Annotated in this window: 45 protein-coding genes and 1 pseudogene (2 of these 46 running past the window's edge); 25 read left to right on the top strand and 21 right to left on the bottom strand. The window is 62.8% G+C overall.

Going from position 1 to position 57,671, the window contains the following annotated elements:
• The 5 genes from U9J33_RS24200 to U9J33_RS24180 all read left to right on the top strand — a co-directional run.
• Nucleotides 1-378, top strand: the end of a protein-coding gene (locus U9J33_RS24200) for a serine hydrolase domain-containing protein (RefSeq protein ID WP_324699455.1). The gene continues 759 nt to the left of window position 1, outside the view; only the last 378 of its 1,137 coding nucleotides appear in the window; its start codon lies off the left edge, out of view; the stop codon is at nt 376-378.
• On the top strand, nt 378-1,976 hold the full coding sequence (locus tag U9J33_RS24195; protein WP_324699454.1) for a GMC family oxidoreductase: 1,599 nt from the start codon (nt 378-380) through the stop codon (nt 1,974-1,976). The genes U9J33_RS24200 and U9J33_RS24195 overlap by 1 nt, the downstream gene beginning before the upstream one ends.
• Nucleotides 1,977-2,333: a YybH family protein gene (locus U9J33_RS24190; RefSeq protein WP_054435399.1), complete on the top strand. Its 357-nt coding sequence runs from the start codon at nt 1,977-1,979 to the stop codon at nt 2,331-2,333.
• 207 nt (nt 2,334-2,540) lie between these two features.
• Nucleotides 2,541-4,592 carry a TonB-dependent siderophore receptor gene (locus U9J33_RS24185; RefSeq protein WP_324699453.1) on the top strand — a complete coding sequence of 684 codons (2,052 nt, stop codon included), beginning with the start codon at nt 2,541-2,543 and terminating at the stop codon, nt 4,590-4,592.
• A gap of 260 nt (nt 4,593-4,852) precedes the next feature.
• On the top strand, nt 4,853-5,644 hold the full coding sequence (locus tag U9J33_RS24180) for a transporter (protein WP_324699452.1): 792 nt from the start codon (nt 4,853-4,855) through the stop codon (nt 5,642-5,644).
• 101 nt (nt 5,645-5,745) lie between these two features.
• On the opposite strand, the gene U9J33_RS24175 is transcribed toward U9J33_RS24180, so the two are convergent.
• Nucleotides 5,746-8,565, bottom strand: coding sequence for a TonB-dependent receptor domain-containing protein (locus U9J33_RS24175; RefSeq protein ID WP_324699451.1), 2,820 nt, complete (start codon nt 8,563-8,565; stop codon nt 5,746-5,748).
• Nucleotides 8,566-9,130: 565 nt separating this feature from the next.
• Between U9J33_RS24175 and U9J33_RS24170 the strand changes: the two genes are divergently transcribed.
• The gene (locus tag U9J33_RS24170; protein ID WP_324699450.1) at nt 9,131-10,882 is read left to right on the top strand and encodes a tannase/feruloyl esterase family alpha/beta hydrolase; all 1,752 of its coding nucleotides are present in this window, start codon (nt 9,131-9,133) and stop codon (nt 10,880-10,882) included.
• A gap of 91 nt (nt 10,883-10,973) precedes the next feature.
• On the opposite strand, the gene U9J33_RS24165 is transcribed toward U9J33_RS24170, so the two are convergent.
• The 3 genes from U9J33_RS24165 to U9J33_RS24155 all read right to left on the bottom strand — a co-directional run bounded on the left by U9J33_RS24165 (nt 10,974) and on the right by U9J33_RS24155 (nt 13,681).
• A complete protein-coding gene (locus U9J33_RS24165) occupies nt 10,974-11,588 on the bottom strand; it encodes a TetR/AcrR family transcriptional regulator (protein ID WP_054435387.1) in 615 nt (204 codons plus the stop codon).
• Nucleotides 11,589-11,670: 82 nt separating this feature from the next.
• Nucleotides 11,671-12,411: an alpha/beta hydrolase gene (locus U9J33_RS24160; RefSeq protein ID WP_324699449.1), complete on the bottom strand. Its 741-nt coding sequence runs from the start codon at nt 12,409-12,411 to the stop codon at nt 11,671-11,673.
• A 124-nt stretch (nt 12,412-12,535) separates the two neighbouring features.
• On the bottom strand, nt 12,536-13,681 hold the full coding sequence (locus tag U9J33_RS24155) for a helix-turn-helix transcriptional regulator (RefSeq protein WP_132470149.1): 1,146 nt from the start codon (nt 13,679-13,681) through the stop codon (nt 12,536-12,538).
• A 343-nt stretch (nt 13,682-14,024) separates the two neighbouring features.
• Here U9J33_RS24155 and U9J33_RS24150 point away from each other — a divergent pair, with 343 nt between their 5' ends.
• A complete protein-coding gene (locus U9J33_RS24150) occupies nt 14,025-15,707 on the top strand; it encodes a tannase/feruloyl esterase family alpha/beta hydrolase (RefSeq protein WP_324699448.1) in 1,683 nt (560 codons plus the stop codon).
• Between the two features lie 41 nt (nt 15,708-15,748).
• Here the strand turns inward: U9J33_RS24150 and U9J33_RS24145 are convergent, their stop codons facing one another.
• Nucleotides 15,749-16,618, bottom strand: a complete 870-nt coding sequence (locus U9J33_RS24145; protein ID WP_324699447.1) for a LysR family transcriptional regulator — start codon at nt 16,616-16,618, stop codon at nt 15,749-15,751.
• A gap of 93 nt (nt 16,619-16,711) precedes the next feature.
• Between U9J33_RS24145 and U9J33_RS24140 the strand changes: the two genes are divergently transcribed.
• Genes U9J33_RS24140 through U9J33_RS24120 form a run of 5 tightly spaced genes read left to right on the top strand, consistent with a single transcriptional unit; the run spans nt 16,712 to nt 20,619 of the window.
• Nucleotides 16,712-17,134, top strand: a complete 423-nt coding sequence (locus U9J33_RS24140; RefSeq protein ID WP_324699446.1) for an EthD domain-containing protein — start codon at nt 16,712-16,714, stop codon at nt 17,132-17,134.
• Between the two features lie 5 nt (nt 17,135-17,139).
• Nucleotides 17,140-17,655, top strand: a complete 516-nt coding sequence (locus tag U9J33_RS24135; protein WP_324699444.1) for a nitroreductase/quinone reductase family protein — start codon at nt 17,140-17,142, stop codon at nt 17,653-17,655.
• A 21-nt stretch (nt 17,656-17,676) separates the two neighbouring features.
• On the top strand, nt 17,677-19,356 hold the full coding sequence (locus U9J33_RS24130; protein WP_324699443.1) for a class I adenylate-forming enzyme family protein: 1,680 nt from the start codon (nt 17,677-17,679) through the stop codon (nt 19,354-19,356).
• Between the two features lie 40 nt (nt 19,357-19,396).
• Nucleotides 19,397-19,957, top strand: coding sequence for a nuclear transport factor 2 family protein (locus U9J33_RS24125; RefSeq protein ID WP_054435492.1), 561 nt, complete (start codon nt 19,397-19,399; stop codon nt 19,955-19,957).
• A complete protein-coding gene (locus tag U9J33_RS24120; RefSeq protein ID WP_054435494.1) occupies nt 19,954-20,619 on the top strand; it encodes a carboxymuconolactone decarboxylase family protein in 666 nt (221 codons plus the stop codon). The genes U9J33_RS24125 and U9J33_RS24120 overlap by 4 nt, the downstream gene beginning before the upstream one ends.
• 18 nt (nt 20,620-20,637) lie before the next feature.
• Here the strand turns inward: U9J33_RS24120 and U9J33_RS24115 are convergent, their stop codons facing one another.
• From U9J33_RS24115 to U9J33_RS24100, 4 genes are read right to left on the bottom strand one after another with little or no spacing between them, the layout of a single operon-like run.
• Nucleotides 20,638-24,063, bottom strand: a complete 3,426-nt coding sequence (locus tag U9J33_RS24115) for a glycosyl hydrolase (protein ID WP_324699442.1) — start codon at nt 24,061-24,063, stop codon at nt 20,638-20,640.
• 25 nt (nt 24,064-24,088) lie between these two features.
• Nucleotides 24,089-24,709 (bottom strand): TetR/AcrR family transcriptional regulator, encoded by a 621-nt coding sequence (locus U9J33_RS24110; protein WP_420719906.1) that lies wholly within the window; start codon nt 24,707-24,709, stop codon nt 24,089-24,091.
• A complete protein-coding gene (locus U9J33_RS24105) occupies nt 24,706-26,364 on the bottom strand; it encodes a carboxylesterase/lipase family protein (RefSeq protein WP_324699440.1) in 1,659 nt (552 codons plus the stop codon). The genes U9J33_RS24110 and U9J33_RS24105 overlap by 4 nt, the downstream gene beginning before the upstream one ends.
• A gap of 22 nt (nt 26,365-26,386) precedes the next feature.
• The gene (locus U9J33_RS24100; protein WP_324699439.1) at nt 26,387-27,868 is read right to left on the bottom strand and encodes a hypothetical protein; all 1,482 of its coding nucleotides are present in this window, start codon (nt 27,866-27,868) and stop codon (nt 26,387-26,389) included.
• Between the two features lie 248 nt (nt 27,869-28,116).
• Between U9J33_RS24100 and U9J33_RS24095 the strand changes: the two genes are divergently transcribed.
• Together U9J33_RS24095 and U9J33_RS24090 are read left to right on the top strand one after the other, a co-directional pair.
• Nucleotides 28,117-29,793 carry an AMP-binding protein gene (locus tag U9J33_RS24095; protein WP_324699438.1) on the top strand — a complete coding sequence of 559 codons (1,677 nt, stop codon included), beginning with the start codon at nt 28,117-28,119 and terminating at the stop codon, nt 29,791-29,793.
• Nucleotides 29,794-29,813: 20 nt separating this feature from the next.
• Nucleotides 29,814-30,476 (top strand): nitroreductase, encoded by a 663-nt coding sequence (locus tag U9J33_RS24090; protein ID WP_324699437.1) that lies wholly within the window; start codon nt 29,814-29,816, stop codon nt 30,474-30,476.
• Between the two features lie 65 nt (nt 30,477-30,541).
• Here U9J33_RS24090 and U9J33_RS24085 read toward each other — a convergent pair whose 3' ends face one another.
• From U9J33_RS24085 to U9J33_RS24075, 3 genes are read right to left on the bottom strand one after another with little or no spacing between them, the layout of a single operon-like run.
• Nucleotides 30,542-33,634, bottom strand: a complete 3,093-nt coding sequence (locus tag U9J33_RS24085; protein WP_324699436.1) for an efflux RND transporter permease subunit — start codon at nt 33,632-33,634, stop codon at nt 30,542-30,544.
• Nucleotides 33,631-34,716, bottom strand: a complete 1,086-nt coding sequence (locus U9J33_RS24080; protein WP_324699435.1) for an efflux RND transporter periplasmic adaptor subunit — start codon at nt 34,714-34,716, stop codon at nt 33,631-33,633. The genes U9J33_RS24085 and U9J33_RS24080 overlap by 4 nt, the downstream gene beginning before the upstream one ends.
• Nucleotides 34,713-36,128 carry a TolC family protein gene (locus tag U9J33_RS24075; protein WP_324699434.1) on the bottom strand — a complete coding sequence of 472 codons (1,416 nt, stop codon included), beginning with the start codon at nt 36,126-36,128 and terminating at the stop codon, nt 34,713-34,715. Before U9J33_RS24075 ends, U9J33_RS24080 begins: the two co-directional genes overlap by 4 nt.
• Before the next feature lie 170 nt (nt 36,129-36,298).
• Between U9J33_RS24075 and U9J33_RS24070 the strand changes: the two genes are divergently transcribed.
• From U9J33_RS24070 to U9J33_RS24060, 3 genes are all read left to right on the top strand, one after another.
• Nucleotides 36,299-36,928 carry a TetR/AcrR family transcriptional regulator gene (locus tag U9J33_RS24070; RefSeq protein WP_054435515.1) on the top strand — a complete coding sequence of 210 codons (630 nt, stop codon included), beginning with the start codon at nt 36,299-36,301 and terminating at the stop codon, nt 36,926-36,928.
• A gap of 392 nt (nt 36,929-37,320) precedes the next feature.
• Nucleotides 37,321-37,836, top strand: coding sequence for a lipid-binding SYLF domain-containing protein (locus U9J33_RS24065; protein WP_292636017.1), 516 nt, complete (start codon nt 37,321-37,323; stop codon nt 37,834-37,836).
• Between the two features lie 434 nt (nt 37,837-38,270).
• Entirely contained in the window at nt 38,271-39,839 is a 1,569-nt protein-coding gene (locus U9J33_RS24060; protein WP_420719905.1) for a DUF389 domain-containing protein, read from the top strand.
• 92 nt (nt 39,840-39,931) lie between these two features.
• Here U9J33_RS24060 and U9J33_RS24055 read toward each other — a convergent pair whose 3' ends face one another.
• A complete protein-coding gene (locus tag U9J33_RS24055; protein WP_324699433.1) occupies nt 39,932-41,101 on the bottom strand; it encodes a PHB depolymerase family esterase in 1,170 nt (389 codons plus the stop codon).
• Nucleotides 41,102-41,357: 256 nt separating this feature from the next.
• Here U9J33_RS24055 and U9J33_RS24050 point away from each other — a divergent pair, with 256 nt between their 5' ends.
• A complete protein-coding gene (locus U9J33_RS24050) occupies nt 41,358-41,810 on the top strand; it encodes a PA2169 family four-helix-bundle protein (RefSeq protein WP_324699432.1) in 453 nt (150 codons plus the stop codon).
• A gap of 41 nt (nt 41,811-41,851) precedes the next feature.
• Here the strand turns inward: U9J33_RS24050 and U9J33_RS24045 are convergent, their stop codons facing one another.
• From U9J33_RS24045 to U9J33_RS24010, 8 genes are all read right to left on the bottom strand, one after another.
• Nucleotides 41,852-42,700: a glycosyltransferase family 2 protein gene (locus U9J33_RS24045; protein ID WP_324699431.1), complete on the bottom strand. Its 849-nt coding sequence runs from the start codon at nt 42,698-42,700 to the stop codon at nt 41,852-41,854.
• Nucleotides 42,697-43,287 (bottom strand): SAM-dependent methyltransferase, encoded by a 591-nt coding sequence (locus tag U9J33_RS24040; RefSeq protein WP_324699430.1) that lies wholly within the window; start codon nt 43,285-43,287, stop codon nt 42,697-42,699. Before U9J33_RS24040 ends, U9J33_RS24045 begins: the two co-directional genes overlap by 4 nt.
• A gap of 2 nt (nt 43,288-43,289) precedes the next feature.
• Entirely contained in the window at nt 43,290-43,961 is a 672-nt protein-coding gene (locus U9J33_RS24035) for a PIG-L deacetylase family protein (RefSeq protein ID WP_231635595.1), read from the bottom strand.
• Nucleotides 43,958-45,091, bottom strand: coding sequence for an acyl-CoA dehydrogenase family protein (locus tag U9J33_RS24030; protein ID WP_420719904.1), 1,134 nt, complete (start codon nt 45,089-45,091; stop codon nt 43,958-43,960). The genes U9J33_RS24035 and U9J33_RS24030 overlap by 4 nt, the downstream gene beginning before the upstream one ends.
• Entirely contained in the window at nt 45,088-46,131 is a 1,044-nt protein-coding gene (locus U9J33_RS24025; protein WP_324699429.1) for a glycosyltransferase, read from the bottom strand. The genes U9J33_RS24030 and U9J33_RS24025 overlap by 4 nt, the downstream gene beginning before the upstream one ends.
• Entirely contained in the window at nt 46,128-47,054 is a 927-nt protein-coding gene (locus tag U9J33_RS24020) for a glycosyltransferase (RefSeq protein ID WP_324699428.1), read from the bottom strand. The genes U9J33_RS24025 and U9J33_RS24020 overlap by 4 nt, the downstream gene beginning before the upstream one ends.
• Entirely contained in the window at nt 47,047-48,186 is a 1,140-nt protein-coding gene (locus U9J33_RS24015) for a glycosyltransferase (protein ID WP_324699427.1), read from the bottom strand. Before U9J33_RS24015 ends, U9J33_RS24020 begins: the two co-directional genes overlap by 8 nt.
• A gap of 79 nt (nt 48,187-48,265) precedes the next feature.
• A complete protein-coding gene (locus U9J33_RS24010; protein ID WP_324699426.1) occupies nt 48,266-50,488 on the bottom strand; it encodes a catalase in 2,223 nt (740 codons plus the stop codon).
• A 243-nt stretch (nt 50,489-50,731) separates the two neighbouring features.
• Here U9J33_RS24010 and U9J33_RS24005 point away from each other — a divergent pair, with 243 nt between their 5' ends.
• The 7 genes and pseudogenes from U9J33_RS24005 to U9J33_RS23980 all read left to right on the top strand — a co-directional run.
• Nucleotides 50,732-51,478, top strand: coding sequence for a Crp/Fnr family transcriptional regulator (locus U9J33_RS24005; protein ID WP_324699425.1), 747 nt, complete (start codon nt 50,732-50,734; stop codon nt 51,476-51,478).
• The gene (locus U9J33_RS24000; RefSeq protein ID WP_054435541.1) at nt 51,475-51,672 is read left to right on the top strand and encodes a hypothetical protein; all 198 of its coding nucleotides are present in this window, start codon (nt 51,475-51,477) and stop codon (nt 51,670-51,672) included. The genes U9J33_RS24005 and U9J33_RS24000 overlap by 4 nt, the downstream gene beginning before the upstream one ends.
• Nucleotides 51,673-51,945: 273 nt before the next feature.
• Nucleotides 51,946-52,368, top strand: coding sequence for an RNA polymerase sigma factor (locus U9J33_RS23995; RefSeq protein WP_231635590.1), 423 nt, complete (start codon nt 51,946-51,948; stop codon nt 52,366-52,368).
• Nucleotide 52,369: 1 nt separating this feature from the next.
• Nucleotides 52,370-52,513: pseudogene (locus U9J33_RS24910) on the top strand (FecR/PupR family sigma factor regulator); the annotation flags it as partial.
• 81 nt (nt 52,514-52,594) lie between these two features.
• Entirely contained in the window at nt 52,595-53,299 is a 705-nt protein-coding gene (locus tag U9J33_RS23990) for a FecR family protein (protein WP_292635968.1), read from the top strand.
• A 93-nt stretch (nt 53,300-53,392) separates the two neighbouring features.
• The gene (locus tag U9J33_RS23985; protein WP_185999495.1) at nt 53,393-56,419 is read left to right on the top strand and encodes a TonB-dependent receptor; all 3,027 of its coding nucleotides are present in this window, start codon (nt 53,393-53,395) and stop codon (nt 56,417-56,419) included.
• An 83-nt stretch (nt 56,420-56,502) separates the two neighbouring features.
• Nucleotides 56,503-57,671: the 5' portion of a phosphoesterase gene (locus U9J33_RS23980; protein ID WP_324699424.1), read on the top strand. It continues 262 nt past the right edge of the window; the window shows 1,169 of its 1,431 coding nt (coding positions 1-1,169); the start codon lies at nt 56,503-56,505; its stop codon lies beyond the right edge, outside the window.

Genomic DNA, 57,671 nt, shown 5'->3' with positions numbered 1-57,671 from the left:
TTCACGGCACGGAGTCTCGCACGGTTCTGGTCGATCCTCGCAAATGGCGGCGAGCTTGACGGGAAACGGCTGCTATCGCGGAAACGCGTAGCGATGAGCTGCCAGATGCGACCGGGCGGCACGCTTCCCGACCCGGTTTTCTTCGGCATGCCGATGCCACTCAGTCAGGGCGGCTACTGGATGTATGACGGCCAGTCGCCGCTCACCATGGCGCTGGGCGCGGCCACTGCGATCGCATGTCCGGGCGCTGGCGGTTCGCTGGGCTGGGCCGATCCGGCGACAGGCCTTGCCGTCGCTTTCTGCCACAACCGGATGAGCGCGGCGGACGGCGCAAGCGCCGTGGGCAATGCGATCCGCACGGCACTGGGCCTTGTTTGATGCGGCCTCCCTATGACTATGTGATCGTGGGCGCCGGCTCTGCCGGGTGCGTGCTGGCCAATCGCCTGTCGGCCGATCCCCGCAACTCGGTGCTGCTTCTCGAATGCGGCCCATCGGACCGCAACATGCTCATCACTGTTCCGATGGGACTGGCGAAGCTGATGGGGCCCGAAAGCCCCTACATCTGGCGCTATATGGCTTCTCCGGGGGGAGGCCGCCCCGCCGAGTTCTGGATGCGCGGACGGACCCTGGGAGGGTCGAGTTCCATCAACGGCATGGTCTACACCCGCGGCGCACCCGACGACTATGACGGGTGGGAGGCCAACGGCGCGCCGGGATGGGGCTGGCAGGATATCGGGCGCTGCTATGCGGAGATAGAGCGCCATGAACTTGGCCCCGCGCCGTCGCGAGGCGGATCAGGCCCCTTGCAAGTCAATCTGTCGCCCAGCGACGATCCGCTGTTCCGGGCAACGATCTCGGCCGCGGCCGCCCTTGGCACTCCCGTCGTCGAGGACATCAACAGCGTCGAGGCAAGCGTGGCCGGCGGCTTCGGTCAGCAGCCGCGAACGATCTGCAAGGATGGCAAGCGCTTCAGCGCCGCGCGCGCCTTCCTGAAACCGGCGATGCGGCGCCGTAACCTCGATGTCGTGACGGAAGCCAAAGTCCTGTCGATCGCGTTCTCAGGCCGACGTGCCACCGGCGTGCATGTCCGCCATCGCGGACGCACGTTCAGCATCACCGCCGGGCGGGAAACCATATTGAGCGCAGGCGGCCTCAATTCGCCGGCCATTCTCCAGCGCTCCGGCATCGGCCCCGCCGGACTGCTGCGCAATCTGGGCATCGACGTCCTGGTCGACCGCCCGCAAGTCGGCCGCAACATGAGCGATCACCGCACCCTGCCGGTGCAGTACCGGGTCAGGCGCGGGGGCAGCAACAAGGGGCTTCAGGGGCTCGGGCTAATCCGTTCGATATTGACATACGGCCTGCTGGGACGGGGCCCCCTCGCCCGCTCCACCTTTGTTGCAGGCGGCTTCATCAAGACCGATCCGGCACTGAAACTGCCCGATGCGCAGATCGGACTGGGACCGTTCACCTCCGGGCGCGAAGGCGTCAGTCCCTATCCCGCGATCACGATCTACGGCTATACGCTGCGGCCGGAAAGCCGGGGCGAACTGGAAATCACCTCCAGCGATCCGTCCGCCCCCCTCAGGATCGATGCCAATTACATGGCCACTGCCTATGACCGCGAGAATGCGGTCGCGATCCTGCGTTACATTCGCAAGCTCGCAGCGCAGCCTGTCCTTGCCGAACATATCGTCGAGGAACTGATCCCCGGGCCCGGCGCGATCAGCGACGAGGAATTGCTGGAAGCCACGTTCAAACATGGTTCCACAGGCTTCCACGCCGTGGGAACCTGCCGGATGGGATCGGACGACGAAGCCGTGGTCGATCCGGAACTGCGCGTGCGCGGTACCGAGGGGCTTCGGGTCGTCGATGCCTCGATCATGCCCTCGATCACCGGGAGCAACACCAATGCCCCTGCCATGGCGATCGGTTGGCGGGCCGGCGAAATCATCCTTGCCAACCATGCTGCCTGAATGGCCGAAAGGAACGTCCCGATGAACCCGTCCGAAGTGGCCGATCGCTATTTCGAAGCCATTCGCGCCCGCGACATCGAGAGCCTGCTGGCTCTTTACGCCGACGATGCCACGGTCACGCTCCCCAACGGCAGCCTGATCGAGGGAACGGTGGCCATCCGCGCATTCCAGACTGACGTGTTCAATCGCGGCGCGCCAATCCCGACGCCCGGTTCCCATGTGTTCGGCCCGCAGGCGGCAGCCGTGGAAATCAAGGCACGCCTGCCTGACGGAAGCCTGCGCAGCACGGCGAATTTCTTCTATCTCAATGGTGAGAACAGGATCGAACGTCTTTGTATCTACGCGCAGGGAACGTAATCCCGCGCTTCCATCGCGTAGATCGCGAAAACCCATCCCCCGCAATGCCGGCTCGCGCGACGCGTGTAGCCGGTTATTTGCACGCCCCCATGCCGCCTGTGTCCTAATTGCAACGTAATTCACAAATTTTACCCCGATATTGCTAACGCCTCTCATTATCGAATAAGCGCGTGCCCAACATCGACATTGACGAGGGGTGAAATCGAAATGAAGCAAACAGGAAAGCTCGCGCTGTGCGGCGTAGCGATGATCGCACTGGTCGCGATGCCGACGGGTGCCTTTGCCGCCGAAGCAGATGCGGACCAGGACAACACGGCGGGCGAGATCCTCGTCACCGGCTCGCGCGCCGGAACGAAGACCGATACGCCGCCGATCCAGGTGCCGCAGCCTGTCACCGTCATCACGGCCGACCAGTACCTCTCGCAAGGCGCGATCAGCATCAGCGACACGGTGAAGTATGCCGCAGGCGTCACCGCCAACGCCTATGGCCGCGACACCCGCGTCGACAGCTTCGTGGTTCGCGGCATCGAGGCGCTGCAGTTCCGCGACGGCATGCGCGATGTCTACAGCTTCTATGCCAGCATCACGTCCGACCCGTACAACTTCTCGCAGGTCGAGATCGTGCGCGGTCCTGCCTCGGTGCTGTTCGGCCAGGGCTCGATCGGCGGCCTCGTCAACCTCGTGACCAAGGCGCCGACATTCGAGACGCGCGGCGAGATCAACGCGACTTACGGCAGCTATGACCGCAAGGAAGTCTACGGCGACGTCAACCTGGCCCTGAGCGACACTTTCGCCTTCCGCCTCGTCGGCCGCGCCCGCGACGCGGACACTTATGTCGATCATGTGCCCGATGACCGCGTGTTCGTCGCACCCTCGCTTCGCTGGCAGCCGACGCCTGACACCAACGTGGTGCTGACGGGTCTCTATCAGGAGGACGACACCGGCTCGACCACGCAGTTCCTGCCGATCGTCGGCACCTTCCGCCCCAACCCCAACAATGCCGAACATCTCGACCGCTACACTTTTGTCGGCAAGCCGGGCTGGGACCGCTATGACGGCCGTCTGCTCCAGGGTGGCGGCAGCATCACGCACCACTTCAACGAGAACATCACGCTGAGCCTGAAGGCGCGCTACATCGACAGCGACCTCGACTACTTCACGCACTATGCCAACAGCTACAGCAACCCGACGAACCCCTACCTCGATCCGGAAGGCCGCACGATCGGTCTCTACAGCGATGCCACCGTCGCGCGGATGAACGTCTTCTCGACGGACAACAACCTGCAGTTCAACTTCAACACCGGCGCCAATATCGAGCACAAGCTGCTCGTCGGCATCGACTACGCCTGGAACCGGGTGAAGAAGCGCGGCGGCAGCGGCTACGAGGTCATCGACCTCTACGACATCGACTACGACGCCCTCACCATTCCCGCGATCGGCGCCGACTGGACCACCTCGGGCCAGAAGCAGCTCGGCGTCTATGTGCAGGACCAGATCCGTTTCTACGACCGCGTCTCGATCGTGCTCGGCGGACGTCATGACCGCGTCGACAATCGCGGCGGCGGGATCGACAAGGCCACGACCTTCCGCGCGGGCATCATCGGCGAACTCGGCGCGGGAATTTCTCCGTTCTTCAGCTATACCGAAAGCTTCCTTCCGGTCAGCGGCATCAACACTGTAACCGGCAACCTGCTCACCCCCCAGACCGGGCGCCAGTTCGAAACCGGCCTGAAGTGGCAACCCAATGCCCATGCCCTCGTCACCGTGACGGCGTTCCACATCAAGGAACGCAACCGTGTTCTCTATGGCGAGAACAACTCCGTCACCCAGTCCGGGCAGCTCACCACCAAGGGCATCGAAGTGGAAGGCAACTACACCCTGCCGGGCGACTTCGAGCTGCTGGCCAACTACGGCTACAACAAGATCAAGGCCACCCAGAGCCTGGACTACCTGCCGCGCCAGACCGCTTCGTTCTGGGCGTCGAAGAGCTTCGGCCTGTCCGAAGACGCGCAACTGCGGCTCGGCACCGGCGTGGTCTACACCGGCAAGCGTCGTTCGGTCGGCAGTGCATGGACGATCATGACGCCCGACTACACCACGGTTGACGCTCTGGCCGAGATCAGCTGGGACAAGTGGCGCTTCTCGGTCAACGCCACCAACCTGCTCAACAAGCGGTACTATGCCTCGTGCCTGGCCCGTGGCGACTGCTTCATGGGCGCGCCGCGCAACATCATGGGCACGCTCGGCTTCCGGTTCTGACAGGAGCGACGAACGGCCTCCGGCTTGCAGCCATGCAGCCGGAGGCGCTCATGCCAATCCTGTCGCCGCTTACCCCATGCCTGCCTGCAGGAACGCGCCCGGAGCTTGACTTCGGGCGCATTTGCGCGTGCTTCAGGAATGGAAGAAATACGCGCGCCTTTTCCGCGTGACAGGTGGCCTGGGAGCACAGCATGACCGGAATGACAGTGTCCCGTTCGCCGATCTCTTTGCATCGTCTTGCGGGACCGTCGCGAGGTGTCATGCTGACGGCGGCCCTGCTGGGCTCTACGCTCATGCCTGCGGCCGCCAGAGCCGACGAACCGGACTATTGCCCCGACCGCCCCGGCATCGGCACGCCCGCATGCACGCTCGAACCGGGGCGGGCTTCCGTCGAAATCGGCATGGGAGACTGGACACTCGACAAGGACCGGCAGGAGCGACAGGACGTCTTCGAAGCGGCGGAACTGCTTGTCCGTTACGGCGTGGCCCGGCATGCGGAGATTCAGGTCGGCTGGACTGCCTTCGGCTCGTCACGCACCCGCGATCGCATGACAGGCGATGTGGAACATCGCAGCGGTTCCGGCGACGCCACGTTCGCGCTGCGGCGAAACCTGCTGAACCCCGACGGATCGGGCCTGTCGATCGCCGTGATGCCTTACATATCGCTTCCCGTTGGCCGTCAGCCGATCGGCGACGGTGATTGGGCCGCAGGCGCGCGCGTACCGCTGTCGTACGAACTTTCCGACAAGTGGAGCCTCGTCACCACGTCGCAGTTCGATGCCGCGGTTGACGAAGATGGCGACGGCCGACATTTCGCCTTCGACGAAGTTGTCGGCGCGTCTCTCAAGATCGGGGAAGCGCTCAGCGCAACTGCCGAGTATGAAGTCACTGCCGACCATGATCCGCAGGGCCACAGCGTTGCCCATGTTTCCGGGCTTTCGTTAGGATGGCAGCCCACGAAAGACCTTCAGATCGATGCCGGCGCCAACGCCGGGCTGGACCGGGACGCGCCGGACCTGGAGCTCTATTTCGGCCTCTCGCGCCGGTTCTGACCACGCTTTTCCCGGTTCACATCCAGCGGCACCCGTTCACGGTGCCGGCAAGACATTTCGGCGCCGCACAAGGCGGCGCCGAAATGCGCATCGCGATCAGCTCAGAAGCGCTTGCTCACCCCGAACTGCACGAAGCGGCCAAGGGTGTTGCCGTTGATATAGCCATCCTGCGAAGGCGTGATCGACTGCTGGATGTAGCGCGGCGGATCCTGATCGACGACATTGTCGATGTTCAGCGTGAACGAAAGGTCCTTGAATATCCCCTCGCCGGGGACGTCATATTTGAAGAACAGGTTGATGACGTTGAACGACTTGACCCGTGCCTGTTCGCCTGCAGAACTGACAGCAGGATCGAGGTCATAGCCACCGGTGTGATTCCAGGTGACCTGGGCCCGCAGGCCGCTGATCGTCGTGCCAAGCACGGTGCTGAACTTGAAACGGCTGTTGTTGGCGGCGAGCAAGTCGCTGAAGGCCGCCCCTGCGATCGGCTGCTGCTTGCGGTTCAGTTCGTAATTGGCATTGAACCCCAGATCGAATGAGCCAAAGCCCGCATCGAGGCGGTAGCTCAGCGCGGCATCAAGACCATCCAGTTCCACATTGGCGAAGTTCCGCTTGCGAGCATCGAGGATGGCATAACAGCCGGTTGGGCCGGTGCCTGCGACCGAGCACCCGGAACCCACGATCGTATCCGACTGGGCAAGGTAGGAATCGATCTGGGCCTGCGTTGGATTGACCGTGATGACCGAGCCAAAGTTCGTCCAGAAATCAACCTGATTAGTGAAATTCGGCAGATTTATCAGGTTCTTGAATTTGATATTCCAGTAAGTGAGGCTGAGATTGAGCCCCGGAACGAATGGCGGCTCGATATCGAAGCCGAGCGACCACGTGGTGGCCTTTTCCGGCTTGATATCCGGCGCACTGCCAAGCACGACCGCCACGTTGCTGTTCTGCGGGGCAGGATAGGTGCCGTTGGCAACGAGGCTGGCCGGCGGCAACAGGAATGAGAGCCCATTGACCTGGTTATAGGAAGTCACGTCGGTTTCCGGCCTGTCCGCAAGGCTCGGCGCCACGAAGGATTTACCCCACGATCCGCGCAACTTCACCCAGTTTACCGGTCTGTAAGTGACGCCGATCTTGGGATTGAAGGTATTGCCGAAATCGGAATAGTCGTCATATCGGCCGGAGAGGGAGACGGTCAGCTCGCGCATTCCCCCGAACCCGTTATCCACCCCGAAAATCGGCACCACCATTTCACCGAATGCCGATTTGGTGCTGCGGGAAAGCGTGACGACCGGAAGGTTTGCGTAAGGCGCGATGACCGTCACACCGTTATAGACGAGCCCTTCGTAACCGGTGTTTTCCGTGCCGGGCACAATGGAGCCCTTCTGGGAGCGCAATTGTTCGTGATTATACTCGACACCGCCGGCGAACTTCACATCTCCGCCCGGCAACCTGAACAAGGCGCCATCGAGGATCAATCGGCCGTTGATCAGTTGCTGGCGCGTGCGTCCGAACGATTCAAAATTGCTGAGGACATCGAGCCCCAACTGGCTGCTTGAATTGATGTCATAGGGATTGAGAAGACCGGTAGCGATAGCACGCGGAACCGCGGTGGAATTGTATTGCCCGACGATGTTCTGAGTCGTGCTTTCGCCATAGCTGCCCATGCCACGAAGTTGCCACCCCTTGCCGAGCTCCGCCGTGAACGTCGGCGTCACGCCCCAGGTACTGAGCGACAACCTCTGCTGCTCCGTGTCGTCTCCGCCGTAGGAATACGAAACCTGATGGATCTCGAACGGATTGGCCGGATTGACCTTGTAAGCCGCCATGTATGGGCTGGGTGTCAGGCCGATAAAGGCGGGACCGATGTATTGGGAATCGTAAATAGGCCCCAGATCCGCAGACACCTTGCGCTGGGTGAACCACGCCCGGACGTCGACCTTCAGCGCTTCGTTGAGGTCCTGCGAAAAGCCCGCGAAGACCGAATGGCGATTTTCGCTCGGATAGATCGGCGCACCGTCGCTTTCGTCGCACTGGTTTGCGGTGTTCGCCGTCGCCGTGGCGGAAGTATAGGGCAGCGCATAGACCGTGCCTGACGGAACCAGTTGCACGTTGCCCGGAGTGCAGCGCAGGCTCGTGATCGGGAAGGGAACGCCGGGAATCGTCTTGGTATACATCTTAACATAGTCACGATCCCGGCCGTAGATCGCTCCGTGTTCCGAATAGTTGTATGAGATATAGATCGATCCGGTGTCCCACGACTTGCCCGCCGTCATATTGGCATCGAAAGCGTGGTAGTCGTCCGCAAATCCATAGTGCGAATCCACCATGATGCCGTCGAACTTCTTGCGCGTTATGAAATTGATGACACCCGCGACAGCGTCCGAACCGTAGATGGCGGAGCCGCCGTCGGGAACGATCTCGACGCGCTCGATCACGCCAGGCGGAATGATATCGGGATCGGGGCTGGTAGACTGGATTCCCATGCCGACGATGCGGTGCCCGTCGAGAAGGACAAGCGTGGGAGAGCTGCCCGCAGTCTGAAAGCCCGGAAGATTGCGCAGGTTCGGGCGGTTTGTCGTCACGTTGTTAAAAGCGCCTGCCGGCTGCTGGAGCGAGTTGAACTGTCCGAGTTGCGGAATTGTCTGCAGCAATTGCGCGGTGGTTGTAACACCAGTCGATTGAACGGCCTCCTGCGACACATCGATGACATTGGTGCCCGCCGGCGCCACGCCGCGAATAAGAGTGCCCGTGACCACGATTTCCTGGATCTGGCGATCGGTCAGTTGATCTTTGCTGTCATCCTGAGGCGGCGGGCTATCGGCCTGGGCAAAGGCCGGGATAGCCAGGCAGAATGCAGAGGCCGCGACCCCGCCTTTCAGAACGACGACAAACCGCAAACGGCTGCTCGATTTCTTCATATTTATTTCTCTCCCGTACTTTATTTTATTTATATTTCGACGAATAAAATCATAACTTCTTGCGCATATTTCGCGTCATATCGTTGTATAATTCATTTCACCGATCAGACCCTTCGGAAGGGCGTCGCTAGAAATCGACAGCTCGCACTCTTCCTCCCGATGCTGATTGCTGGATATCGAGTCGTTTCACCGAGCCCTCCCCTGCCCGGACATATCGAGTCGGAACCGTATATACCATATAGTCGGTAAGTCTAAAGCCGTGCGGGCGGATTATTCGAGACCCGAACCTCAAGGGTTGCCTTGACCGTCAAGGCAAGATTCAGCCTTTAAATATTACCGAATGGTTGGTAGGCATCACGGGTCGATATTTGGGCAGGGGACAAAAAGCATGCGCCTATCATCTCGGATCGCTTTGTGGACCGGAACGCCGTTACTGATCGCCGCGACAGCGACGGGAAACCTCGGCAACGGCGTAAATGCGGCCGCTACGCCGACACCCCCGCCAATCGCCGCACCGTCATCGCGCGCGAATGCCGGAATCACCGATGGTGTCGCCGCCCCGAGCATGGCCGAACTGTGCCAACCTGCCGCGATGCAGGCCATTGCGGCAAAGCTGGACATCAAGGTTACGATCGGGAAACTGCCGTCCGAAGAGCAACCAGGCCCATTCCTTGAAGGCGGAACGCGTTTCACACCGGCCCGCGGCGACCTTCCGGCCTATTGCCAGGTGACCGGCAGCTTCGTGACCAACCCTGCCACTGGCAAGACGGCGAACTTCCTCGCAACCCTGCCGATAAGCTGGAACCGGAAATACCTGCAGCTTGGCTGCGGCGGGCATTGCGGGACATTTGCGGTAAGCGATGCGGCATCTCCCACCATCACCATCACCAATCAGGGCAAGCCCGGTGACAGCATCAGGAAAGGCTACGCCTCGTTCGCGACGGATGAAGGCCATGCCGGCTTCACGCAAGGCAAGTGGGCGATCAAGGGGCCTGGAGAGATCAGCCAGGATTACCTCGACGACTATCTCTATCGCTCGCAAAAAGTCCTGGCGATGATGGGCAAGGAATTCACGACCGCCTTCTATGCCAAGGCAAGCGGAACTGCCCAAAAGATCGCCTATTCCTATTTCTGCGGCTGCTCGGGCGGCGGGCGCGATGCTCTTGTTGCGGCAACCTACTTTCCCGAGGCTTTTGACGGGATCGTGTCGGGCTCACCTTATGCGAATCTCGCCAATCTCGCATTCCTGACCACCGGCGCCTCACTGGCGACGGTACGCTCGCCCGATGCGGGCCTGCCAGCATCGCTTGTGGCCCAGATCAACCCGCTTGTCATGGCGAAGTGCGATGCTGTGGACGGTGTCAAGGACGGCCTCATCCAGAACCCGATGGCCTGCGACTTCCGGCCTGAAAAGGATCTCCCGCGCTGCGCCGATAACAAACCCGGTCCCAGCTGCTTTACGCAGGCGCAGATCGAAAGCGTCAGTACAGTTCTGACCGCAGCCACGGACAAGGAAGGGCGCGTCGTTCAGCCCGGCTATTCGGTCAGCGAACTGCAAAACTCGCTCATGCTGCCGCCGGCCAACGCGGGCACTGCAAATCCCTGGCCCGATACAGGCAATCCGGCAACCGGTGCCGCCAACGGCATGGCGCTACTCGGAGACACCGTCATCCGCATCTTCTCTCACCGCAATGATCCAAAGTTCGAGACCACATCGGTACTTTCGTTTGGCTCTGGTGGCACCGGGCCCGTTACCGGTTTCCGGGTAATCGCACCGGCAACGGAAGTGGCCAGGGCGAATGCAGCGCGACGCATGGGTATCGGCGATATTCCGAAGAACGCCGCAAAACTCATCAAGAGCAATCACAAGATGATCCTGTGGGTGAACCTGAGCGATCACCTTCTTACCCCATACATGTCCGTCAACTACTACAAAAATCTTGCGAAGACGTTCGGCGGATATGACAAGCTCCACAAGAACATCCGCATGTTCATGTTGCCGGGCACCGCGCATTGCAGTGGCGGCGGGATCGGAGAAGGCCCCGGCAGTTTCGACGCGCTGAGCGCCATCGAGGCATGGGTGGAAAGAGGCCAAGCGCCCGACAGCCTTCCCGCCACGCTCTACAAGGCGAACCAGTTCGGCGTCGATTTCAAGCGGCCTCTCGGCCGCACCATGCCACTTAGCAAATTTCCCGAAATGGCGCGTTACAGCGGCGAAGGCGACGTAAAGGATGGTGCGAACTGGAGTTGTGTCCCCGGCGACAGAGGCATGCTGAGGATCGGGGAATCCGGGCGTCAGGCCGGGGTCATCGACTGACGGCTGCCTGGCGGCGGGCACCGTAACCTCGCCGCCTGCTTGGCTCAGTTGCCCCCCTGACAGTTCGCTTGAAAATTGCGTCTCTTCGGCGTCAATCGCTCTCGAAAGGAACGATCGCACGGACCGCACGCTCAAGCGTCTGCCCCAGATCGAAAGATTCCGGCTTGTCATACCAGCGACGGGCAAGTCCAAAAATCAGGGCGTAGCACATTCTGGCTGCTTCTTGAGCATCGACAGCCCAGGGAGCAAGCAATTGGCCGAAGAGATCCTCCGTCTCCTCCGCGCGCGCGAGGAACCAGGCGTGGGCAGGGTGCGCAGGGTCCATGGCGTCGGTTTGCAGGACGATGAGAAAACGCCCCAGCTCCGGAATTTCCCGGTAACGCTCGATGATCCGTCGCAACAGCCGCACCATCGCGACATAGGCGTCTTCTCCGTTTCCGCTTGACGCCTTGGTCGCCGCCAGCAGAGGCGCGACTATTACTTCCTCCCGGCTCTCGATCTCATCGACCAGTGCGATAAGCACGCCGTCCTTGGATCCGAAGTAGTGGAGCAGCCCCGCGTTGGAAATTCCGCATTTGCTGGCAAGGCCCTGGATCGTAAAACCACGGGAGCCGATCTGACCGATCTGGCGGATTGCCTCATCGATGATCTGGGCGCGACGAACCGCAGCGTCTTCGCGGTTCCCTTTTTTGATCCTGGTTGCCATCGGGCACCTTTACCGATCAGTCAGTAAAACGCGCAAGGTTTATCAAACACGACCGCTGTTGTTATCACCGGGAGGTTTTCGGTCAACGGCATTCGTTTCTCAAGATCTCGGCCAGGGCCTGCGGCCTCGTAATCATCGCCTGATGGCCGGCATCGATGCAAATCACGCGGTCCACAGCAAACCGCTCGGCAAAGCGCTCCTGCCATTCCACTGGCAATATCCCATCCTTCAGGCAAACGACATAGCTGGCTGGAACGGCCCCGTGATGATCGTACCGCCAGGATGTAAAGTCGTAGGTAGCAAGCGGCCAGCGATCCACTCCAAACTTCGCGAGAAATGCGCTTTTCTGTAAGTCATCCATATCGTTGCAGAACATCTGCGGATAACGCGCCGCCAGATCTTCTGTCTTGGGATCGAACGGCCAGCCGACTTCATCAGGCCTCGCTCCGTGCATGCCCTCCCCCATCATCGCGCGCACGCTTTGCCCGGGAAGAGGGATCGAACATGTGACGTAGACCGCCCTCCGAAACAGGTCCGGCCGCCGTTCCAGCATCAGCGACATGACTTGCCCGGCCTGGGAATGTCCAACGAGCATCGCCGGCCCCATGCCGGCGACCTCGATGTCGGAAAGCAGCTCGGCCGCGACCTCGTCCAGACCGATGCCGCCATCGAGCCGCTCTCTTTTTGACCCGCAACCCGGGACATCGACTGCAAAGGTACGAACTCCGGGAGCCTGCAGTCCCAGTGCCGCGATAGTATCGCCCCACACCCAGCTTCCCTGTCCGCCGCCGTGAACGAAGACAAATGCCGGCTCAGTCTCCAAGTCCTGCTTCTCCCGATTTCGTGCGCGAAACTATCGATGCGCTTCGCCGCGCGAAAGACGCCACAGGCTGCGCGAGCTACATACCGCAGGAGCGGGAAAGGGATCACATCACGCAAACACCCTGTCAACGAGAGGCAGGACGTGGTGCTCCGATACGTCCGTCAGGTGTCAAGGCGAGAACGCTCCCCATCAGTATCCTGACCAGGTCTGTTTGCCCGCGCGCGCCCGTTTTGGCGAAAATGCGTTTCGAATAGCCACGGACTGTCTCGACCTGCAAATCCAGCTGGCAAGCGGCCTCGGCAATGGACCGTCCTCGGCAGATTTCCAGCGCGAGCCGGGCTTCGCTTCGCGTGAGCCGAAAGAGGTCCATCAGCTGCTCGCAGCGATCGGCGGTGCCCCAACTGTCACCGTGCACATAAGCGACGATCACCGGCTTGCCTATCGGTCCGAGCAATCTGTGCGGTGCGGGCACCAGTAGCATGTCGAACCAGGGATCGCTCGAGAGGGAAACGGCTTTGGGGCTTGCCTCCAGCTGCGATGCCATTGTGCGGATCGTGGCAAGCAGTGTCCTTTCGGCAGCCCGGTCGGCAATTGTCAGCCTTCCCCTGGGCGTTCGTCCAACCACCCCGGATTCGCGAAGCAGCATTTCACCGACTGGATCGCTGTCGACGATCCCACCGCCTGCATCAAGGGCAATCCAGCCGAACTGCAGCCTGCGAATGGCCTCCTCCGCAAGCGAAGCGGTGAAGCGTTCGCGTTCAAGGACAATGTAATTGCGCAGGACGCTTCTCAGTACGGGAGCCAAAGCGCAAAGCAAGCGATCGGTCTGCACATCGAACGAGCGGCTCAGACTGACGATCGTGAGGCGCGCATCCACGCCGCCGGCTTCCCGCACACGCATCTGCCGCAGGTCCGTCACACGGTGTGTTGTCACGAGGTCGGCGTAGAACGCCTCATGTTCGCCCCGGTCGAGCGCGATAAGCTCCTCAAGAGAATAGGCTCTGCCTTCCTGCATCAACTCGCTCGCCGTCGGATTGCGATCGACGAAGTAGCGGCGATAGAGTTCGTTGCTGTCTTCCACACGCATGTCGCCCGAAACGAGTTGCAGGCAATCGTCCTGTTTCCAGCCGGGCGGCTGACACAACAGCACGACGAAATCCGCGCCGGTTTCACGAGCGAGCAGCGAAAGAAACGAAGCCCACAGGGGCTTTTCATATGCGCCGTCAAGCAGCGCCTGGGTCATTTCGCCAATGGCTGTTGAAACTTGCATGCGCTCCTGCCGCGCTTGGCCACAGCCCCCATTTGGGGGTTTTTCATCCCGGATACCTGCCTCAGGAAGTCGCAAACGACAAGCGCTGCCATTCGCAAAGACAGAGCTACGAGGCAAGCGGGAGAGTGAACCATGAGAGCGCGCCACCGCGCCACGAGGCTGTGCCGTGCTGCGTGACATCTTCGAACGTGTCCCACACCCATTCGGCCGGACCGCAGCCTCTGCACGGCAGCGCCGGCGGAAAGCCGGTACTTTCGGGCCGGCCATCCTGTTCCTGGCTGCTCCTGCGCTTTGCAATCTGACCCTCGTCATCCCTTCCTACGCCTCCAGCGGAGCGTTCTGCATGATACCTGCACATCTCAAGACCGACATCGAGGCCGACGGCCTTACGCACGTCCTGCTCGTTCGGGAGTTTCACAAGGGCGAACCGCTGGTGATTTCGGAACCGGCCTCGGCCCACACCGCCGTCGCACCCTCGGACCTTTGCCTGATCAAGCTGGTGGTGGGACCGGGCAATCCGGGCCCTGTCGGCGCGCCTTCCACTTCGCCCGGCATCGGCATCGAAGTATGGCTGCCCAGGCCCGCTGCCTGGAATGGAAGGATACACAATATCGGCGGCCTTGGCGGCTTCGACGGCGGTCAGCACAGCTCTCCGGACGCAATCGGCTGGCCCTATGCCGCACTGACGGCGGGTGGAGAAAGCGCAGTTTCCGCCAGCACCGATTCCGGCCATGTCCCCACCAATGGTGCCTGGGCCATCAATCCGGATGGGTCCCCTGCCAGGCAGCTCTGGGAGGACTACGCGCACCGGGCGATGCATGTGATGGCCGAGAAGACCAAGCAGATCGCGCGGGCTTACTACGGAAAGCCGGCGCACCACGCCTATTATGAAGGCGTATCGACCGGCGGACGCCATGGCTACCGGCTCGCCCAGCAGTATCCGGGCGACTACGACGGCATCATTGCCAGCCTTCCGGCACTCAACTGGGCCCAATGGGTTACCGCCGATGTCTATCGCAGCCTCGTTGTAGAACGGGAACTCAGCGGCCGTTACCTGACCAAGGCCCAGATGGACCTCGTCTCCAATGCAGCGATCGCGGCCTGCGACACGGTTGGCGGGCAGCACATGGGATATGTGACGGACAACCTTGCCTGCACTTACGATCCGACCAAGGACCCCGCAGTGCTGCACGTGGAAGACGGCGGCACGAATACCAGTCCTGATGCCCTTTCGCTATCCCAGGCGCGTGTCGTCAACCAGATGTGGTACGGCATGACCAGTGACGGCTCGGCACCTGATCCCCATCGCGACAACGGCGCGGGAACGGCGCTTGCCGGCCCACACAAATGGTATGGGCTGATGCGCGGCACATCGCTCTATCAGGCCTACTTCGCCAATATCGGCTACGGCAGTTCCAATGCGCACGAAGGATACGTGGCCGATCAGGTCGCGCTGGAACTGGCCAACCCGCGCCTGGCCAATCCAACCTTTCGCAATGCGTCCGGCAACGGCGAGGGGGGATGGACCGCTTTGACCTATCAGGAACTCTCCCACGCCTTCGACCGCGGGACCGAACTCGACAGCACGTTCGGCGGCCTCGCAAGCGACGATCCTGATCTCTCCGCGTTCAAGGCACGCGGCGGGAAGTTCCTGAGCTGGCACGGCTGGAACGACGAAGCGATTCCGGTCCAGGGCACGATCCGCTATTACGACCGGGTGCTTGAAAAGATGGGCGGCGCGCAGAATGTGCACGACTTCTTCCGTCTCTACCTCTTGCCCGGTGTCGGCCACATGTCGCCGAACGGCACCTCCAATCCCGATGCGCACCCACCACTCGTCGCGCCGGGCCAGTTCTATGCCTTGATGGTGGACTGGGTTGAAAACGGAAAGGCTCCCGATTCGATCGTCATCGAGACCCCGCCGGAAAGCCCGGTCAGGCGCTCGGCGCCCATCGCCCCCTACCCGCAGCAGGTGCGATACGTGAGCGGCGACCCCAACGAGGCATCAAGCTACGCCGTGCAATGAAACGCGAAGTGCAAGCCGATCGGCGGGGATGAACCGCAGCGTCATCCCGCCAGATATCCGCGTATCGCCGCCAACCCTCTTGCGGCGAGCGGGGAATGGACCCTGCCCTTGAGCCGGCCCGCGAAGATCGCGGTTGGCGGAAGCGGCATTCCCTCGATGGCGACTGCTACCAGCCGGCCATCGCGCAATTCCTCGGATATAAACGCCTGAGAGCAGATGCAGACCATATCTGCGGCCATAACCGCGTCCCGCAGGATGTGATAGTTTTCACAGACCATGCGCGAACGGCTCGGGATCGGCGGCCCGACCGGATCTTCGACAGAACTCGCCCATGGATAATCAGCCAGATCGGCAAGTTGGAGACGCTTGCGGGCAAGCAGGGGATGCCCCTGACGTACCACGCACACCGGGCGCGCATCGCCGACATGTTGCAGCTCGATTTCCCCGGCATCGGCAACATGCGGACCGGGAAAGAAGATCAGCTCGACCTCGTCGTTGGCAAGCGCCTCGATCAGTTCTTCCCCCGGCCGGACCATGACGCGAAGCTGCACATTACCGGCGCCGAAAAAGTCGCCGGAGAAGCGTGGAACCAGCTCGCTGGCCAGCAGCGGCGCCATCCCCATCGACAGCCGCCCGCTACGCCCACCAGCCAGAAGTCCCATATTGCTTTCGAAGACCCGCAACCCTTGTAGCAGAGGACGCGCCTGCTCCAGAACCTGAAGCCCGGCTGCGGTCGGCTCCACACCATGGCCGACGCGATTGAAAATCGCAAAGCCGTAGCGCTCCTCGATCGTCGCTATGCTTCGGCTCAATGCCGGCTGGCTGAGGTTCAGCTCGATCGCAGCGCGCGAGAAGCTGCCGCAGCGTGCGACGGCGAGCAGGTGCTGCAACTTGCCAAGTGAGAGGTCCATAAACAATCCGCATGGAGATACACGAATTCAGCATTAGACCTCATACCCCGCTTGCCGCAATGCTCGGTCCATAATGACAAGCGAGGGTGCTCGATGTTCAAGCAGATCTGCTTCTTCCGGAAGCGGCCGGATATGTCGATGGACGCCTTCCTCGACTATTATGAAAACCAGCATTCCCAGCTTGCGAAGAAGATGGGTGCGAAGCCCGCGCTGCCCAATGCGGTGCGCTATGTCCGCCGGTATCTGACGCCCGAAAGGAACCCCATAACCGGTGAAATCCACGATTCCGGCTACGATTGCCTGATTGAGATCTGGTGGAACAGCCGGGAGGATTTCGAAGCCTCCCAGCGCATCATTTCCGATCCCGCGCGCCTGCCGATGACGATGGAGGATGAGCGGCGCCTGTTCGCCAGCCATGCCAACCCGGTCTGTTCGGTGATCGATTACGACTCCCCGATGGGCCCTCATGGCGAACCGACACATGTCGTTCTTCGCCACGGCGATGAAACGGAGTAAATGGAATGAGCGATGAAAACATGCAGGTGATCCGCGAAGCCCGGCGCGACTGGGTAAGCGAACACCGAGAGATGTACCTTTCTTCCGGCGGGGCGAAGGGTCACATCATGGACATCACCGCCGTTGGTGGCCGTGCCTTCGCAACGCATTGCCTGGTCAAGTACGAGGGGCGCAAGAGCGGGAAAACCTTCATCACGCCCCTGTGCTACGCCGACATCGGCGGCGAAGTGGTGATTTGCGCATCGAAGGGCGGGGCTGACCATCATCCGGCCTGGTATCTCAATATCGTCGAGCAACCGGAAATCGAGTTCCAGATCGCGACCCAGGCATTCCGTGGAACCTGGCGTGAGCCAGAAGGTGCCGAACGCGAGAAGGTGTGGTCCTTCTTCATCGACTGCCATCCCTTCTACGAAACCTACCAGAATTCTACCGCGCGCGTACTGCCGCTGGTGATGTTCAAGGCAGCCGGGGAGATTCCGGTTTTCCGTCCCGATGATGCCACCGGCATCCGGACCACCTGATTTCCGATGGCCGGCACATCAATGACGAGCGAGGAAACGGCACTATCCTACGCGCGCGGCATTCCTCTTTCGCAAGAGACAGCTTGCGGCGCCCTGACGCTGGGTGCCTATCTTCAAGAGATCGTACAGCGACATGGTGCCAGTGAAGCAGCCGTCATCCATCTGGACGGCGAAGTCATCCGCTGGAGCTATGACGATCTTTGGGCGCGCGCCAACGAAGTGGCCCGGGCGCTCAAGGCCTGCGGCGTAGGGAAAGGCACACGCGTCGGCCTACTCATGACCAACCGGCTGGAGTTCCTTTCCTGCCTGTTCGGCACCGCACTGGCGGGAGGCGTCGCCACGACAATCAGCACCTTCTTCACCGCGCCGGAAATTGGTGAGGTGCTGGAAGCGTCGTGTTGCGCTATCCTGCTGGTTGAGCGGCACGTGCTCAAGAAGGACTTCGCGGCGATGCTGGGCGAACTGGAGCCTGGTATCGCAGCAGGCATTCCCGACCAATGCCTCTCTGCCCGTTTCCCGTTCCTCAGCCATGTTGCGCGCGTCGACGGGGATGAGGGAACAGGCGCGGTAGAAGGCTGGTCCTCGTTTCTGGCGCGCGGAGACACCATTCCCGACGGCGTGATCGAGGCTTGCGCCGCGGCGGTGCTCCCCAGCGATCCAGGCACCCTGTTCTTTTCGTCCGGCTCGACGGGCAAGGCAAAAGGCATAATGTCCGCTCACCGGGCGATCTGCCTGCAGCTTTGGCGCTGGAAGAGCTGGTACGGGGTCACGGACCCGCCACGAACATGGTCCGCCAACGGCTTCTTCTTCTCGGGCAATTTCACCATGGCGCTGGGCGGAACGCTCTCGTCCGGCGGTTGTCTTCTGCTCCAGCGCTGGTTCGATCCCGAAGCCGCGCTCGCCCTGATCCAGGCGGAAAGGGCGACGATGCTACTCGCCTGGCCGCACCAATGGCCGCAGCTCGAAGCCGTGCCTGGTTATGCCGAGGCCGACCTGTCCGCGCTGCACTATGTGGATGGCGCCTTTCCGCTGGCCCACCACCCGAGTGTTTCGGCCAACTGGACGGAGCCTCGCGCCTACGGCAGCACCGAAACATTCACACTGATTTCGGTCTTTCCGGCCGGCACTCCGGAAAGTGAAACAGCGGGAAGCCATGGCCGCCCCACGGCAGGATCGACCATCCGGATCGTCGATCCCGTGACAGGCCAGACCGTGCCACTCGGGCACCGCGGCGAAGTCGCGGTGAAGGGCCCCACGCTGATGCTGGGCTATCTTGGCGTGCCACTCGACGAGACGCTGGACGATGAGGGCTTCTTTCGAACCGGGGACGGCGGTTGGCTGGACGCAGAAGGCCGTCTGTTCTGGGAAGGCCGACTCAACGACATCATAAAGACCGGCGGCGCCAACGTCTCCCCGCTGGAGATCGATGCGGTGCTCCGTGATTGCCCTGGCGTAAAAATTGCGCAGACGGTGGGAGTGCCCGATCCTCTGCTGGGCGAAATTGTGGTCAGCTGCGTGGTGCCGCTGGAAGGCGCAGCCCTGTCGGCCGACCAGATCCGGTCCTTCGCGCGTAGCCGTCTCGCCAGTTTCAAGGTGCCCCGCACGGTGCTGTTCTTCGGCAACGACGAACTCAAGACCACCGGCAGCTCGAAGATCAAGACCGCCGATCTGCGCAAGGCAGTGGTCAGCCGTCTCCGATGACGAGCGGCCCGCATAAAAATAATCATTGGGAGAGCACGACATGAGCCTGGAACAGGAACTCGCGGATCTGAAAGCAACAGTCACCTATCTCAAGGATCGGCAGGACATTCTCGACTGCATCCAGCGCGAGAGCAGGGCGCGCGATCGTCAGGATGTCGATCAGATTACGGGTTGCTGGTGGGAGGACGGCGTCGACGAGCATGGGCCCAGCGTCACGTTCGCACCGGATTATCCGGAAAAGGCCAACAAGGGCCACTACACGAACTTCAACATGACCAGCCACAACATCACCAACCACATCTGCGAGCTGGAAGGTGACGTGGCGCATTGCGAAAGTTACGTGATCGGCGGCCTCTACTGGCTCGACGGCAAAAGCACGACCATTGCCATCGGTCGCTATCTCGATCGACTGGAAAAGCGGAACGGCGAATGGCGCATCGTCGTGCGTCGCTGCACGATCGAGGCCACGGCCGACTGCGACGGCACCTGGATCCATTCAAAGAACGTCCAGGGTTTCCTCAAGGGCCTGTGGAGCACGGATGACCCTTCTTATGAGCGCCCCTACACATGGAAGTCCCGCGAGGAAGGAGTTCGCTGGTGAGCGATTGCCCCACCCCTGCGCCTCTGGCCCCGCAAACACTTGAACGCATCCGCCTGAGGGAAGCCGAGATTCTCGGCAAACCGCCACGGGTCGAGACAGTGGATCGCCTGGCGCGTGCGGACGAGATCCTGGAAGCTACCGACCGGCTGCGCGCCTCTCTATTTGGGAACGTGTCGTCCCTGTCGATCGAGCAGGTTCCCCAGATCATGGTGACGATGCTGCCGTTCGGCACCTTGTGGGAGCGGATCATGGGACTGTCCATGACCGTCATGGGGCCCGCGAGCCGACTTGCCCGGCGCGACCAGAAGCTGGCCATCCTGCGAACGGGATGGCTGCTTCAGGCACCCTACGAATTCGGCGAACACGTCCATCAGTCAAAGGCCCTGGGCATCACCACCGACGAGATCGAGCGGATCACCGCCGAAGGATCGGCATCGCCGCTCTGGTCCGAACACGAACGCGCGGTTCTGCGATGTGCGGAGCAATTGCAAGCCCGCGCCTCGGTCGATGACGAGACATGGGACGTGCTGTCGCGCACGCTGGACACCGAGCAGATTTTCGAACTGATCGTTCTGATCGGCCAATTCACGCTGGTCGCCTACTTCCAGAACGCGCTGCGACTGCCGCTGGAAGCCGGCAACCCCGGACTGGCCGCCCGCTGATCGCCGCGGCCTGCCTTCTCAGGGGTTTCCGGCTTCTCCTCCAGTCACGGTAACCTGCTCCATCAGCCGGACGGGACCGATCAGCCCCGAAGGACGCAGCGGCGCATCGGCCCGGTATGTTGGCATGATCGTGTAGGCGATCTTGCCAGCGCCCTTCTGGGCATCTCCGATCAGCCGATTCATCCAGAGATCGGCGATCCGCACCTCTACCGTATTGCGCCCGGAGCGGACCTGCCGGCCTATGTCGATGCGATAGGGTGCGTGCCACAAGGTGCCGACAGACTTGCCGTTCACTCGCACCTCGGCAAGATCGCCCACTGCTCCAAGGTCGAGCCAGAGCGCTCCGGATTTCGCAATGCGGGTATCTAGCTTGAAACTCCGTGAATAAGTTGCGATGCCGGAAAAGTACCGAACACCCGCATCCGCCACCTCATTGAGGGGACGCAGCTGCGGCATGGTGATTGCGGCAGGAGCGCCCCTGCCCTGCTGGAACGTGACAGACCAGTCATTCGACAAATCCCGTAATGCGTCGAAACGCGTGCCGGGCTCGGCGCGTCGTTGGCCGGCAGACGGCTTTCTGAACACGACGAAGTAGGACTCCTCGCTTTCGAAAGGCAGGGTGACGAAAGTGCGCCCACCGTCGATCCGATAGCTGGCCGCCGAGACCGTGCCGGTATCGGCGCGCCAGATTTCCGGGATTTTTCCCACCACCCGAAAGGCCGCCTCCGTTCGCATCGCAGCCGCCTTTCGATTGGACACGAAGTACGCATCGCCATCTGCGAGAATGCGGTGGAGGAACAGGAGGTCATCGCCCGAGGCGGCCTCGAAATCCGGCAAGACATCGAGGCTGGCGAGCGCCTCCTCGACATCGCGGCTGGCGACGATCTTGCCCTTGCCGACTTCGGTCACCAGCGAGCCGGGCCATAATTTGGCGACGAGTACAGCAAATTCCTGCGGGTCTTCTCCCAGCCCCGGCGATGCTTCTGGCGGCAGTCCGACCACCGCAGCCCCGTCTTCCGCCAGCCTTGCAATCCGCCGCAGAATGGGCAACGTCATCCGGGTGCTGTTGCCGCCCAGGTAGAGTACACGGTAACGCATCCCGCCCGGAGCCACGAGGCTGCCGTCCTCCACCTTCAGCAGGGACAGCACCGCATCCGCATTGACAAAGTCGTAACCGAAGTGCGCCGGCGTGTCCGTGAAGTAGCCATCCTGCGCCTGCGGCCCTACCGGAGCTTCTTCCCCATAGAAGTAAGCGACGTCAGCGGCATAGCGCCCCTGTTGCAGCAGGAACGAACTGCGCGCGATGTAGTCAATCCATGGACGCGCCATTTCCGCCCAGGTTTCGTGTCGGGTGAAGAACTGGCCGATATGCCGCATCGAGAGACCGGGCTGCCGATCGTCCAGCGGTTGGTGCACCGATGTGTGTATCACGGGCAGGTTAATGCCGCTGGCAAACTCCAGATCGATGACGCGCCGCAGGTCGGAGGGTGCATGTGCCCAGGGGTAGCGTGTGGACGTGAAGGATTCGGCTGCGGCAAAGCGCCGTCCGTAGATGTGGGCGGTCGACGCCGCTCCGCGCAAATCCGCCAGAAGATTGGGGCGCGGACCAAGATCGCGCCGGTAGGTCCACATGGCGACCATCGGCACATCGGCGTATTGGCGCATCGCGATGTCGTCGCCGAGTGAAACGCGCCAACCTTCCAGAGATTCGCCGTAGACCTTGAGCCCGCGTTCATGCGCGACCCTCGCAATCGTCCCATAGTGATTGGACGCGTGCAGTTCGGCGATTGTCTTGCGCCAGTCTGAGAGAAACGCCTCGCTGCCGGCCCGCGAACCGACGACCACGCCCGTCAACGCCGGTAGCCATGCCCGCGGATCGTAGCCCCGCGCCTTCCGGAACGCGTCGAAGAGGCCCGGTGTGTAATTGAAGGCGCCCACTTCGGTGCTGTCGGTGAGTAGCGCTCGGACGCCCCGATTGCCCATGAGCTCGCCGCCAACCGCCGAACTGTACGTGTCCAGATAAGTATTGAGATATCGGCTTACGGCCTCCGCATCGAGCTTGTCGACCTCCAGCCCCGTCGCCTCGACCGATGCAGGACCGTTCGTTCGCCCGGTCAGGGAGTATCCCATGCGCAGGACTTTCCACGTCCCGGCCGGCGGCGTCCAGTCGAGGGTACCATCTGCCTTCAGGCGCGAGGTAAGGTCGATCACCTGGCTACCGGAAGTATCTTGCGTGCCCGATCCTCCACTTGTGCCAAGAGCGTGATAATCGCGGGCCATTCCGAAACCGGCCTTGATTTCGAACTGGTTCACGCGCTCTTGCGGCGATAAATGCAGTTCCGCCAGCTTCACCGCGCTCGCCGCGCCAGCCGAAGTCGGCCGATAGCCGAGGTATCCGGGCGCCGCATCGGCGTCGTAGGGATTCAGGGGCCCGGCGGGCCTGATCGTCAGGCGGAAGCGTTCTGCGGTAACGGCATCGAAACTGACAGTGGAAGGTGCAAGGCTCGGTACGATCTCGGCAATGTGTCGCCAGTCGGCACCTCCATGACCGACTTCCAGACTGACCTTCATTGTCGGGCCTGAAAACATGTCGGCGCTTCCCGGCACGAACACCGTCGCCGACCGGATCGTGACAGGCACCGGGTAGGTGATAACGACCATGGCCGCGCCTGCCTGCGGGTCACGCGTTATGTCGAGTGCCTGTTCGAACTTGCCGTCCGTCAGCAGCCCGGCGTCCAGCGCCTTCCCATTCGCTTCGGTAATCACCGGCAAGGGTAGCGGCGGATCTTCCCGCTCGCGCACCGCCAATGTCGCGACATCCGCATAGAATTGCGGATGGAGGCGCTGCGCGGTGCTGGCACTCGGTTCATGAAGAACGATATCCTGAAACGGACCGGTGAAAGATGGCGGAAGAGCGATTTTCCCCCGGAACCGTCGCCTTCCGCTCAGGGTCGTCTCGCTCCAGACAAGTTTCTTCATGCCATCGCGGGGAGCCACCCAGGGTCCGCCGGTCACGCTCCATCCAGGAGAACTCGCGATCGTCAGTTCAAGGCCGAGACGATCCGCATCGCCCGCCGCATATCGGAATGCATCCTTCCATTCCGGCGACATGTAGGCGAGGCGTTTGTCAACGATGACGGGCGTCGCGAAGTAGTCGATATCGAATGCCTGGACACCGCCAAGGCCGATGCGCTTCATCCATTCGAGATCCTTGTGAATGCCGGCCGTGGTGACATTCCCGTTCATCCAATGCCACCAGGTTCGAGGCCGGGATTCCATCGGCGGGTCGAGGAACCCGCGCAAGAGTGCATCGTCGCTCTCGACGATCTGCGGGATTGGCCCTCCCGGCTCCGGCTCAGCACGAGCCAAAGCCGGGAGGGCCAAGGTACCCGAACAGACAAGAAGCGCTAAAAACGTGCGCACGCCACTCTCCCGATCCGGCACTGCCGCGTTGCCGGTTTCGTTGTTCCTAGGACATCCCGCCGGCAAGCCTGCCGCGGGACAGTACGGGTTCGAGCGCCTTGTCCCACTCGGCAGCAACGTCGAACCCGCGCGCCTGGCGGAGCCATTGCTGGGCAAGCCCCTGCATCAAAGCCATGATGTGCCGGCTGTTGGACACGGGTTCGCCGATATAGGGGGTGAGCAATTGCGTCAGGAGTTCAAGCGCCAATTGCTCGCGATTGCGAAACCAGTCATGCGCCACATGCCCAACTTCCAGCGATTCCGCCTGCAGGAGCAGCACGAAACGCGTGATGACAGGATCCGCCACCGAACGGCGAAACATCTGCCGCATCAGTTCGACGATCGATTGCCAGGCCAGTGCCGGCTCTCCCTGCGCCTGTTCCACCGCCTCGATCAAAGGCATGACCGCCGCACTTTCGCGCGTCTCGATCGTCTCCAGAACCGCGAGAAGAAGGTCTTCCTTGGACTTGAAGTAATAGAGAAGGCCCGCACCGGACATCCCGCAGCGATCGGCAAGGCCGTGGACCGTCAGGCCATGAAATCCAAGCTCAGCAAACATTCCGATGGCGTTCTCGATGATGGAGGATCGCCGCTCCTGAGGATTTGCGCGACCTTTCCGCTTTGTCATGCACGGCCTCTCGCAACCGGGCTGCGCGCGACCGGGTCGGGATCGTTCACCAGATGCGGCACGGCATCGAAGATCATGTTCGGGCGTGAGCGGGCGTTGTAGCGCGGCCAGTCAAGGTGCCTGCCGGAAGGCTTTCCGGTTTTCGCAAAATCGAGCCATGCCGTCATCATCACATCGCAAAGCGCATCGACTTCGGCCCCCTCGCCGATGAAACCGACCGGAACCTTGGTTCCGAATACGAGCGGGACTTCGGTACCGTGGGGACTGCGCAGCAGGCGATCGACCACACGGGGTTCGTAGTCGATCCGGTAGAGGTAAACCGGCGCCGCATTTTGCGCCGATTTGCGATCCGCCATTACGATAGAATCCGAACGGAACAGTCTGTCCGTCATCATCGATGTCACCAGGTAGCTCGGATCGTCCTTGGGATAGGCGGCGCGATAGACATCGAACGATGCCGCTCCGCGATCACCGAGAACCGCCGCAAAGCGCGCCCGGGCATGGTCTTCGCTCATTGCGCCAAGTTCGGGATCGCTGGCCATGAAGAGCGTGGCCTCATCCTTCGCCGAACCCAGCATGAGCGGCACGTTCCTGGAGATATCGGTAGCTGCAGGGTCGAACGGATCGGCAAGGATGGAGCGGCCATCGACCATCGGCGCAAGCGTTCCCGCCGCAAGCCCTGTCCCGGCTGATGGCAGGCGGACCGCAGAAGCCGCCGCGATCACCTTCTGGCGGTCCACCTTTTGCAGTGCGTGAACATCGGCCCTCGAAATGCCGAGGCGAGCGATAGTCTGTCCGGCGATTTCCTCGGCATCGGCCTTGGTGACGAGCGAGACGATCGGGCCGCTCATCGCAACCGCCTTGTGGAACAGTCCGCTCGCCGGGCCCATACCCAGCAAGGTGGAAACCTTGGCCCCGCCACCGCTTTGCCCGAAGATGGTGACGTTCTCCGGATCACCGCCGAACGATGCGATATTGTCCCGCACCCATTCCAGCGCGAGCACAATGTCGAGCATCCCGACATTGCCGCTGTCTGCGAAATCCTCGTGCAACCCGCCGAGATAGAGAAAGCCCATGGCATTGAGGCGATGATTGAGCGAGACGAACACGACATCGCCACGCCGGGCAAGCTCGCTGCCATCTGTCATCGGGTCCAGCCCGGACCCCATCGCGAAGGCGCCGCCATGGAGCCAGACCATCACCGGGCGCTTTCTCGCGGAAGAGGCGTCCGGCGTGATGACGTTGAGGACAAGGCAGTCCTCGCTCTCCGCAAGCTGGGCATTGGTCAGATTGGCGACTGCCATCACCACCGATAGGCCTCTGGCGCGGGGATCGACCTTGCCCATGATCCCCGGCAGAGTGATCACGCCCTGGGGCGCCTTGTGGCCCAGGGCATTGCAATCACGCACGCCGGTCCAGGGCGCGGGAGCGGTCGCGGGCTGGAATCTCCGCAATCCGGTGTCGCTTCCATAAGGAATCCCCAGGAAACGGGATACACCGCCTGCGCGCGTTCCCCGCACCTTTCCCGAGGTTGTCTCGACCGCACCAGTCGGAGCCTGTTCACCGGCACCTGCCATGCCCGGCAAGGTCAATCCCACCGCGCCGGCAAAAGCAGCACCCAGCACTCCGCGTCGATCCCAGATATCTTGGTCCATGCCGGCATACATCCCTTCCCGATCATCGCGCGCGGCGCGGCATCGACAGCCCCAGCGATTTGCGCAGCTCCGGCCTGAGTGCGATCACGTAGAAGCCGCTTGCGTTGCAGGCGAACCAGATCTGCCCGCTATCCTTCACATAATGGACATGCGACATGCAGGGATCGCCGGGCTTGAAATAGGCGATCTCGCGAGGGTCGGCGGGATTGCGCAAATCGGCGATGCGAAGTCCGGCATACATGAACGGGAACAGGCCCAGAGTCGTATTGTCAGCGTCATCCACATCCTGGAAGTGCGTGGACGCCGTCCCGGCCCGGCCCACGATCCCCCCGGTGGCCTTCTCTATGGGGTTGGGCGACGGGCAGTTCTCCTGACGGTTCATCGCAAGCCGGAATTCGCCTACGATTTTCGGATTCCTGTCATCCGCGATGGACGTGATGCGCGGCCATGCCCCAGGACAGGCGCCGAGTTCGCCGGCATTCACGATATAGGAAACGCCCGCGATACGGGCACGAACAGGGGAATGCCACCCGGCATGCGGGGCCGCGCCGGCCAGCCGGAGCCTGGGATCGGGCTTGCCTTGCGCAAAGTCGCTATTGTCGAAAATGAACAAGCCTCCGGCATCTTGGCCCACCGCTGCGGGCGAAGGGAGGCCGGGCTTGGAACTGCGAAACTCGTGTTCCGCATCCGCCCCCTGCGAGGTCGTGACACCGACATAGATGCGCGAACCATCGGGGCTGAACACAAGCTCGTGCGGCGCGAACTGGAAGCTGGTGCCATCGGGACGCGTCGCCTCGAACTTGCCGACGAACCTGGGCCTGGCGAGATCGGAAATATCCATGATCTGGATGCCGCCAGCCCCCGTGAAGGGATTGAGAACGGTTCCGTATATGAACCGTCCGTCCGGCGAAATCGTGATCGTATGTACAGCCTCAGGCCACTTCACTTCCGATTTGAGCTTGGGGTCCGCACAGGCATGAACATCATAGACCGACAGCCACCCCTCCTCCTGCTCCCCCATTCCGGCAACGCCGCCATAAGTGCTGGCAGCCAGGATGGCCTTGTCCTTTGTCGTCAGGGCATTCAGGGTTTCGGTCGCGTAAATGGCGCCCTTGTCCTGCAGATAGCGGACCGTCTTGGGAGCGGTGGGTTTGCTTACGTCGATCACGGCGACCCCCGATGTCGCACCGACGGGAAGCTTGAGCAGTTGCCCATCGGGCTTGATCGTCATGCCCGAGGCGACGTAGGCGCACGAACCGGACCACGCCATGGCCAGGTTGCCCGTTCTCCCTCCAATGTCGGAATGCCCGACGACATCGACGCCTTTCGAGTATGGCACGGCCAGCACCTTGCCCGCCTCGGCCTCCATGGTCTCGCCCTGCTTGCCCGGTTCCGGACGGTCCACAGTCGAAGCCGCCTCAACCGCCTGCCACGAAACAGCCCCGCAGCCGGCGAGCAGGAGAAGACCAAGCGCCCTGCCGGTCGTATGTGCCCTGAATTTCATTTTCGGCATGTCCCCCGTCTCCTCATCCGGCGGCGCAAGCCGCTTGGACGCGCATCTCTGGACCCATATCTTATGACGTGGGCCGCTTTCCGCGCATTATCTACTGAATGTTTAGTATTATTTGTCGCCTTGGCAAGCCCGACCTTGATTATTACCGATCGTTCGGTAGGCATAAAATTAGAGCGCGGTTCCGAAGGCGCAGTTCCACCTCAACCCGCACTCAGCGCCGGCGATCAAGGAGCGGACAAATGCAGTCAGTCAACGACAATTCGGCGATCGAGGCCGGCCATGTTGCCGCTCATGATCGCGTAGCCGAGCTTCGCGCCATCTACGACAGCAGGGACGTCAGTGCGGCATGGCTGCTTTGCGACCAATGGGGTAAAAGCGCTGTCGCATATCGGGTAATTTCTCCCGACCTGAGCGCCGAAGACATCACTTACGGCGAATTGCGGCGGGAATCCGAAAGGTTTGCTGCCGCTCTTTTCGAGCTCGGCCTCCGTCCCGGAGACCGGATCGCCACGCTGATGGGCAAGAGCCGCGAATACCTGGTCACTTTGCTTGGAATATGGCGGCTGGGTGCGGTTCACGTTCCCCTGTTCACGGCCTTCGCGCCATCGGCGATCGCCATGCGTCTGAACGGAAGCAGGGCCCGCGCGATCGTCTGCGATGAAGGTCAGCGGGCGAAACTTTCGGCTGAGGGCGATGTCGCCATGCCCTCGTCGCTTCTCGTCATCAGTACTGGCCAGCCCGGTCAGGAGGGCTACAGCTTCGCCGGCATAACGGAGCAACACGAACCCGGCTTTCCGGCCGCAACACTCGGCCCGGATGCACCGCTCATCCAGATCTACACCTCCGGAACCACCGGAGATCCCAAGGGTGTGGTCGTGCCGCTGAGAGCTCTTGCGGCATTTCGTACCTATGCGGAGTTCGGCCTGGGGCTCCGAAGCGACGATGTGTTCTGGTGCGCGGCCGACCCGGGATGGGCCTATGGGCTCTACTTCGGCATCCTCGCGACATTTTCCACGGGAACCCGCAGCATCCTCCTCCAAGGTGGCTTTGCACCGGAGATCACGATGGATATCCTGTTTCGCGAACAGGTAACGAATTTCGCGGCAGCCCCCACCGTCTACCGGGCACTTCGCTCCGCCGATCTTGTCGTGAGCGAACCGCTTCGGCTGCGCTGCGCTTCCAGCGCCGGAGAACCGCTTACCCCGGAGGTCAATCTCTGGGCCAGAAGCGTGCTGGGCGTGACGGTACACGACCATTACGGACAGACCGAAGCCGGAATGCTCATCAACAATCACCACCATCCCATGCTTCATCATGACGTAAGGCCCGGTTCGATGGGACATGCGATGCCCGGCTGGAAGGCCGTCATCCTCGATCCGGAAAAGGATGTGGAACTCGCGCCGGGTCAGGCAGGTCGCGTGGCAATGAAGGTCAGCGAAAGCCCGCTGATGTGGTTCACCGGTTATGACGGCGATTCCGCGAAAACAGCCGGAAAATTCACCGCTAACGGGGAATACTACCTGACCGGTGACAACGGTCTCGTCGATGAGGACGGATATTTCCGCTTTTCAGCGCGCGAGGATGACGTCATCATCATGGCAGGCTATCGCATCGGGCCATTCGAGGTCGAAGCGAGCATGTCGACGCACCCCGCCGTCGCAGAGGCCGCTGTCATCGCCGTTCCCGACGAAGTCAGGGGCGAAGTCATCGAGGCCTATGTCGTCGTCAAGGACGGCACAGTCTCCTCCCCGGAATTGGCGACGGAAATACAACGATGGGTCAAGACGCACTATGCCGCCCACGCATACCCGCGCGCGATCCATTTCATCGATGACCTGCCCCGGACGCCCAGCGGCAAGATCCAGAGATTCATGCTCAAGCAGCGCAGACTGGAAGAATTGGGCGTTCGGGCGTGATTGCGCTACCGGACAGCGGCATGGATGCCATCGAAGCCATAAGCGGCCGTCGCTCGATTCGCCGGTTCCTGCCAAATCCGGTGGCGGAAGACACGATCCGGGAAATCCTGGACATCGCCGCAAGAGCGCCATCCGGCACGAACATTCAGCCGTGGCTCGTCCACGTGACGACCGGCGCGGCGCTGAGAAAGCTGAGCGAGGCGGTCATTCACGCGGCGAAGAGCGGTGAGCGAAGCCTCGAATACAACTACCTGCCGCCCGCGATGAAAGAACCCTATATGTCGCGCCGCAGGGCGATCGGATATGCGCTCTACGAAAAGTACGGGATCGCGCGGGACGACCTTCCTGCGCGCGAAGCGGCGATGCTGCGCAATTTCGAGTTCTTCGGTGCGCCGGTAGGTCTCTTCTTCACGATGGAGCGCGAGATGGCCCTCGGCGCGTGGCTCGATTGCGGCATGTTCATGCAGAACGTCATGATCGCCGCGCGGGCTCGAGGCCTCGAAACCTGCCCCCAGCAGGCGTGGTGCGACTTTGGCGCAGTGGTCCACCACCAATTGAACATTCCGCAGGACCATATCATCCTGTCAGGCATGGCACTGGGGCATGCGGACTGGTCCGCGACCGAGAACGGCCTTGTCAGCGAACGTTTGTCCTCAGCCCAGTTCACGACCTGGCACCGGTAGGCGGCGTGGACAGATCCGGCCCCATCGATCTTCGAGGTAAAATGGCTCCGTTTTCAGTTTAGGGCCTAGGCGGCGGGCTTCCGCATATACTGCGGCTCGGGCTGGGTTACCAGTCTCGCAAGCCAGGGACGCAGGCGCTGCTCGAATGAATCGACCAGTTCGTAGATCACCGGCACCAGCACAAGCGACAGCAGGGTCGAACTCAGGATGCCGCCAATGACGGCAATCGCCATCGGCTGGCGGGATTCCGATCCCTCGCTGATGGCAAACGCCGTCGGCAACATTCCCGCGATCATCGCAATCGAAGTCATGATGATGGGCCGGGTTCTTTGCGCGCAGGCCTCGATCAAGGCCTCCCTCATCGGTTTTCCGTCCCGTTCGGCCTCTATCGCGAACTCCACGAGCAGGATCGAATTCTTTGCGCACAGTCCCATCAGCATCAGCAGACCGATGAGGACCGGCATGTCTATTGCGAAGCCCAGCAGGCGCAGGGCCGCAAAGGCACCGAGCAGGCTGAGTGGAAGAGCCCCCATGATGACCGCCGGCTTGAAGAACCCGCGGAACAGCAGGACCAGCACGGTATAAGTCAGGCCCACCCCGGCAAACAGCGCCAGGATGAAGCCGACGAACATCTCTTCCATGATCTGCGTCGTGCCTTGATGCGCTTCGTGGATGCCGGCGGGCAGCTTCTTCATCGTCGGCAAAGTGCGAACGTCGCCCATGGCCGACCCGATCGCTTCGCCAACGCCAAGATCCGCCTCCACGCTGACACGGCGTTCGCGATTGTATCGGATGATCTTTCCGGGTCCGGCCTGAAAATGGATATCCGCAACAGCCGAGAGAGGCGCTGTATTGCCGTCCCTCGTAGGAACCCGCAATTCGGAGATCCCCGAAAGGCTGCCCCGCATCGTTTCCGGCAATCGCACACGGATCGGCAACCGCTGTTCGCCTTCCGAGAATTTGGCCACCGATGCGTCGATATCGCCGATCGTCGCGATGCGCACGGTATTGGCGAGGGTCGTGGTGTCGACATTCAGCCGGGCGGCCTCATCCGGCCGCGGCGTGATGACAAGTTCCGGCCCCGGCGCCGAGGGGCTCAGGCGCGGATCGGCAAGAGAACGAAGCTTGCGCATTTCCCGCAGCAATTGCGACTGCGTGCGCTCGAGCGCCGCTCCGTCAGCGCCCGCGATGACAACCGAGACAGCCGCTTGCCCGAAATTACCCTGATTATGGAATCGCGCCTCGGGAATGACACGGAGCTTGGGGCCGATCCGCGCCTGGAATTCCTCGGATGTTTCCGAGCGATCGCGGCGCAGGAGCACTGTCAGCGTCCCGTCGGTAAGGTCCGCCCCTCCGCCGCCAAGGCTGCCCCCCGTCGAACCGACCTGGGCGAACACGTTTTCGACATCAGGCTCGCCCATGAGGATGGTTGTCGCTTGCTGGACCGCACGGTTCATATCCTCACGCGTCGCGCCGGGCGCGCCTTCCACCGCCACATAGACGTAGTTCCGGTTCTGGGTTGCCTGAAAACCGATCTGAAGCGTCGCGGCGATAGCAATGGCCAGAACAAAAAGTCCGACACCGATGCCGGCGCACAGTTTCGGGCGGGCCAGCGCCCAGGCCAGCGCCCGCTCGTGCCGCGGATCCAGCTTGCCTCCGGCCACGGCGGAATTGCGCAGGTGGTGCGGCCTGAGGAAATAGGCCGCCATGAGCGGCGTCAGCAAACGGGCGACAACCAAAGAGAACGTCACCGCAGCCGCGACGGTGAGGCCGAATTCCTTGAAGAACTGCCCCGCCTGGCCGGGCATGAGCGAAACCGGCGCAAATACGGCAATGATCGTCGCGGTCGTCGCGATCACGGCAAGTCCGATGGCATCGGCCCCGACCAATGCGGCCTGATACGGACTTTCGCCCTTTTCGATGCGCTTCTCGATATTCTCGATTTCCACGATCGCATCGTCGACGAGAATGCCGATAACAAGCGTGAGAGCCAGCAGGGTGATGCCGTTCAGGCTGAAACCCATCGCCGCCATGTAGATGAATGTCGGCACCAGAGAGAGCGGCATGGCCGCCGCTGCGATGGCTGTCGCTCGCCAGTCGCGCAGGAACAGGTAGACCACCACGATTGCGAGAATGACGCCTTCGATCAGCACATCGAAAGTCGCGTGGAAACTCCTGCGCGTGAGGTCTGCGGTGGAAACGATCTTCTCGAATTTGACGGCAGGATGCAGCTGCGAAAGATGCTCGACCGCCTTTTCCACGCCGTCCGCCACCGTGACATCGCTCGCCTCGCTGGTCTTGGAGACCTGGATGGCGACCACCGGCCTGCCGTCAAGCCTTGCGAAACCGCGCACCTCGCCCTGCCCGTCGCCCACTTCCGCAACGTCGGAAAGCCGCACGTAACGGCCCTGGACAGGGATGGAGAGATTGCGGATCTGATCGATATCCTGCGCCGAACCGATCACCCGAACGGTCTGCTCTACCCCGCCCACGTCCGAACGGCCGCCCGGTGCATCGGTATGAAAGCTGGCGAGCGCAGTATTGACCTGCGCGCTGGTTACGCCGAGGCCCGCCATGCGCTGCGGATCAAGGATCACGGTAATCTCGCGCTCCGCTCCGCCGATGCGCGAAACCTGCCCGACACCCGCTTCGGCCTGCAGCGTACGCGTGGCCTCGTTATCGATGAACCACGCCAGTTGGGTATCGCTCATCCCAGGTGCGGAGACGGCGTAAGTGACGATCGGCGCACTATCGAGGTCGACGCGCTGAACCGTTGGCGGATCGATGCCGGTGGGCAGTTCCACCCGCGTACGCTCCACGGTCGTTCGCACGTCGTCGGTTGCCTTCTGCAGATCGCTGCCGAGTTCGAATTCGAGTGAGGTTACTGAAGCCCCAAGCGTCACCGTAGAGGAGATGTTCTTGATGCCGGGAACACCGGTGAGCGCGTTCTCGATCGGGCGGGTGACCTGGTTCTCCATTTCGGTAGGCGCGGCCCCGCTCTGGGTTACGGTAACCGTGACGATAGGCAGGTTGACGTTGGGAAACTGCTTTACCGGCATCCGCAGGTAAGCGACCGTCCCTGAAATAGTCAGGAGAATGAAGAGAAGGGCAACGGGAATGGGATTGCGGATCGCCCAGGCCGATATGCGAAGGTTCATCGAACCGCTCCTGCAATCCGTACGGTATCGCCATCGAGCGTGAAGGAAGCGCCCTTTACCGCCACCCGCGTACCTTCAGGCGGACCTTCCCTGAGTTCGACAAGGCCGTCGGCGTGGCGACCGGTGCGAACGGCCTGCCGATGAACCCGCGTGTTGCCATCGATGACCATGACACTGGCCCCATCGGCATCGTAGCGAACGGCACTTTCGGGCAGCGTGGCCACGCGGACCGGCCGCACGAACGTCGCCTTGGCAAAGCCGCCCTGTCGCAGTTCGCTGTCCACCGGCAATGCGATACGGGCTATGACAAGACCCGTGGTCGTGTCCACTCGCTCGCCGATCAGGCGTACGGTGCCCTGGAGCGTTCGGCCGGAGGCAAGGATGACCCGAGCCGGGTCGCCGACGTGTATTTCCGTTGTCGAGGCTTCCGGCAGCTCCGCGTAAAGCTCCATCAGGTTGTCCCGCGCCATTGTGAAAAGCGCGGTTCCCGAGCTTGACGTGTCGCCGGGCCGGGCCGTGCGCTCAAGGACAAGACCGGCGGATGGCGCCCGGACGATAAGGTGCGCCTGACGGACCAGCAGGTCATTGAGTTGTGCCTGCGTCGCGGCCCGCGCGGCCCCGCTGTTGCGTGCCGCGAACTTCCGCGACGCTATCGCCTCGTTCGACAATACGCCCTGATTTTCAAGCCCATCAACCCGTGAAGCTTCCTGCCTTGCCTGCTCGAAGGCAACCTGCTGCTGAGCGAGCGTAGCGCGCAGTTGTGCGATCTGGGAAACGAGCAGGCTGTCGTCCAGTACGGCCAGCGTCTGTCCCTTCCGAACCAGCGCGCCTTCCTCGACCAGGACCCTTGAAATCCGATATCCGGCGAGATCGGCTGCCACAGCCGTCTCTTCGCGCGGCACAAGACGACCTGAAGCGGACAGACCGCCGTTCATTTCGCGCATCGATACACTTGCAGCGGTCACCACCTGCGGCGGCAAGGACTGGCGAGTGGGCGCCTCGCCCTTGCACCCTGCCAGCATCGTCGCTGCCAGCAGCGGCGCAAGAGCAACCAGAACCGGCATCTTCGAAGTCATCATCATTGCGCTCCCTGCGCCTCGATTTTTCGCGCCTCTGCCGGCATGTCGGCGACCGGCTCCCATCCTCCCCCCATCGCGCGGACGGCAGCGACCGTGCCTGTAAGGAGCGCCAGCCTTCCGGCATCGCGCGCTGCGCGCGCTGCGAGCCAGGTCTGTTCGCTCTGCAACAGGGTCGTGAGGTCGGTGAGGCCGTTCCGATAGCCGCGCGCGGCACTGTCATATGCCGAGCGCGAGCGGCGTTCCGCAGTCTCCAGATCGCCCATCCTCTGGCGATTTGCCGCCAGCCTGACCAGCGCGTTCTCCATCTCGCCGAAGGCGTTCTGAACCGTCTGCTCGTAGCTGACGACGGCGGAATTGCCCCGAGCCTCGGTAACCCGCAATTGCGCCATCAAACGTGTGCGATCCAGCAGAGGGACCGCGAGACCGGCCGCCAGGGACCACAGCCCGGTGCCCCCGCCTGCTCCGCCAGTCGCTGCCGTCAGTCCGATGCCCGGGTCTATCGTGAAGCGCGGGAACAGCGCGAGCCGGTCGATCCGAACCCCCAGCGCCGCCGATTGCACCGCAAGACTTGCAGCAAGGACATCCGGCCGCCGGGCAAGCAATATCCCCGGCGTGGTCGCCGGCAGCACCGGCGGGGCAGCAAGGCTTGCCTCGATCGTGAGGCTGTCTGTGGCGGCGTCCGGCGTTCCGGTGAGGATGAGCAGCGATCGCTTTGCCGCCTGAAGCTCCGCTTCAAGCCGCGGAACTTCTGCGCGTGCTGAAGCCAGATCGCTTTCGAGGCGGTCCGCATCCTGCCCCGAGGTCAGCCCGCGTCCCAGACCGATACGGGCGGATTGCGCCAGCCGTTCGGCGATTTCGAGCCGCTCACGCGCAGTGGCGAGATCGATCGCCGCACTTCGCGCATCGAACAGCGACGAAGCGACATCTGCCGCCAGCGCCAGTCTGGCCGCATGGAAATCGAGGCTGGAGGACGCGTACTCAACGTCTGCCTGTTCGCGCGTGGCGGCAAGGCGGCCGAAGAGATCGACTTCCCAACTGGGATAGAATGTCGCCTGCAGAGTGTCGGCCCCGCCTGCATTGACCCCATGGCCCCACAGCCTGCGAGTTCCCGTCTCGGTTGCCGTGGCCGCGAGATTACCGCTTGGAAGAGTACCCGCCCGCGTGACGGACCGGGTGGCGCGCGCTTCGGCGAGGCGGGAGGCTGCAAGCCGCGCCGTGGTGCTGCGGGCCAAAGCCGTCTCGACGAGATCGTTCAACTGCGGATCGGCAAACGCCGACCACCAACGGTCGAGCGGAAATTCCTGCAACGATGCCGCGGCCGTCGCCCCGCCCGCGAACGCGGCAGGCACGGCGAGGTCGGGTCTCTGCAATTGAACCGAAGGCGCACAGGCGGACAGCACAGCCCCTGCGGTCACGAATGCCCCGATACCGACAAACCTCAGACCCATGGACGTGTCTTGCTCGCGATTCCCGTTTTTCCGGATGCGGCGGTACCAAGCGGCGATTAAATATACAATGGTGTTTCTTTAATGTTTGATACCGGATCGCGAAAACGGTTAAGTGCCTGCCAGGAGGCAGACATTCGATGACATCGCAGTCCAAGAGCGAACCGCGCGCAAAGGGGCGTCCAAGTCTGGAAGAGGCCGCCGCCATCGATCGGGCCATTCTGGACGCCGCGATCGCCGAATTGATCGAGCGCGGCGAGGCTGCCTCGCTAAACGCGGTGGCACAGGCCGCCGGATTGAGCCGCAAGACGGTTTACGCGCGCTATTCGAGCAAGAATCATCTGTTCGGAGAGGCGGTCCGGGAGGTTCTGCGCGGGGCTGCGCCGATCAGGTTCGACAGGACCGGCACTCTGGAGGACCGCATCGCCAAATATGTGGTCGCGGTGCTCGATCTCCTTGAGCGCCCTGCCGCCAGGGCATTCCAGAAAGCTCTGTCCATGCACCCGGATGCGCTTGCCGAATTGCGCGGCGAACTGACTCAGGCTTCGCAGTCCATGTTCCTGGAACCGGCCCGGATCCTCCTCCAGGAAGCGCAGCAGATCGGCGAAATCGCCGAAGATGCGGACTGCAACCAAGCGGCGCAATTCGTTGTGTCGATCGTGGTATTCAATCACCAGTTTCAGGTCGTACCCGAAGGCGCCCGGGAGTCCGCCTTATCCTTCGCATCGGGGATCGCCCGGCTGATCGTGCGCGGCCTCGCCCCGCGCTGACGCTCTTCACTGCAGACCCGCGCGAGATCCATGCCGGGACCGCGCCGCGCCTTGCCGATAAGGCCGGCTCACTCCAACCGTGCTCGGGCGCCCCCCCATCCTTGTGCGAACCATTGCCGGTAACCGGCCTCGATTGAGGGATCAGGGGCTGTCCTACCGCAACACCACTCCGAAATCTCGGTGTTAACCCCGATAGATCGCTTCCGGCGCCTCAGTCACCTTGCACACATGCGGCATGAGGACTGTCGGTGCCTGTAATCGACATTGAGCATGCAAAACCGCCTTCCGTGCTCCTGCGGGTTTAACCGAGTTTTGTGGAAAAGGGACGAACCATGAGGATAGCTTATCAGCAAATCACGCGTCGCCTGGCAGTTCGCAGTGCAGTGGCAGTCATGCTGGCCCTGACCATTCCGGCCCCGGTTCTTGCAAGATCATCGGCATCGGATATCGAGGCGAAATCGCGAGCCGCCCTGCAAGAACTCTATGCCTCCAATCCCAAGGCGGCGGCCGTCGGCAAGCGCGCCAAGGGCATCATGATCTTTCCCCACATCATCAAGGGCGGGCTGGTGATTGCGGGAGCATCCGGCGACGGCGTGCTGCTCAAGAACGGCAAGGCCACGAAATTCTTCAATATTTCAAGCGCCTCAGTAGGATTCCAGATCGGCGCTCAGGGATTTGGCTATGCCCTGTTCATCATGAGCGACCAGAAACTGGCTGAGGTCTCGGACGGCACGAACTGGGATGCCGGCTCGGATACCGGCATCGCCCTTATCGACAAGGGTGCGGCGGCTTCGCTCGATACGGCCAGCCTGAACAAGGCGATTTACGCCTTCGTCTTCAGCCAGGAGGGATTGATGGCGGGCGTCAGCCTCAGGGGCAGCAGGATCAAGGAAATCCACCCGAAATGAGGGAATATATGCCTTCTTGCTGAAGGCCATGCCTGGCAGCGCAGGACGGGGCCCATCGAAGCGGCGTGTCGATGGGCCGGTAGTTGCGGCTGCGACATCGCTCTGATCGTCAAGGTAGCATTCCCGGGCAGCGCGGTGCCGATCGTGCCGAGGCTCACTGCCTGCATACCGGGAGGGCTCGCGGCCATCTTGAGCACATCGGCTAGGTCCATCGGCGCGTGTCATAAGTGCGACATTGCGGCAACCCCCGAGAGCGATGTTGGCGATGCCCGCTTTCTCAAGGGCATCGCCTGTGTCAGAGCGTGCTGCACGAACCCCTGGGAACCCGGTGCACAAGGCGCGTATTCTGGCCGCGCGTAGCGATGGTCAGCGGCAGCGAAACCGGATCGCACATCAAGGGTTCTTGCCTGGTGTAGCTGAGCCAAAAGGGGAGGATGCAGGGGGTGGATCAGTCAGCAAGTTGGGACAGGCATGACATGCTGCGGGAGCGCTTTGAGCAGATAGCGCTCTATCGCTGGTGGCGGCGCTCCGTCGTTGGCCGGGTCGATCACGAAGCGGTGATGGCCCGCATAACCGAAGATAGCGGGTGGTCCCCGCGATATGCATTCATGGTGATGATGTCGGCGGGCATCGCCGTGCTCGGCCTGCTGCTGTCGTCTCCGGCGGTGGTGATCGGCGCAATGCTGATTTCTCCGCTGATGAGCCCGATCCTCGGGCTTGGCTTCAGCCTTGTTCTCTTCGATTTCGCCGAGATGCGCCGCTCGCTGACGGCATTGGCGGTGGGTGCCGTCACCGCAGTGGTCTTTACGGCGCTGATCGTCGCGATCTCTCCGCTGCAGGCGCCGACCAGCGAGATCATCGCCCGTACCCGGCCCAACCTGTTCGATCTTGCCGTGGCCCTGTTCGCGGCGCTGGCCGGGACTTTCGCCATCATCCGCGGCCGCGGGGACACCATCGTCGGCGTTGCCATCGCCACCGCGCTGATGCCGCCGCTGGCGGTCGTGGGCTACGGGCTGGCCACCTGGAACATGCCGGTGCTGGGCGGGGCCTTCGCGCTGTTCGTAACGAACTTCGTGACCATCGCGCTTTCCGCCACGGTGATGGCGCGTTTCTACGGCTTCGGGCATCACCTCAGCAGCCAGCAAAGCTGGACGCAGACGTTCGTGCTGCTGTTCGTCTTCGTCGCCATGGCCATTCCGCTGGGCATCTCGCTCAAGCAGATCGCAGGAGAGGCGGTGACCCTGAACCAGACCCGCTCCTTCCTGTCCGAGCGCTTCGGCGCCGATGCCCGCGTGGCCCAGCTCGACATGGACTTCGATGCCGACCCGGTGGTGGTGCGGGCCGTCGTCATCACCCCGCGCGACAGGATGCAGCGTACTGCCGCGGACCTGACGGCAAAGCTGGGACGGCCGCTGAGGCTGCGGCTGGACCAGGTGCTGCTGGAAGCAGGCGCCGGCCCGATCGAAGCACAGCGCGAAGAGATGCGCCAGGCAGGCGACGCCGCCGCGATCGAGACCCAGCGGATCACCGGACTATCCCAGATGCTGGCCCTCACCGCAGGCATCGCACCTGACAGCGTGACCGTCGACCGCGATCATCACCGCGCCATGGCGATTGCCGAGCCCCTGCCCGGCGCTTCGCTCGCCACTTACCGTACGCTTGAACGCCGCGCCGCCGCGCAGGCGGACGGGTGGGACGTGGTGCTCACCCCGCCGCGCATAGCCTACCCGCCGATCGGATTCACCGGAACCGACGACACGCTGGACGCCCCGGCGCGGGAAGGCGTGCTGGTTACCGCATGGGCCGCGCGGCGCTGGAACGTGCGCAGGCTCGGTGTTCCGGGCCTGCCGGCGGATATCCCGGAACACCCCTCGCTCATCCAGCGCAGAGCTATCGCCATTGCCGCTCTGCTGCGGGAAAACGGCATCGAACCTGTCACCGCCACAGCCGCCGGAAGCCGGTTCGCCCTGCGGAACGTAGAGGAGGCCGGCGACGAGCCTTGATCGCCACTGCGGCCGCTTCCGCCGTCAAACGACTACTTTGGCACAAGCATCATTCCGATGGTTTTGCCAAAGCTGAACAGCGGCCGGCAGCGTCAAGGCATCAATCCGGCAGCGCGCAAGGCATCCTCGATCACCTTGCGCACGGCGCCCTGTTTGTTGTTTGCCGGATGCGGGAGTGGCGCGGGGTAGATGGGGACCGCGCCAGTACTGCCGGCTTTGCTCAAGGAACGAGCCCGCGCCAGATCCGGGCTTTCGGAAAAGGTTGGCCCTGCTGCAGGTGCGAATATGCCCCGCGTCCTGTCGTCGGCAAGTCCCCAGAACATGCAAATTCGGTCCGTTGAGGAAATGCCCGCCTCCAACATAAAAGCGCCGCTCTTCCCGCATCCGTTTTCACCTGAAGTATCCAGAGGCGTGCCATGTGCCATTCCGGCTATCGAGTAAGCCTCCATCACCTCCCGCCCATCGGCGTCGCACCAGACGCGCCTTTGGTGCCCACCGATGTTCTCAATACGATCGGGATGCGGGCCGACCTCGTGAAGCGCTCCCCATTGGCCGAGGATCGCATCTGCATTGCACGCGCTGACGGTGGCATCGGCACTGCCTTGCCAGACCGAAACCGAGGGCCAGGGTCCGTTGCATTCAGAGGCACCGCGAGCGAGCGAGGCCAGTTTCCCCGTTTCCGGAATGGCATGGCCGCGCATTCGGTCGAAAGCCTGGGGGACCGATGCAGCGCAGCCGTAGGCCAGCCCGGCAATGATGGCTCCGCCGGCAAATACCTCGGGATAGGTCGCGAGCATCACCGCTGCCATGGCGCCCCCCGCCGACAGACCTGTGACAAACACCCGCCCGGCGTCGATCGGATGATCGCTTTCGAAGGCCTGGATCATCTGGCGGATCGAGAGTGCCTCGCCGCAATTGCGACGGCTGTCGCCGGGTGAGAACCAGTTGAAGCAGAGGTTGGGATTATTCTGCCGCTGCTGTTCGGGGAACAGGAGCGCAAATCCATAACGATCCGCCATTTCCGACCAGCCGGACCCGATGTCGTACCCTGCTGCGGACTGGGTACATCCATGAAGGACGACGACGAGCGGTGCCTGCGCCGGAAGATTTTCGGGAATGTAGGTGTAGGCCCGAAGATCGCCCGGGTTCGAGCCAAAATCCTCCTTGGCCCTGAGCCGCCCCCTGCTTTCCGAAGGCACTTGGGACAGCGCATGTTCTCGAAAGGCGCTGAGCCGGGCGATCGTATCGGAAATATTGCGCATCGCAGAATTCCTTGTGCAAGTGGAGAGAACGTGGACGGAGCAAAACCCATCCTTGATTTGCTGCACTGCACAATACGTGGATCGAGATGATGGGATTGCAATCCGGCTGCGCCGCTCCGACGACCAACTTTCGGAAAAATCCGATTGATCCAGATTAGTATCGCAGTGTTCCCAGGGACTTTGTCGACCTCGCGCCGTTGATACCTCGTCCCGGAGATTTTTCGTTCGGGCTGCCAACTTTTCGATAGGAACGACGATGCCCGATACCAGCCACGATATTTCGACCCTCAACAGCTTGATCGCAACCACGATCGACAGCGTCGACGGTTACACCGAAGCGGCCAAGGACAGCCACAGTGGCCGCTTCGGCTCGCTATTCACGAGCCGTGCCAGCGAACGACGGGAAGTAGCGTCGCGCCTGCAGCAGGAAGTAACCCGGCTGGGCGGCAAGGCGGAGGACGACGGTACTGTCCTGGCCGGGGCACATCGCATGTTCCTGAACCTCAAGTCGACCATGACGGGCCAGGATGACAAGGCGATCATCAACGAAGTCGAGGCAGGCGAAGATCATATCAAAGCCAAATACGAAGATGCCCTGGGAGACCGCGAACTGTCGCCCGAAATCCTTCGGCTGATCGAGACCTGTTATGCCTCGGTGAAATCCGGCCATGACGAAATGCGCGACATCAAGCATTCGATGGAGCGCTGAAACAACGGACCGGCGAGGTCTGCCTCGCCGGTCCGGCCCGCTCAGTGGGAACGCCGGGAGCTGTCTGCCTGCGCCAATTCGTCGCAACTTGCTGGACGAAGGGGAGTGATGGCGTCTTCACTCAAGGCGACCAGACCCATTTCGGCGAACGCCTTCAACCATCCCTCCATCGGCCATATGCCCCAGCGCCGATGGAACGTGCCGGCGTTGCTGACGATATCATCGAGATGCTGCAGCGGCGGATCGAAAGTCTGATGGAATTGATGGAACGCGCCGGGCCCACCCATGAACAGGAGCGGCACCCCGGCGGCCTTCGCCCGAAACCCGAAGTCGGTATCTTCGGCGCCGTAGCCGACGAATTCCTCGTCGAAACCGCCCAGCGCGAAGAAGCGCTGCCGCGTAATCCCGAAGACCAGAGACCAGAAGAGTCCCGCATTATCCTCACTGCGCACCCCCTGCCCGGGAAAGCTGCGCGCCGGATGAGGCGCCGCGCGCTTGAAGAGATCCTGCTCGTCCCATTCGGCGCGCGCCTCGTCCGGACCAAGATAGAGCACTTGCGCGCAGACAAGGGCATTGTGCGACGCCAGGACGCCTTGAACGGCGCAGATCAGCCCGCGCATGGGAATGCAATCGACATCGAGAAACAGCAGATGATCGTTACTGGCCGACCTGGCTGCGGCATTGCGAGCAGCTGCAAGAGGAAGCCGGCCGCCATCCATCCACACGACACGCGCGGGAAATGGCAGGTCCTCCAAGACAACCGGAGAGTCGCTCCCCATGTCGACCACGATCAGTTCGTCCGGAAGGACACTGCTGCGCTGAAGTCCCTTGACCAGTTGCACCAGATGGCCCGGACGGTTCCTCACTATGGTGAGCACGCTCAGGCTCATGCTGCGCGGCGTCGCCACAGGTCCAGCCGGTAATTCGGGCATCGCTCTGCGGCGATCACGTCCATCGCCGCCGGAAGCGCGTCTTGCAGCTTGGCCACGGCATCGTCGCCGCTTTGCGGGTAATCGGTCTCGCCCGTCCAATGGACCAACAGCAGGTCACCGCCGATTTCCAGATGAAGCCTGATCCATTCGGCGCTGCCCCGGATGTCCCGGTCCTCCCAGTAGTAGACGACCTCCGACAGGACCACGAGATCGAAAGCGTGGACAGGCGCCTGATGCGGGAAAGCCATTTCGGCAAAGGCGACATGTCCGTAAGGCGCGCAACGGGCGCTTGCAGCCATGAGGGCGGTGCCGCTGACGTCGATTGCCAGCAGTGACCCGCACTGCATGGCCAGCCTGCTGGTGAGGACGCCCTTGGCGCAACCGACCTCCAAGCCCTGCGCATAGACCCGCCCTGCCAGTGCGCTAAGGGTGTGATTGTACTTCGCTTGTTCGTACGGGCTGCTTTCGAGGCCCCACGGGTCTTCGTCACCCTGGAACATGCTTTCGAAATAGTCGCGGCCAAGGCTGGCCTTTGGGCGTGTCATCCTTATCTCCGCACATACAGCGTATCGCGATCAGACATCCGCTGCCGCTCGGCGGGAAGCCGGAAGCCCGGACCGTGCGAAGCGGTGAGTTGACTGCGATGCGCACGCAAAGCATGGCGCCGCCGGCCCGGCAGCATCGCTTCCGTGCGCACGGCGCGGAAGGATTGCGCAACGGGCGCATCGGCCCAGACGGTATATTCGGCCACGAGCAGGCTACGCTTCGCCATGGCCTGTGCCGCGTAGGCCAGCCGTGCCGCGGCGGCATGGTCGCAATGGGTTTCGTGCAACGCCGTCACGGCAACGGCATCGACCCTCAACCGCATGCAGAGCGCTGCCAACTTGCGAGCCGAGCGCAGAAAAGCCCGGTCTTCCGGTGCGGCGGGGGCAGCATCCTTCCAGCCCAGATGGAGCGGGTCGCGGCTTCGCCTGCGGACAAGACGGAAGAGGGCATGGGCGGCTTCGCGTTTGCGCGCGGACACGAGCCGCTGCTTGGGCGTGCCGTCGGCACCGTGCGAACCTGACCCATCGGTAAGATAGACCACACCCGCTAGCCGGCCATCGCCTGCCGTCTGGGCAATGAGCGCGCCGACGCCCAAAGTCTCGTCGTCGGGGTGCGGCGCCAGAACCAGCCATCGCTGGCGCCGCCAAGGCTGCGCGGATAGCAGCGCGCTCACCACAAGGTGTCCTGGTCGCCCCAGGCGTCCTGATCCAGCCAGGCCAGCGCGGCCTGGTCTCGGGCATGGTCAGGCCCCGCCTGCCGCAGGTAGAGCGACAGGTCGCGGGTGATCTTGTCGATCCTTTGCCCCTCCATGGCGCTGCGCGTGCCGACGATTCGTGCCGCCAGTTCCATCATGTCGAAAGCGGCCCGCTCGACGACCCCGCGGGTCATCCTGACGAACGCCGGGCCGTCCTCATCCTCGCGCGCCGCACGCAAGGCGCATTCACGCACCCAGAGGTATGCCGTTCGCACCGCTGCCACGGCATCGGCAAACCTGCCCCGCTGCAGGGGATCGCCGCGCGCGGTCTCCGTCATGGCGAGCCGTGTCTCGGCCAACAGGGCTTCCATGCCGCCCAGTTGCACGGCAGTGAAACGCCAGGCGCCTGTCGTAAAATGCGGCTCGCGCTCGTAGTCTCCGGCACTGCCCAGCAGATCCGGTTCTCCCACGACGACGCCCGCAAGATCGTAGAGCCCGCTGATGGTCGCCCGCATGCCCCGCACGCGCCATTGCGACACGTCGGCACGGGCCGGATCGTTGGCAGGTACAATCACAAGTTGCCGCAGCGCGCTGCCGGGAGCCTGTGCGGTCACGATCGCATTGGCGAGGCCGCCCGCCCCGCTGGCGAAGCACTTGCTGCCCTTGAGCGCATATGAATCGCCATCGCGGAAGGCGATGGAAACGCCGGGTTGCGGCTCGGTGGCCCATACACCGTAGAAGGCACCATGTTCCAGGTCGCGCCGCAGGCGAGCGTGCTGCCGAGCCGATCCGTACCACCCGAACAGTGCGAGCGCGTTGACGTGCCCCTCATAGAGCCGCCCAAGGCTAAGGTCCGCCCGGCCGACGATGCGCAGCACATTCATCAGTGCAAACTGGCGATCCACGGCGTTCGAAAAAGTCATGCCGCCGCTCGCCGGGGGAGCGAAATCGCAGTGCAGCCCCGCCGATACAAGGCAGCGGATGCTTTCGGCGGGAAAAGCCGGCGCCGCATCGTAGCCCGTGCCCAGATCGGCTAGACGCGAGGCGATCCCCGCTGCCCGTTCCACGGGACTAGCGGCACTCACCTTTGCAAGTGCGGATGACATCATGCGGCATGCTCCCGGCAAATCGTCGCGCCGAGCGCGAGCGTCGTCAGCCACGCCCCCGCCTTCTGCGCACCATTCGCATCGTGCAGACCGCGACGCACCTGTGAGGACAGGGCCAGCGCACGGCCGAGCAGCGCCGGCCAGTGCTCGCCATGCGGCCAATCCGGAAGGACGATCGCCGCGCCCATCGCGTGCAGACCATCCGCCGTGGCCCATTGCTCTGCGAACGGACGTTCTTCGGGAACGCACACGAAGGGTCGGTCTGCAGCCATTACCGCGCAGACCAGGCCATCACCTGCCCCGCCGACGACCACGGCAGCACGGGCGATCTCGCATTCCGGCGCTTCGACCCATCCTGCGAATTCCAGGTTCGACGGAATGTTCGCAGGGAAGGAGGCCGGTCCGATGACCCGCCAATCCCACTCGGGGCACGCGCGCGCAGCTGCGGCCAAACGCTCGCCGTCACCCGGAGCACCGCCCCGACCGAAGACCGCCAGCACCCGGTTGTCCACCGCCGGTTCGGCGGCGGGGGCCGCGGTGATCCCCGGGAAATATCGGGTTTTGTCGCGCACCCAAGGTGGGGTGGCGGGCGTATCGAGAGCTTCGTGGAACGGCGCCAGAATGGCCGCCGCGCTCCGAAACGCTTCCAGGTGCGGACCGTCGTTACGCTCCCCATTCAGCCGCAGGCAAATGGTGGGAACCGAGGCCAGACGCGTCAGCATCACCACTTCGACCGAGACGTCGACCACCATCAGCGCAGGCTGCTGGTCCGCAATCCAGGCCGCGATACGCGCCACGCGTGTACGCACGCCTGCATGGTCCAGCGGGGCGTAGTGAAGCGCTGCTGGCCGGCCGATTGCCTCATCCCGCCCATCGAAGCGGCCAGATGCGGGGCGGTCGTCAGGCAGGTCTATCCCTGACGCCCCGATTCCCGTCCCTATCAGGACCACGGGCCATTCGAGCTTTGCCGCAATCGCCTCTGCACGCGCTCGGTGTCCGGCTCCGTGATGATGCACGTAGTAGCCGATGGGACGGGCGGTCATTCCCCCATCTCCAGCACCATGTCATGCGGCATCGGCGCGAGCGAAGGCTCCTGCTGGGCGATCAAGGCGTGCCCTCCGGGGCGAGCACGCAGCGTGCGGCGCCACACGGCGCGGTCGTGCCAGTGATGCAGTGCGGGCGCTCGGGGGAGCACACCGCTCGCAGCCTGGTCGAACAAGATCTGCATGGCCGCCGCCATCCCGCCTTCAGCCCGACCATCGCGGCGCGGGGAAACATGAGTGAAGACCTCCGCCGGATGGGCAAGGCGCGCTCCTTGTGCCAATGCGGCGTTCACGAGGGCAACGTCTTCGCCTGCAGGCAGCAACGGCACGCCTCCGCACGGTTCATAGAGCGATGCCCGGATGGCCAGGGACGCTCCGGTATGGTCGCCGTGGCGCGGGGCCGGATCCCAAGGCACCGGGTCTTCGGCATCCTCGATGGCGCGGACCTCGTGCCAATAGCGGTCCCACGCCGCACGCAGGCGCACCACGGATTCGGGGAGAGGTTCGTCCTGCTCGATCTCGATCCGCCCCCCCACGATATCCGCGCCGCGGTTAACGGCACTGGCGATCGCCTCCAGCCATTGGGGAGGTGGCCGGGTATCGGCATCGGTGCTGACCAGCACGCCGCGCTCACGGGCCGGAAGCAGGGCAAGACCAGTGTCCATCGCCAGGCGCCGCGCGGAGCCGGCGTGGGCCTGACCGGGGCCGAAGGTCACGTTTTCGACGTGCAAGAGCAGCCGTTCGGCATAACGCACACGAGCCTGCTCGATCACCGCGAGACTGCCGTCATTCGTATTGTTGACCGCAATCGCCACGGGTATCGGTCGCTGCCAGGTCTGTGCTGCAAGCGCCGCAAGCAGGGTAGGCAGGCGTCCCGCCTCGTTGCGCGCGGGCACGCACACGCAGATATCCAGATCAGCCATGCCGCTCGCCACGGGCGGCGACTTGCGGATTCCTTGCGGGAACTGTGGATGGGACATCGAGGCGCATATTGCGAGCAGCGGCCCGTTCGATGCCTTTACGGTACAATGCTTCGTATTCATCGACCATGCGGCCCGCATCGCACATGCGTTCCGCCCGCCTGCGGCAAGCGCGCCGATCAAGCGTGAGCGCCTCACGCCCCGCGGCTGCAAGCGACACCACGTCGTCAGGGATGGCCAGGACACCGCAACTTGCGTCGAGAATTTCCGGAACCGCCCCGCGCGCAAATGCCGCGACCGGCACCCCGCAGGCCAACGCCTCTGCCACGACCAGACCATAAGGCTCGTCCCACATCGGGGTGAACAGAAACGCGCGGGCTCCCCCGACCAGCCGTGCCAGTTCGGTATGATCCAGATGCCCCACGTGCAGGGTATCAGGGCCCAGTTCCGGCGCAATTCTCGCGCGGTAATAGTCCGGGTCCAGGATCGGCCCCGCGATACGCAGCGGCAGGCCGATCAGACGCGCCGCCTCGATGGCGAAATGCAGCCCCTTTTCCGGGACGATTCGGCCGTACCAAACCAGGTAGCCCGCTTGGTCGGAACGGGGATGGAAAGCGAACTTGTCGATGTCGATGCCGTTCAGGATCACCTCGTCCGCCTTGGTGACATGCTCCCATTGCTCTGCCACCGACTGCGACACGGCGACAAATGCATGGTCATCGCCCGCGCACAGCCGCACGCCGCTTTCCAGCCAGCAGAAGGGCGGCGTGTGCAAGGTGGTTACCATCGGCACCCCGAGCGTATCGGCCAGCGTCACCGGCAGGTAGTGCAGCGAGTTGTTGTGAATCACGTCAAAATCGCGCCGGCGCAACTCGCTCATCAGGCTGAGATAGGCGTGGTGTTCGCGGAAGAAGCCGATGTCCTTCGCTTCGGCCTTGCCGACTTTGGCTAACGCCGTTTCGGTGCAGATCGCCTCAAGCCCGAGGTCCGGCTCCGAATGTGCCGAGGCGAACACCGTTACCGCATGCCCCCGCCCCCTCAAGGCGCGAGCGAGAAGATGCGTATGCATCTCCAGCCCGCCTGCGAAAGGCTCCACGATCGGGTAGCGCAGATGCGCGATGATACCGATCTTCAAAGGCGGCAGAACGGCCCGGCCATTGCCCGGCGACGGCGCGGTGCCGCCCCCGGGGTGAAGATTGCCGAAGATCGGGAGATCAAGCCGAGGGCCGTGCATCCAGGTCGACCTCCAGTTCGCGCGGCCAATGGCGCAGTTCGCGGCAGGCGACCACGAAGGCATTCGCATCTTCGACATGTTCGAGTTCAAGACAGGCATCGTCGAGGTCATCGGCAATCCCGGCCTTGACGAAGATCGTGTCCGCCTCGGGCGTGAAGCCGATGAACTTGCAGTGCGCGAAGGCATCGGTGACGAAATCCTTCGCCGCCGCATCCAGTGCCAGCAGCGCGGCCCCGGCTTCGGACACCACGATCGCCACGGCATCGAACAGCACCGAAGGGCCGCCATCGATCTTCTGCTTTGCAGCCACCGTCGTGCCGTCGGACAGGGTGACGCCCGCGATCCTGGGAGCGATAACCTCGTAAACGGCCCCTTCCGCTTCCACGGCCGCCAGCAGCGCCTTGAAGATCGCCGCATCGGCGCCCTCGCTGAGCAGTATCCCCAGCTTGCGCCCCTTGAAACTGTCGGGGGCGTTCCTGACGATGCTGAGCGCGGCCGAGGCAGGCAGGTCGGTTATCGGCTCTCGCGCCGCGACGGCGGCATCTGGCAGCGCGATGCCCAGGCCATCCGCTACGGTTGCGGCGAGGCCGGGATCGATGTTGAGCAGATGCGAAACCGTGCGCGAGCGGATGTCGGTCCGCTCCACCTTCGAAAGCTCGAACACCAGCGCGTCGCCAATGTGCTTCTGCTCGATCGGCATCTGGCTCACGAAGAACTGGCGGGCCTGGCTGTAGTGATCGGCAAAGCTTTCGGACCTCACACGCTGCTTGGGGCCGTCTGCTTCCTCCGCATAGCTGGTGAAGCCGCGTACCGGATCCTCGCGCGGCCCGCCAAGCGTTGCGCCCCAACTGTTGGGCTCGTAATTTGCCCGCCCCTTGGGGTTCTGCATCGCCATGTGCCCGTCCTGCTGGAAATGGTGCATCGGACACTTGGGCGCATTGATGGGAATGTGCGTGAAATTGGGACCGCCCAGCCGCTTTATCTGCGTGTCGAGGTACGAGAAGTTGCGGCCCTGCAGCAGAGGATCGTTCGAGAAGTCGATGCCCGGCGGCACGTTCTGCGTGCAGAAGGCAACCTGTTCGGTCTCGGCGAAGAAGTTGTCGACCACGCGGTCGAGGACCAGCCGACCCACTACGCGGATCGGCACAAGTTCCTCGGGAATCAGCTTGGTTGCATCGAGCACGTCGAAGTCGAAGCTGTCGGCAAAGGCATCGTCGAACAGTTGGACGCCCAGTTCCCATTCGGGAAAGTCCCCGGAATTGATCGCCTCCCACAAGTCGCGGCGGTGAAAGTCGGGATCGGCGCCGTTGATCTTCACGGCCTCGTTCCACACCACAGACTGAAGGCCTTGCTTGGGCTTCCAGTGGAACTTGACGAAAGTGGAGTTACCCTCTGCGTCCAACAGCCGGAAAGTGTGGACGCCGAAACCCTCCATCGTGCGGAACGAACGGGGGATGGCGCGGTCGGACATGGTCCACATGAGCATGTGGAAGCTTTCCGGCGTCAGGCTGACGAAGTCCCAGAAGTTGTCGTGCGCGGTCTGGGCTTGCGGGAAGGCACGGTCGGGCTCGGGCTTGGCGGCATGGATCAGGTCGGGAAACTTGATGGCATCCTGGATGAAGAACACCGGGATATTGTTGCCCACGAGGTCCCAGTTGCCTTCCTGGGTATAGAGCTTGACCGCGAAACCGCGCACGTCGCGGGCGAGATCGAACGAACCCTTGGAACCCGCGACCGTGGAAAAGCGCACGAAGGCAGGCGTACGCTCGCCCACCCGCTGGAAAACGTCGGCGCGGCTGACGTCCGACAGGCTGTCGGTCAGTTCGAAAAACCCGTGCGCGCCATATCCGCGCGCATGAACCACACGTTCGGGTATGCGTTCGTGATCGAAATGGAAGATCTTCTCGCGAAAATGGAAGTCCTCCAGCAGCGTCGGCCCCCGCGCGCCCTGCTTCAGGCTGTTCTGGTCGTCCGCGACCGGGATGCCCTGCTGGGTGGTCAGCGTGGGCACTTCGCCGCCGGCCTCCTGATGTGTTTCGCCGCCTGCTTTTTGGGGTTCTGCGTAAGCCAGTGATATCTCGGCGTCGGCTGGCACCGGAGATGCCTTGTTCGGGGATTCGCCGCCCACATCGGCCCCGGACGGATCGGTCGGGGTCAGCGTGTCGGACGATCGAGCATGCGGGTTCGCTGGCTTCTTGGCCATGGGGCATTCCTCCAGATCAAAGGTCATGCGGCAGCGCCTGACCGGCCTGAGGGCGGCACGCGAATGCGGCATTGGATGGGACTAGTCCGAAGGTAACAGTAGCCATGACCGTTCAGTTGCGCCGGCCGGCCGGATATTAACCTGCATCAGCACGTTTCGGTCCGCAGCCTTGCAACGCGCTCCCCCGCGGGAGGTTATGCCGGAAGAGAGCCCGTCTCCTATACCGTTTTGAAGGACCAAGCCGTGTTCACCGACCGCTTCCTGCGATACAAACGGGGTGTCAGCCTCTCGCCCGAAGAGCGCGCAAGGCTGGAAGCTTCGATAACGGAAGTCAGGACGATTGAACCGCGCAAGATCGTGGTTCGGGCCGGGCAAGATCTGAATGACAGCACTCTGCTGATCGAAGGAATCCTGTCACGCTACATCGACGATCGCCAGGGCTTGCGGCAACTGGTAGCCGTTCACGTACCCGGCGACTTCGTTGACCTTCATGCCTATCCGTTGAAGGTTCTCGACCACGACGTGGCCACGATGACTGCGGCGACCGTAGCGATCGTGCCGCATGCCCACTTGGACGCCATCATTGCCGAGTGCCCGCAACTGGCCCGCAAACTGTGGTTCTCGACGCTCATCGATGCTGCGATACACAGGGCGTGGCTGTTCCGCCTCGGCAGGCTCGATGCAATGGGGCGGGTGGCTCACTTCCTGTGCGAAATCAACGTTCGCCTTGTGTCGGCCGGGCTCAGCGATGGGCATCGTTTCGCGCTGGGCCTGACCCAGACCGACCTCGCCGAAATCTGCGGCCTTACCAATATCCACGTCAACCGGGTCCTGCGCCAGATGCGCGAAGAGGGTCTGTGCGTGTTCCGTTCCTCCCTTGTGGAAATACCCGATCCTGCACGTTTGGCCGCCCGAGCGCAGTTCGATCCATCCTATCTCTACATCGACGATACGCCCCTCCCCCCTGCAACCACGGAAGCCGTTCCATGACCGCACCATCATCTCCCAACCCGCCGCAGCCGCGGTCCGACCCCGGAATTGCCATCGCCGAGGACGGCCTCGTCATGCTCGACGGCCCGAATGGCGTAGCGGTGACGATGACCGCAGAGGCGGCTGCTCAGACCGGCCGCAACCTCATCGATGCTTCGCTTGTCGCCGACCGCCAGATTGCCGACAGAGCTTAGTGTCCTGTCCCGCACCGGCAAGCTCCATCGGGGGAGCGGAATCTCGTATGAAGGTGTCGGCCCGGCTACATATCCGACTGCAATGGCAAGCCATGCTAGCACCCGCAATCGGATGCCGCGTCGTTGCGCTTAAGCGTCATGCTATGGACTTGGATGTGTCATCAAATCGCATTTTGGTTTTTCTAAGTGCCGCCGATGGGGTTTTCGAATGCACCGAAGTGCGCTCCGGGCTCGGCGTTCAGTTGGGCACGATTGCGGGATCAGGTCGCTCGCATGACGCGGCGTGACGACGCTGAGGATCTGCTTCACGACGCATGGGTCAACGTCACCACCGGCTCGACCCTCGCTCGGAATGCCGATGCACTACTCGCCCGCGCTGCGACGAGCCGAGGTATCGATGCTTATCGACGCGAACAACGGGCAGGGGAAACTCTCGTGTGGTGTCCCGATGTTGCTGCGGTTGCAGACAACCATCCACTGCAGGATGAGGTGCTCATCGCTCGCGAGCGGCTCGACCGGTTGCGCGTCGGGGTCGAAGCGCTTAGCCCGCGTACGCGGCAGATTTTCTTGATGTATCGACTGGACGGCCGTAAATATCGTGAGATCGCCGAGGAACTCGGCATCAGCCAAAGCGCCGTAGAAAAGCATATTGCCAAGGCGATGGTGCATCTGGCCGAGTGGATGGAGAATTGGTGACGTGATCTTCCGCAGCAAGCCGGAGAATTTGAACCGGCAGGCGGCGGACTGGCTGGCTCGACTGCACGCGGATGACCGATCCTCCCGGGACGAGGCGGCATTCCATGCGTGGCTGAAGGCTGATCCGTCACACCCCCCCGCATTCGAGAATGCGTCCACGATCTGGGACGCGGTTGGCGGTCTTCGCGACGATCCTCGGCCTGCGCGCTTGCGTCAGCCGGACCGCATGTCCCGGCGCGCGGTCCTTGCGGGCGGAGCCGGTCTGGCCCTGACTTGCGGGCTGGGCCTAGGCTGGCAGCATGCCCTTGCGGGTGTGTACGAGACCGCAGTCGGCGAGCAGCGGCGCTTCGTGCTGGACGATAATACGCGCATAATGCTCGACACGAACACCCGGGTGCGCTTCACGGCGAGTAATTCTCGGCGCCTGTTGACGCTGGCATCGGGCCGCGTAGACGTCGAGATCGCACGGGATGTGCGGCCCTTCGTCATCGAGGCGGGCGACAGAAGCGTCGTCGCGCAATCGGGCAGGCTGGACTTGCGCCGGGACGACGATGTCGTGCTGATCACCGCGGTTCAGGGCAGCGCGCAGGTGCAGTCGGTCGATGCCCGTGTCGAGCTCTCGGCGGGACATCGCATCGCCATGGAACCGGGTCGGCGGGACCACCTCGACCGTCCCGAGATTGACGACTTGCTGGCGTGGCAGAGCGGGCGACTGGCATTTCGCGACGAAACCGTGGCGCAGGCCGTGGCGGAAATGAACCGCTATAGCCGTCGCGAACTGGTCGTCGCAGATCCTCGCGCAGCCAACCTGCGCCTGAGCGGCGTCTACCGCGTCGGCGATCCGGAGGCTTTCGCGCGCTCGCTGGAAGTTCTTTTGCCCGTAGAGATCACGGCAGCGCCGGACATGATCCGCATAACAGCTACCCGCTGAAAATTATATTCATCGGGGGGTGAGGAAAACCCCGTCCAGAGCGACGACGAGGTAAGCGGCGCTCACGATGGGCGTCCGGACGGGGTATCGGACATGACTTCTTTCAAACGGCAGCTTTGCCGATCGGCGGCGCTTGCGCTGGCTCTTTCAAGCGCATCTCTGGCGACTTCTGTACATGCTCAGGCGCGCCAGGCGCGCATCGCGATTGCTGCTCAGCCGATGGACCAGGCGCTGGAGCAGCTTGCGCGGCAGAGCGGAGAGGATATCCTGTTCACTCGCGACGCGGTGGCGCGTCTGAACGCACCTCCCGTTTCCGGTGAGTTCGATGCGGAGACGGCCGTTCGCCGTCTGATCGCGGGTACGTCGCTCACCGTCGTGCGCGATGGCTCCGGCGCGCTCATCGTCCGCCCTCTGACGGCGGCGGCCGCACAAACGCCCGAAATCGCGAACGGCGAACCGGCCCCGGCCAGTGAAATCGTCGTAACCGCGCCGTTTTCGGACGGTGTCGAGCGCTCGCTCGGCGTGAAGCGCAACGCGGACTCGATCGCGGATGCGGTCGTCGCCGCCGATATCGGCAAGCTGCCGGCGTTCAACGTGGCCGAGGCGCTGCAGCGCGTGCCCGGCGTCACCATCGTGCGCGAAGCCGGCGAAGGCCAGTTCATCAGCGTGCGCGGTCTGGGGCCGAACTTCCAGGCGGTGACGTTCGACGGCATGCCGCTCGCCTACAATGAGAACATCCGCAACTCTGGCCAGTCCGGCCGCCAGTTCCGCCTTCAGGTGCTGCCGGCCACGCTGATCGACAGCGTCGTCGTTACCAAGTCGCCCACGGCCGATCTGGTCGAGAGCGGCATCGGTTCGACCGTCGACATTCGTCTCATCAAGCCGCTTGACCGCACATCTTTCGTCGCCGCCAATGCCTATGCAGGCTATGAGGAACGTACCGATACGGTAAATCCGAATGGCACGATCTCTGCCGGCTGGCGCAATGAGGACAAGACCTTCGGCGTACTGGCGGGCCTGTCCTATTCACGTCGCAAGATCCAGTTCGATCGCCTGCGCATGGGATGGCAGGATGCCGAAGTGGAAGGCCTCCGAACGCTGCGGGTCCCCGGCGATGCGCAGCCCTATCTGGAGACCGAGGATCGCGAACGCATCAGCGCCGTCGTCGGCCTGCAGTGGCGCCCGTCCCCTAGTTTCGAGATCGACGTCGACGGCCTGTTCTCGCAGTTCAACAACGAGACGACCGAGCGCCGCCTTACGTATTACATCCCGAGCCAGCTTTCGCGGCTCGACCTGTCTACAGCGGTGGTCGAGGACGGCAGACTTGTTGCAGGCACGATCCGCGGCGCGCGCGTTCGCAACTACAGCGAATACATGGACCAGTCGCACCAGAACCTCCAACTGAACACCACGATCAAGCTGGACCTCGGCGACTGGCATATCGAGCCGCGCGTCAGCTATGCCCGCGCCAGCAGTGACCTCGATACGCCGATCCAGCGCGTGCAGTACCGCACGGCCAGCGGACGGGGCGGCAATCTCACGTTCGATTTCAGCGGCGATGTCCTGAACAAAGGCCGTGTCACCTCACTCTATACCGATCTCGACCTGACCGATCCCTCGCTCATGCCGTTCGAGAGCTTCGCCGTCCGCCCGATCAATTCGATCGACGAGGACAAGAGCTTCATTCTCAACGTCTCGCGCGAGATGAATTTCGCTGTCGGGGGCATCCGCCTGTCGAGGCTGCGTTTCGGCGGGCAAGTCTCGGACCGTTACCGCGACTATCAGCGCCGCGATCGCAACAGTGCGAGCCTGCGCGACGGGTTCACACTTACCGACGCCTTCCTGCAATATCCGGTGCCAGGTAATGCCTTCGACCAGTCGATTGTGAACCGGCAGGCCTGGACCAACGTGGACTGGGCGCTGTTCAACCAGGCCTACACGCTCGGTAGCGAGTATGACGGTGTCAGCCCCAATGCATCTGATCTGGAGCCTACAGCCGCCGACCTTCAGAACTCCTACCGCATCGGCGAGAAGATCCAAGCGCTGTACGGCCGCATCGATTTCGAATCCGATGTAGGTGATGTGCCGGTCTCCGGCAATTTCGGCCTGCGTTACGTGCGTACCGAAACCGAAGTGCGCGGCACCGCCATAGCGCCCGTCCCGAACGGTTCGGGCGGCGTGACCACCGAAGTCCTGCCCACGACCACGCGCGCCACTTATGGCGAGTTCCTGCCCAGCGCCAATGCGATGTTCAAGTTCTCGGACAATGTGCAGTTGCGTCTGGGCGTGGCGCGCACGATGACGCGCCCGTCGCTCTCGGAACTGCGTAATTCGATCAACACGAACAGTGTTACCGTGACGAGCATCTACAACCAGGGTGCGGCGGCGCTGGATGATCCGACGCTCAACTTGCAGGCGTCGGGCGGCAACCCCAACCTGCGCCCCTACACCTCGTGGAATTTCGACGCATCGTTCGAATGGTACTTCGACAAGTTCGGCGCGTTCACGGTGGCCGCGTTCCACAAGGACATCAGCAACTATATCGCATCGGACTTCGAGACGCGCACGCTGGCTTTCGCCGTCAACGACGGCTCCACGCTGCCGGTGGATATTCTGGTGGCCACCCCGACCAACGTGGGCGACGCGGCGATCTCGGGCGTCGAGTTCGGCTATACCAACAAGCTGCCTTTCGGCCTCGGCGTCACTGCAACAGCGACCTTCGCGACCTCCAAGCTGGAGTTGAACACTACGGGCGTCGGCATCCAGTCGGCCGGAATCCAGGGTGTGTCGGACGTCAGCTACTCGATCACGCCCTTCTTCGAGACCGGGCCGTTCGAGATCAACCTCAGCTACACGTATCGCAGCAACTACATGACCGATTCCGGCGCCAATGTGACCTCGCTGCCCAGCCCCGAGGATGTCGTGGCATATTACCAGAAGGGTTTCGGCATCGTCGACCTTGGCGCCAGCTACAAGATCAGACCGAACATTGAAATGTTCATGCAGGCCGTGAACGTCCTCGACGAACGGCAGGTCTCCTTCGCCGGAAGCAAGAGCGAAGTCAGCGAGATCCATACGTTCGGCCGGACGGTGAATTTCGGCGTTCGCGCCAAGTTCTGATCCTGCTGCCCCCACGAATTGCGGGGACCGTGCCGGAGTTTCGAACCGGTCCCCCGTATTCCCATTGAAGGCCTATGCGATCGATGATGCGTTCAGGATGGCTTCTCGCCCCGGCTATCACCATGGTAAATGTCATGCCGGCCTGTGCCGAAGAGGCGGCTCAAAGACGCTGGCTAGCCGGTGATCATCATGTGCACAGCATCTACAGCGCCCGCTATGAAGCGGATCCCGAACATCCCGAGCGCGTGCCGGAGCCCGTCATCGGCGGCGATTCTTCCCACACGATCCTGCAGAACATTCAGATGGCGCGTCGCTTCGGGCTGGACTGGATGGTCGCGACGGATCACGGCGGGCCCGGGCATTCCGCGCTCAACCATGACCGTGCCTGGCCGGATGTCGTGGCGGCACGCAAGGCGGTGCCGGACATGGTCCTGTTCTACGGCATGGAATTCGACGTTCCGGGCGGAGAGCATGCCAGCCTGATCCTGCCGACCGATGCCGCCGAGCGCGCGATGCTGCGCGATATCGAATCCCGCTTCGGCAAGCGCGAGGCGTTTCCGGCCGATCCGACCCGCAACACCAAGCCTCAGATGATCGCAGCGCTGCGATACATGGCCGGTCTTCAGCATCCGCCGGTGCTGATCGGCAATCATCCATCGCGAACGGCGACAGGCCATGGCGAATGGGGCCTGCATACGCCTGCCGAGTACCTTGCTTGGCAGAAAGCCGCTCCGAATGTCGTGATCGGCATGGAAGGTGCACCGGGGCATCAGGCTGCCAGGCCGGAAGCGGGCGCGGACAAGGCGCATGGCTCGCGTGGTCTGTACGGCGGCTTCCCGACCATGGGTGGTTTCGATCAGATGGTCGCCCGGCTGGGAGGAGCATGGGATGCACTACTGGGGAAGGGTATGCACTGGACCATTACCGCCAACTCGGATTCGCACGGGCATTGGCGGGAAGGCGGCGCGGACTTCTGGCCGGGGGAATATTCCAGGACCTGGGTCTTCGCCGAGCGGAACGCCCCAGACATACTCGATGGACTGCGCAACGGGCGCGTCTTCGTAACCACCGGCAATTTGGTGGACCGACTGGATGTGACGGCGGCGGTTGGACCGAGGCCGTCACGGGCGGCGGCGATGGGGGAAACCCTGATGGTACACAAAGGTGATGAACTCACCATCACTATTCGATTCCGCCCCGCGCCCCCCCATCACGCCGCCGGGCAAGTTCCCAAGGTCGATCACGTCGATCT

The sequence above is a fragment of the Novosphingobium sp. RL4 genome (genome assembly GCF_035658495.1).
Taxonomy (GTDB): domain Bacteria; phylum Pseudomonadota; class Alphaproteobacteria; order Sphingomonadales; family Sphingomonadaceae; genus Novosphingobium.
Note: the sequence above shows the minus strand (reverse complement) of the source record. Positions and strands in the feature narration are given on the sequence as shown.

Bases quoted from the DNA above. Each gene is read 5' to 3' on its own strand.
- U9J33_RS24175 (WP_324699451.1), bottom strand. From the start codon at position 8,565: ATGAAGAAATCGAGCAGCCGTTTGCGGTTTGTCGTCGTTCTGAAAGGC.
- U9J33_RS24000 (WP_054435541.1), top strand. From the start codon at position 51,475: ATGACCGCACCATCATCTCCCAACCCGCCGCAGCCGCGGTCCGACCCC.
- U9J33_RS24050 (WP_324699432.1), top strand. From the start codon at position 41,358: ATGCCCGATACCAGCCACGATATTTCGACCCTCAACAGCTTGATCGCA.
- U9J33_RS24045 (WP_324699431.1), bottom strand. From the start codon at position 42,700: ATGAGCCTGAGCGTGCTCACCATAGTGAGGAACCGTCCGGGCCATCTG.
- U9J33_RS24100 (WP_324699439.1), bottom strand. From the start codon at position 27,868: ATGAAATTCAGGGCACATACGACCGGCAGGGCGCTTGGTCTTCTCCTG.
- U9J33_RS24125 (WP_054435492.1), top strand. From the start codon at position 19,397: ATGAGCCTGGAACAGGAACTCGCGGATCTGAAAGCAACAGTCACCTAT.
- U9J33_RS24055 (WP_324699433.1), bottom strand. From the start codon at position 41,101: ATGCGCAATATTTCCGATACGATCGCCCGGCTCAGCGCCTTTCGAGAA.
- U9J33_RS24020 (WP_324699428.1), bottom strand. From the start codon at position 47,054: ATGGCTGATCTGGATATCTGCGTGTGCGTGCCCGCGCGCAACGAGGCG.
- U9J33_RS24065 (WP_292636017.1), top strand. From the start codon at position 37,321: ATGCTGGCCCTGACCATTCCGGCCCCGGTTCTTGCAAGATCATCGGCA.
- U9J33_RS24150 (WP_324699448.1), top strand. From the start codon at position 14,025: ATGATACCTGCACATCTCAAGACCGACATCGAGGCCGACGGCCTTACG.
- U9J33_RS23990 (WP_292635968.1), top strand. From the start codon at position 52,595: ATGTCCCGGCGCGCGGTCCTTGCGGGCGGAGCCGGTCTGGCCCTGACT.
- U9J33_RS24170 (WP_324699450.1), top strand. From the start codon at position 9,131: ATGGCCGAACTGTGCCAACCTGCCGCGATGCAGGCCATTGCGGCAAAG.
- U9J33_RS24110 (WP_420719906.1), bottom strand. From the start codon at position 24,709: ATGACAAAGCGGAAAGGTCGCGCAAATCCTCAGGAGCGGCGATCCTCC.
- U9J33_RS24040 (WP_324699430.1), bottom strand. From the start codon at position 43,287: ATGACACGCCCAAAGGCCAGCCTTGGCCGCGACTATTTCGAAAGCATG.
- U9J33_RS24185 (WP_324699453.1), top strand. From the start codon at position 2,541: ATGAAGCAAACAGGAAAGCTCGCGCTGTGCGGCGTAGCGATGATCGCA.
- U9J33_RS24195 (WP_324699454.1), top strand. From the start codon at position 378: ATGCGGCCTCCCTATGACTATGTGATCGTGGGCGCCGGCTCTGCCGGG.
- U9J33_RS24140 (WP_324699446.1), top strand. From the start codon at position 16,712: ATGTTCAAGCAGATCTGCTTCTTCCGGAAGCGGCCGGATATGTCGATG.
- U9J33_RS24080 (WP_324699435.1), bottom strand. From the start codon at position 34,716: ATGATGATGACTTCGAAGATGCCGGTTCTGGTTGCTCTTGCGCCGCTG.
- U9J33_RS24105 (WP_324699440.1), bottom strand. From the start codon at position 26,364: ATGGACCAAGATATCTGGGATCGACGCGGAGTGCTGGGTGCTGCTTTT.
- U9J33_RS24010 (WP_324699426.1), bottom strand. From the start codon at position 50,488: ATGGCCAAGAAGCCAGCGAACCCGCATGCTCGATCGTCCGACACGCTG.
- U9J33_RS24095 (WP_324699438.1), top strand. From the start codon at position 28,117: ATGCAGTCAGTCAACGACAATTCGGCGATCGAGGCCGGCCATGTTGCC.
- U9J33_RS23985 (WP_185999495.1), top strand. From the start codon at position 53,393: ATGACTTCTTTCAAACGGCAGCTTTGCCGATCGGCGGCGCTTGCGCTG.
- U9J33_RS24155 (WP_132470149.1), bottom strand. From the start codon at position 13,681: ATGCAAGTTTCAACAGCCATTGGCGAAATGACCCAGGCGCTGCTTGAC.
- U9J33_RS24085 (WP_324699436.1), bottom strand. From the start codon at position 33,634: ATGAACCTTCGCATATCGGCCTGGGCGATCCGCAATCCCATTCCCGTT.
- U9J33_RS24190 (WP_054435399.1), top strand. From the start codon at position 1,977: ATGGCCGAAAGGAACGTCCCGATGAACCCGTCCGAAGTGGCCGATCGC.
- U9J33_RS24025 (WP_324699429.1), bottom strand. From the start codon at position 46,131: ATGACCGCCCGTCCCATCGGCTACTACGTGCATCATCACGGAGCCGGA.
- U9J33_RS24060 (WP_420719905.1), top strand. From the start codon at position 38,271: ATGCAGGGGGTGGATCAGTCAGCAAGTTGGGACAGGCATGACATGCTG.
- U9J33_RS24090 (WP_324699437.1), top strand. From the start codon at position 29,814: ATGGATGCCATCGAAGCCATAAGCGGCCGTCGCTCGATTCGCCGGTTC.
- U9J33_RS24145 (WP_324699447.1), bottom strand. From the start codon at position 16,618: ATGGACCTCTCACTTGGCAAGTTGCAGCACCTGCTCGCCGTCGCACGC.
- U9J33_RS24030 (WP_420719904.1), bottom strand. From the start codon at position 45,091: ATGATGTCATCCGCACTTGCAAAGGTGAGTGCCGCTAGTCCCGTGGAA.
- U9J33_RS23995 (WP_231635590.1), top strand. From the start codon at position 51,946: ATGACGCGGCGTGACGACGCTGAGGATCTGCTTCACGACGCATGGGTC.
- U9J33_RS24070 (WP_054435515.1), top strand. From the start codon at position 36,299: ATGACATCGCAGTCCAAGAGCGAACCGCGCGCAAAGGGGCGTCCAAGT.
- U9J33_RS24135 (WP_324699444.1), top strand. From the start codon at position 17,140: ATGAGCGATGAAAACATGCAGGTGATCCGCGAAGCCCGGCGCGACTGG.
- U9J33_RS24180 (WP_324699452.1), top strand. From the start codon at position 4,853: ATGCTGACGGCGGCCCTGCTGGGCTCTACGCTCATGCCTGCGGCCGCC.
- U9J33_RS24130 (WP_324699443.1), top strand. From the start codon at position 17,677: ATGACGAGCGAGGAAACGGCACTATCCTACGCGCGCGGCATTCCTCTT.
- U9J33_RS24165 (WP_054435387.1), bottom strand. From the start codon at position 11,588: ATGGCAACCAGGATCAAAAAAGGGAACCGCGAAGACGCTGCGGTTCGT.